Here is a 56880-nt window from a genome sequence, read left to right as displayed (position 1 = left end):
CAGGCCCGATCTTGCCGACCCGCCTTCCGCAAGGCGGACGACCGCTATCCCACCAAGTAGACCAGCAACGACGACGGGCAGCGTAAAGGACAACAGCCCGCCTATCAGGACCGCGACCAGGAAGCGGACAAATGTCGCCACCCGATCCGATGAGGCCAGCGGCAGGCCAACGACCAAGACCAGGGCCGAAGCAAAAAACTCGGCCGAATAGTGTTTGATTTCAAATGTATAAGACCAGATCAGCGAGCTGCCGCAAATGATTGCGGCGAAGATCAAGGCGGCGACAGGCCTTGATCTCAACGGCTGCGACGCAAGAAGCACACCTGTTCCGGCGGCAAAGAAGAAAGCCGATAACAATCGCAGCACCGCATAGGGCGGCTCGCTTCCGGTTAGTGTTAAAAGCACGCGTGCTATCCACAGATAGCCGACGGGTCCCGCCTGCTCGTATTGTGGCAGGGGAGCAAAGAGGTTGAGATCGGGAATCAGCAGATTGGCCAGCAGCATCGCTTCGTCATGCCAAGGGTCAATCCGCATCTGCGCGACCAACACCAGCATGACAACCGGGACAATGAATGGCAAAAATCGAGAAATCTTGCAGATCATCGGGCGGCCTCCGGAACACGGCTTCTGCGGGGCGTCTTGACGTGGCTCATGGCGCGAACCGTCCGGTTGCGGCGGCGATAGTCTGCTGCAAGACCGACCAGCGCGCCTGCCACCCGTTGATTTTGGTCGGGGTCCTTTCGCCCACCGGATAGGCCCGCGTCACTGGAATCTCGCTAACGCGATAGCCCAGTTGCCCGGCCCGAACAGTCAGATAGAAGAGCAGCTCGTAGCGATCGAAAACCGGCCGGAACGGCGCCACTCTCGGGTCTAGAAGGTATCTGGCGGAATAGGCACGAAAACCGTTTGTCGTATCCGTCAGCCTGTGGCGTCCCGCCAGACTGAGCAACGGGGCGTGGATCACCCGATTTGCGAAAGCCCGGTCCGTCGGCGTATTGATGGCATGCCCGCCAGGGGCATAGCGCGAACCCTGAACATAGTCGTCACCAGCAGCTAGACGAGCGATGAAACGATCAATCGCCTCAACCCGATCCTTGCCGTTGCCATCGACGGTTACGATCCCTTCATAGCCTTCGCGAAGGCAGAAAGCATAGGCCATCCGCAATTGCGCGCTGAGCTTGCCGGGCCCGCGCTTGGTCAGCAGGGCCCTGACGCCTTGCTGCAGAAGGAATTCGACCTCCAGCGAACCATCGGTCGATCCGCCGTCGGCAATGATGACGTCGGGGTTCCCGCGTAGTGCCGCTATCTCGCGGAGTTGTGCCTGGATGCGCACGCCCTCATTGATGACCGGAATGACAAGGGCATGGCGCTGCTGTCGCGGGGCGAAAACCCGCGTCTCATGATCGGGCAGATGCCAGGCGCCGTCGTCTAGCGGGATCATAGCGTCTTTCCTCGGGCAAAGACATAGCGCTTCAGCAGCAGGAAATTGCAGATGAACGATATGCACACGGCTGTGATCAGGGCGATCGCGTCGCCGGCCGCTGGCAGTGCATGGCGAATAAGCGTCAGGGTCAGCAGGCGGATCGCCATGGTCAAGACCAGCGCCAACACAAATCCGGAGAGTTGGCGAAGGATCGGCAGGACCTTGTCGCCCTCGAATGTCCAGGACCGGTGGAGGAAAAAATTCGATGTCGCCCCCGCCAGAAGCCCGGTGGCGCTGGCGATGGGTCGGCTAGCGCCTGACCGGGCCAGTAGCAAGGCAAGGCCAAGGTCGATGATCAGTCCCAAGCCTGTGACGATGGCATAGCGGATGGGCTGCGTGTTCAGGGGTGTTCTGGCTTTGCTCATCGCGCCGACACCAGGGCGTCACAGGCATCGGCAAAGCGCGGCTCGCACCTCCTGACCTGATCGAAGAGATCATAGATATTGTCCAGTTTGGCCCCCAGAATCGAAATCAGCCGCGAGTCTCGATCCCGCCGGTAAAGGATGGGTCGGGCATCGTCGCCCTCACTGCGTTGCAATACGGTTTTAGTCTCATGCAGTGAGCGCTGCCAAATGGCCTCGGCCATCATCGGCAGATATCGTGCTGCGTCCTGCTGCATGAACCGCGCCCGACTGTCACCAGCGCGCTCAATCGCTGTTCTGTCCATCTGCCCGGTCAGCCTGCTCGAGTCATCGACCCAGCTTGCGCCCGGAGTGTAGCGCACATGTGTCAGCGAATGCAGCCCGGCCGAGGGGAAGGGCATCGACGAGAAAAACGGGCCGTCCATCACCGTAACGCCCAGGCGCTCCAGCTCGGGCGGGACCGAGAACAGCGCAACCTCGGCAGCCTCGTGCTTCAGTTCCAGCAAAGGCAGGCTCGCCGCATGACGCAACTGATTCAACCGCGAATAGCTGACATCGAACACATATTCGGCGCTAACCTCGGTGCCGTCCGACAGGGTTACACGCGCCGCCTGTTCCGTCTCGTGAATGTCGATGGCGCTGGTGCCAAGCCTAATCTCTATTCCCGCCGCATCCACATGGCTGGCCAGTTGCTGACGCAGTTTCTGATAATCGAAGGCGTGTTCGGTGCAGGAAAAGACGCCCCGGATGCGGTTTTGGTCGAACAGCGCCGTGTCCCGGGGTCCTGCGACGGCGATGGGTGCATCCATCTCAGCGAACATCCTGAAGAACCTTTTTGCGGAAATCTTCGACTGGCGCGCGGAAATCGCATACAGCATCTCGAAACGATCGTGGATTGCCTCGGGAAAGTCGCGCGCGAACCGCCGGTGCAGGACCAATGACCGTCCGGCGGTCAGGGCGCTGCGCGGATAGTGAAATCCGGTGTGGACCCGTGCCTGATTGACTCGCGAGGCGCGCTCCATGAGCTGAGGTAAGGTTTCGACCAGCAGGATCGAGCGGGTAACGGAGCGCAGGAACAGCGCGATGCAAATCCCGAAGAACCCGCCGCCGACGATCAGCGCATCAACCTTAATCCGTGGCGTGGAGCCAAGATCAGGCAGGGTCATCGAGATATTCCGCCCGCTTCGCCATTGCCTCTGCTGTGCTTCCCGGTTCGTATTGGATGTTCAGATCGGCGCTAATCCCGGCATAGACATTGACCTTGCCGATCTCCTCAAGCACCTCATCGTTGTCTTCATTTCCGAGCAGATCGATCATTTTTTGCATGCCGGTGCTCATGCCAAGCCCGAGCAATCCCAGAAAGGCAGCCGTGAGGCCAAGGATTCCTGAGGTCGTGACCCAGCCCGGCTCGATCACCTCCTTGAAGGACCAGATGCACAGCACATAGAGGATGAAGGCGGCTCCTCCGACGAGGATGGTGGCCGATGCTAGGCTCAGCGCCAGCAGCACATTGGGCGCCGAACTGACGATGAGCTTCTGCGCCAGATGCAGCCTGCCACGCAGACCACGCCGCCTTGCCCGGGTGAGAAACTCCCGCTTGGCCACTTGAATCTCGATTGGAATCGCTCTGTCCCTTGGCGGAAAGCGCAAGGCCAGTTGTCGTTCGGGTTGGTCCAGCAACCGGGTCAACAAGGCACGCGGGCAGACGATGGTCTGCATGAACCGCGCGTTCACACGAAAGCCCGTGCTATTTCCGACAATGCCGACCATTTTGTCGACCAAGGTACTTTTGCCACGATCGCCAATGACCAGCAGGTTCTGGCAATGCGAGTCAAGGATCATCTGGCGCAAATCGAGAAAATCGATCTCTTCCACCGAGGCAAGTGCAACCACATCGCCAATGGCCTCAGCCGCCAGAATTGCGCGCCTCTCGTAAGGGCCGACCCCTACCCGCAAACGAAGAATCCGAAGACTTGCGAAACGTTGCAACGCCGCATACCAATCAGGGCTGCTGTCCGACGATGCCGAGACAAGTAATTCCCAATAGCGAAACGTTCCTGCCAATGACTGCGAAAGTCTGTTCACGGCATCGACGCTATCGGCCGTCGGTGTGAAATCATGGACGCAGACCGAAACAAGAATATCGTCGCGTAGCGTGCTGCTTACAGACTCTGTCACGCTGTTTGCCCCTGAGTAGTCCGCAATTTTTCCAAACTGTGCTTCAGCCGATCTAGTGAGAACGCACCAGCCGAGCGCATTTCGACCGACATCCATTCCGGATAATTAGCAACACGTAGTGCAGAAATGATCTGATCCAGGACTGCAGAATCACGGGGTGCGGGTTCCAGGTGCGGTTCCGAGATGTGGACATGACCGATCAGGTCGGCACATTCCGCGAAAATGACGCCAGCATCCGCGATTTCACCATTTGCGATCATACCCCCGGTATCGATCGTCAGCATCAATCCCGTTCGATCGACAAGACGGACAATTCTCTCGGCATCGCTGGTATTCATGGCGAAGTTCGTCCCGTATATTTTCGGGTTCGGCTCCAATCCGATGCGGCATCCATTCTCAGCAGCATAGTCCGCAAGCTCTCCCAGAATCTCGCAGACGATTCCCTCGGCCTCGGGCCGGGGCATTTCCGGCGGTATCATCCTCTCGCGGGGCGAGCCTAGGACCAAATGAGGAATTGATAATTCAGCAGCCAGCCGGATTGCACGCCGCAGCCCTTGGCAGAATCCCTCCCGCTGCGTGGGCGATCCGAAGAGGCTGACGTCTTGTACCCCGAACAGCAGTGACTGCATGGAGACAAGCGTCAGACCGGAGTCCTCGATTTCCGAGATGCGTTCGCGCAAGAGGCTGGCGGGCGGCGCGAAGGCATCCGGCGCATCGGCGAAGATCATACCTGGGGCGATCTCCAGGCCAGTGATCCCGAATTTGGCAAGCAGGCGATAAGCATTCAATCGTTCAGCCGGTGGCCAGGCAATATTCGAGACCGCGAAACCCTTCATTGTGTCAGCCACCCGAACCAACGAATGCGCGCAGATTGGCAAGAACACTGCCGGCGCTGGCAATATAGGAGTCTGTACTTCCAAACAGCGCACCGTGGCGCGTCCGGACATCCTCTATGTGAATCCCGGAGGCGCTGTCCCACGCGTCCCGTTCACGCAGGTCCTTGGCCACAAGCGCGGCAGACAAGGGCTCGGGGACGGGGTGTAGCACCGCGATCTTGGCCTGCAGCGCCTGATCAATGATATCGGGCAATTGGGCAAGTCCAAAGAACTGGAACGTCGAGGCTGGATTAGTGAAACGCAGGGCATCGAACCCTGCCCGCGTGACCGAGACGCCAAGCTGCTCTTTCCGGTCCGATGTATCCAGCCCCACCCGGTCAAGTGTCCACATGGCGATGTCGGGGTTATAGGAGTAATGTGCCTTCAGGTCATGCCAATCTGCCTTGGAAAGCGTTTGCGCCATACTGTTAAAGCGCTCCTGCGTAAGCATCTCCGGCACCGGATTTTGCAGGTCGAACAGCATGTTCTTTCGCAGACCCTGCCCAAAAAGCGCCGGCAGTCGAAGGATGAGGCATCTTTCGAATTTATCCTGACAGAAACACTCCAATGTTCTGCGATTGCGACCATAAGCAAGATTCTCCTCGAACGCGCCGGTGCTTTCATCCTGCCCGCGCCCAAAATCCTGTAACACTGCAATAGTCGAGATCAGCACACAACATCGAGTTTTTATTTTCGACAGATGCTGAATAAGGTTGTCGATCGCTGCCGCGTCATGTGCCGGTGCTCGGTTCGCAGCCAACATCGAACCAGGTGCCGATGCACAGACAACAGTATCGAAAACCTGACCCACGGCGTTTTTGATATTCGAGGAGTTGTAAATCTCGGCAAATGCTCTATGGATCCGGAGATTACTTCCGACAAACCCCGTGGCACCAAGCAGCGCGTCTTTCGCCATGCGATATTAATATCTCTCGGAACATCGATATCTTCTCAAGCTACGGCTCACCAACTCAGCATGTCAAGCGCTGCGGATCGTATTGTCCGTCGTCAGAACATTTGGCGCAACTCGCGGCGTAGATTAGCGGAGAGCGGGCTTCGCCGAAGGCGCGTCGCTCTAGCCATGCAACACTGAGGAGGTTCTCGACGTCCTGGCAGGCGCGCATGAGACTATGGCCGATCCCCGTCTGTCAGAGCTGCGGCGCAGGCAGACCAATTGAGCGAACGAGCCAAGGAGCACTAACCGTGCTTCAAGGTGGTCGAACCGTAAACACCAATGTCGAGTGCTGATTTTTGTGCTTGTAGATGATGGATAGGCGGTAGCAAGTTCCAGCAGAATCAACCGAGTAGCTGTGGGTGCGACCTCAGGGGAAGCTTGACCTCACATGAGGATCGGCGAACAGTAGTTGCTTCGCTAAAGTTCCTTGAAACCTGATTGTTAGTGCGCGGCCCCAAAGCCATCATTGCCGCCGGCAAGGCAAATGAGAGCTTTGTCCAGCATGGCGGACGACTGCGCGCAATTCGCCGACAGTCCCTGAAGGACGAGGTCAATGGCAAAAAAGGCCATCTTCGTGATCGGAATAAGTTCTAAGCTATTGAAAATTATTCCAATGAAGAGAATATTGCGCGGCAATCCACACCCGATGTGAATTGCCACAGAAGTCTTCCCCGATTGTCACTATGCTTTCTTTGCGGCAGCCAAGCTGACTTATTTTGTCGGAACATTCTCATTTGCCCATGGACTGCCGGCGTAGAGCGCCGGACAGGTCACCATGACGGTGGAGTTTTGTTCGGTCCGGGCAAGGACGGCCCATAGCTGCCCTTCGACTTTATCGAGCACAGCGTCCGCTTCGCGCGCCCATCCCAATCGTTCAGACTCTCACGAACAGACGCCGAAAGCTGTCGTTCTCCGCGGCGTCCGTGAAGGTCCGCCAAGTGTTCCCACCGTGGTCATTCCCGATCCCAATTGGGCGCCACAAAAGTTGCTGGGTAAGGATTTGAACTTCGTGGCACGCTCAGCGCATAATAGGTTGAACGCATTGTAGAAATCTGAAAATCAGAGAGCAATCAAGTTACTGGGTAGTCATGACCGAAGACGACATAGTATCCTGGCTTTCGCGAAAGCCCGCCCCGATACGGCGCGACGGCGTCCTGACTAAGACGGAAGTGGCCGCCGCGACCACTGCTTACCTGAATAACGGCCTAAGCCTATTCGATGATGCACTGTTCCTCGCTGCGGGCAACAGGGTCGCACGTGCCGCGGCTTTGACTGTCCTTGGCCTCGAAGAGATCGCCAAGATTCCGCTGCTGGTAAACACCTTCCTACGCTACGAGCACGGTGTCGAGAAGGAGGCGTGGAAAGCCTACTGGAACGCGGGCGGGACCCACAAGAGGAAGCAAGAACTCATTCTGGGTTACGGTCAAATTGTTCGGGCGGTCATGGACGGCGATCCCGTCCATGACCGCCGACTCTACCGGTACTATGCACCGGAGACGGTGCTCGAAAATCTGGATGGGTTCAAACAGAGGAACTTCTATGTCGATCTGCGGATGGATGGAATTCATGCGCCAAGTAGCGAACAAGAGGCTGTTAATGCGTTCGACTATCTCTTGACCTTTGGCCAAGAACGGGCGGACAGCTTTCGCTCATGGCATGTTTCAGAGACGCGCAGCCACGACTATCTGGACATGGCCCTCGGTAAGAAGCGCGAGCGATGGACCAACAGCTATAAGATTGATGAGGTCAGTGCAGACATCCTCTATCAAGCTATAGCATTCAGCGCATCTCAAGTCCCGAACTACGCGGCGTTCTATAGTTATGCGGAAAACTATAAAGATAAGGTTGCGGACACCCGTTTCAAAGAGGCCCTGCTTGTACTTGGTGCAGCTCTTCTCCGGAGGGTCAAAGCGTCAGAGCCCCTGCCACTTTACTATGCTCGCTATATCGGAGCCTTCAAACTGATGATCGGCCTATCACAGGAAGAAAAATTGTTAGGCAAGAGCTTCGGCAGAAAGCTGCACAGTACCTTACTGCCGCAACAAACCAAGCAGAGCGGCTGAGCTGTTTGTCTGCGTCTCACTGGTTCAGAACAGCGCAAGCCCCTTTTCCTTTCTGGGCACGAACAGGAGCGGAGGCCCGCACAGCACCGGCTCCTCCATGTCGCGCGTGAAAAGCTTTCCATGACTTAGGCTGTTCGGCTCATTGTGCGGCATCGCTGATCGCTAATCTCCTTGCGGCCCAAACCAGCTGTTCAGAGCAAATCAAAAACCGGCTCCGGTCCGGGCTGGATGAATGACCCGTGGCAGGTCACAATTGTGAATTGCCGCACAAGTCTTCCTCTATTTTCGCGATCCTTCCTCGGAAGGCGTGACATCGGAACTTACCAATGCGACCACTTGACCGGCGCAGCGGCGATGCCCTGATCGGATTCGCCGCTCCATGGACCGGGCCTGACGGCGCTGGTGCTCTGCGCCCCGCTACCCACGCCCGTTACCTGCCTGCTGTCATTCCGGGCGATGGTGTCGTAGTGATGGCAAAACAATGCAGGTAAGATAATGCGCACTCATTTTGCTGTTCTTCTCGCCCTCATGATCGCCAGCGGATGCGCGGTCGGCTCCAGTGCGGTGGTCAAGGGTGCCGGGCCGGACGATCTGCTGAAGCTTCGCGACGGCCCCGGCCTCGATCACAACATCATCATCGGCCTGCCCGATGGCACGCCCCTGACCCGCCACGACTGCGTCACCACTGACGGCAAGCTCTGGTGCAAGGTCTCGCTCGCCGCGCGGCCCAGTGTCTCGGGCTATGTTTCAGCGGACTACCTGGCGCATCGCTGAGGGGCCTTTCGGTCCAGACCTACCACATCTTCGCCCGGCCTTCCCCGCCGACCACGCTTGAACCTGCCGGTCTTTGGTGGCACAGGGGGAACCCGAAACAGCAAGACCGTTGAGGCCGGGCGATGCCCTCCAAACCCCGCTGCGTCCTTCACGTCGGCACGATGAAGACCGGCACATCGACCATTCAGTCCTGGCTTGGCGAGAACCGCAAGGCGCTGGAGGAGGCCGGCTGGATCTATCCCGGCTGGCCCTGCCGCGACAGTGACCGGATCGCGGCACTCGTGGCGCGAAGCCCGGAGCACCAGAACCTGGTCATCTCGGACGAGGGGCTCTGGCACCAGAGCATGGACCGAAGCAGGACGGACGAGATCGCGGAGGCGCTGAAAGGCTATGACGTTACCGTCCTCGTCTATTTCCGGCGTCCCGACGAGTTCCTGGAAGCCTGGTTCAAGCAGGGGCTGAAGGTCGGCAGCGGCGTTCATGCCGTGCAGTCGTTTCTGAAGTCCTATCAGACCAGGCCGCGCGCGCTCAGAAAGCGGCTGGAAACCTTCGTGACCCTGTTCGGCAGGGATAACGTCATCGTCGCGCCCTACGAGCGCTCGCAGCTGAAGAACGCGAATCTCCTCAGCGATTTCCTGGCGCGAGCGGGTCTTCCCGAAGCGGTCGCGACCTTGCCTGCCCCACCGGACAAGAACATTTCACCGAATGCCGAGGCCATCCTGCTGACCGGCATCCTGCGACGGTCGCTTGACTGCGAGCAGGCCGTGATCGACCAGGTGATGGGCGCGCTGCCGCGCGAGGGACTGGTGACGGTGAAAACCTCGATCCTGACGCCGCAAGAGGCGGCGGGGATCCGCAGGAGATACCGGCCGCTGTTTCGCAAGATCCAGAAAGAGTTCAAGACCGGCGTCGACCCCGACTTCTTCCGGAACTGGGCCGATGACGAGGCGCCAATGCCTGTCAGCCGCCTGCGTCGCGCCTATGACGAGCTTGTTACCCCCGCGAATGGACAGGCTCCAATCCCTGCCGGACGACCCGGTGCCCCCACATCGCCTTCCCTTGTGCGGCGGGGTATCCGGCGCTTCTTCCGATAGCGGCGGCGGTTCAGCCGCCGTCAACCAGCCCGATCATCGGGCCGAGCGAGCGGCCGAAATCGGCGCGGTTCAGGCCGGGCGCGTAAAGCCGGCTGATCGAGCCGTCGAAATAAAGCGCATCGCGCACGCCGAGACCGTCGCGAAAGAGCCGGCCGAATTCATGAAAGGTCACCGGCTTGTCCGAGATCGCGAACCACGCGGTCTGGCCATCGGGCGAGACGCCGACGCCGTTGCGGATATAGCGGCTGTCGCTGTCGATCAGGAAGCGCGGATGCAGCGCGCCATCGATCACCAGCATCGGCCCTGATTGCGTCGCCAGTCGGCAACCGGGCTTATCGGCGGCGAAAGCGCGGCTTTCGATCACCTGGAAGGGCCGCGCGCCGCCAGTGCAGAAGACGCCGTTCGGCAACATGCCAAAATTGCCGCCACCGCCTGCGGTGACGATGCCGTGTTGTTCCTCGCCCTCGATCACCAACAGGCCCACGGGCCGGTAATCGGGATGGAACATGCCGGCATTCATCGCCCAACGCAGCGATTGCCCCTGCGCCAGCGTCCGGCGCACGGCGTAGAAGCTGTTCAGCGGCGCGCCGGCCTCGTCATCCTGCCAGAGTTGCAGGCGGGGTTCCTCGGCAGCCTCGACCTGGCAGACGGTATAGCTCTGGCCATCGTGATCCATGCGGCCGCAACCCTCGGCCGAGGCCGGGATCGCCAGCGCAAGGAAGAACCCGGCGGCCAGGCCCAGCCTCCGCCAGCGGTCAGTTGCCATCGTCGGTTTCGTCGTCGTCGCTGTCATGCGCCTCGACATCGCGGCGCACGCGCTCGTCGGCGAATATGCGGCGGGTGTCGTCCATGCGGTCGAAGGTCTCGTCCAGCTGGAAGCGCAGTTGCGGCGCGTATTTCAGTGTCATGCCCTTGGCGACCAGATGGCGCAGCTCGGGCGCATTGCGGCGCAGCGCCTTCAGCGCCTCCTCGACGTCATGCCCGCCCAAGGGCATGACATAGGCGGTTGCGACCTTCAGGTCGGGCGAGGCACGAACCTCGCTGACGGTGATCACGTGCCGGTTCAGGTCGGGGTCATGCACATCGGCGCGGATCAGCACGTCCGACAGGGTGCGGCGGATCAATTCGCCCACGCGCAGCTGTCGCTGCGAGGGGCCGGATCCTTGGTTATGGTGTTTCTGTGCCATGCGCCCGATGTAGGGGGTCGCGGGCCTTGCCGCAACGGGATATGCACGGGGCAAAAGGGGAAGACGCATGGACAAACCGGGAATCGTGGTCGCGGGCGCCTCGGGGCGCATGGGGCAGATGCTGATCCGGCTGATCACCGAAGGCGATCAGGCGCGGCTGGCGGGGGCGGTGGACCGGCCCGGAAGCCCGTGGATCGGGCGCGATGTCGGCGAGGCCATGGGCGGCGCGGCGCTTGGCGTCACCGTCACCGATGACCCGATCGAGGCGATTGCCGGGGCGCAGGCGCTGATCGATTTCACCACGCCGGCGGCCACCGTGGCGCTGGCCGAACTGACGGCACAGGCGCGCGCGGTGCATGTGATCGGCACCACCGGGCTTGGCGAGGATGACCTGAAAAAGATCGCCGCCGCTGCCCGTCACGCCCCGATCATCCGCGCCGGCAATATGAGCCTTGGCGTCAACCTGCTGATCGGCCTGACCCGCAAGGTCGCGGCCGCGCTTGGCGAGGATTGGGATGTCGAGGTGGTCGAGGCCCATCATCGCCACAAGGTCGATGCCCCCTCGGGCACCGCACTGATGCTGGGCGAGGCTGCCGCCGAGGGACGCGGCAAGCCGCTGGCCGAGTTGCGCACCCACGCCCGCGAAGGGATCACCGGCGAACGCGTGCCGGGCAGCATCGGTTTTGCCGCCATTCGCGGCGGCGACGTGGTGGGCGAGCATGACGTGATCTTTGCCGGCCAGGGCGAGCGGGTGGTGCTGCGCCATCTGGCCACCGACCGGGCGATCTTCGCGCGCGGCGCGATCCGCGCGGCGCTGTGGGGTCAGGACAAGGGGCCGGGGGAATATGACATGGCGGATGTGCTGGGGCTGGACTGATGGCTGACTGCCTTTTCTGCCGCATCGCCGCCGGCGATCTGCCAGCCTACCGGCTTTACGAGGACGCACATATCCTCGCCTTCCTTGACCTGCATCCGGTGCGCGAGGGCCATGCGCTGGTCATCCCCAAGGCGCACCACGTCTGGTTCGAGGATCTGCCCGAGGATCTCGCCGCCCGCATCACCCATTGCGCGCAGGATCTGGCCCGGGCGATGAAGCGCCTCTACGGCGTGCCGCGCGTCGGCATGGCCTTTACCGGCATCCATGTGCCGCATGCCCATGCCCATGTGGTGCCGATGCACCATGTCCATGACATGACCTCGATGGCCTATCTGGGCGAGGGGCTGGACGGGTTTTCCGCCCCGCCGCAGCTGCCGGTCGAGACGATGGTTGAAGTGGCGGAACGCTTGAGGGCGGCGCTGGATCGGGGCTGACCCATCACGGCTGAATGGTACAGCAGCCCTGCAGCAAACGCGGCTGGTCGCCGGTCAGGATGACGCTGGCACGCAAGCCGTAAAGCTTGTCGGACATGCCGTCGGAACAGATCTGCGGCACCACGCTGGCGGTCAGCCCTTGGGCCAGCAGCGCCCGGGTGGGATCGCGGAAGATGTCTCCGCCCAGCACCGCCTGCAAGGGCCGGGGCGTCGCTGCCATGTCAGGTCCTTCCAGCACCGCCTGCCCCTGCTCGACGCTCAGCCCCCAGAACGGCTCGGTCCCGTGGCAGCGGAAGCTGGCGGGCAGCTTCTCCGCCTCCCAGACGTCGGTACGATAGCTGAGATAGCGCATGTTCACCCAGCCCGATTGTTCGGCCGTATTCACCCGCGCCCAGCCATTGCGCGCCTCGACCACTTCTATGCGGGTCTGATCGGGGGCCAGCGTGCCGATGATCGCCGCCTTGGCCGAGGGGGTGTCGCGGATGTTCAGCACGTCGTCACCGGCCACGCCGGTCACATCGAACAGCGTCGGCAGGATGTATTCCTGCGTTGCATGGGCGGGCAGGGCGGCAAGGGCGAGGGCAAGCGACAGGAGGGCGGGCTTCAGCATGAAAGATCTCGTCAGCAGGATTTCGGGCAGGATAGCGGTTTTCGCGTCCCTGCCCATTGACGTTCCCGCGAGACAATCTCGCGCCTTACCCTAGGGGGCCATTCCCACCACGAATGCGAGCCGCTAGAACCCGTGACATGGAGACGCTTGCCACCCTGACCGCCGACGAGGCGATGACCTCGGCCCTTGCCCGGATGCTGGCCGCCCAGCTGCGCCCCGGCCAGATGATCCTGCTCGATGGCCCGGTCGGTGCGGGCAAGACCCATTTCGCCCGCGCCTTCATTCAGGCCCGGCAGGGCGATTATGCCGAGGATGTCCCGAGCCCGACCTTTACGCTGGTCCAGACCTATGCCGACCCGATGGGGACCGAGATCTGGCACGCGGATCTTTACCGGCTGGGGGACATGTCGGAACTGGACGAGCTGGGGCTGGACGAGGCGATGACCGAGGCGATCACCCTGATCGAATGGCCCGACCGCATGGGCCGCGCGCCCGAGGATGCGCTGTGGCTGCGGCTGGCGAATGATGGTCCTGATCTGCGCGCGATCTCGCTGCATGGCCGGGCCGAGGACTGGCCCGATCTCGCCCGCGCGGTGGAACGGGCGCAGTTTGTAAATCAGGCGGGCTGGGGTGACGCGCGGGTCATCCCGCTGGCCGGCGATGCCTCCGCCCGGCGCTATTTCCGGCTGGTTCGGGGTGACGAAACCGCCGTGCTGATGGATGACGCCCCGCCGGGCAGCATCGCAGCTTACCTCGCCATGACCGGCTGGCTGCGGGAGCGCGGCTTTCTGGCGCCCGAGGTGCTGGCCGAGGATGCTGCTGCCGGACTGCTGCTGATGCAGGATCTGGGCGACGATCTGGTCGCGCGTGTGCTCGAGCGCGCGCCAGATATGGCCGAGCCCATTTATGCCCGCATCACCGATCTGCTCGTCGATCTGCACCGGCACCAGCCGCCTGCGGTCATGTCCCTCGACGGCCCGGAACTCGCCCGGCAGGTCGGGATGTTCGCCGACTGGTATCCGGAGGCCGTGGGGATGGACCCTGCTCCCGCGCTGGCCATTGCCGGGATCATCGAGGACCTGCACGCAGAGCTTTGTGCCGATCTGCCCCCTGTCCTGTCCCTGCGCGATTTCCACGCCGAGAACCTGATCTGGCGAGGCGAGGCGCCGCTTGGCCTCCTCGATTTCCAGGACGCGGTGGCCTGCCATCCGGCCTATGATCTGGTCTCGGCGCTGCAGGACGCGCGGCGGGACGTGGACCCGGCGATCGAGGCCGCGATGATCCGTCGCTATCTGGACGCGACCGGGCTCAATGCAAACCGATTTGCTGCCGCCTATGCGCTGCTCGGCGCGCAGCGGAACCTGCGGATCATGGGGATCTTCGCCCGGCTGGCGCTGCGCGACGGCAAGACCCGTTATCTGGCCTTCATGCCGCGGGTCTGGGCCTATGTCCTGCGTGATCTGGCCCATCCCGCCCTTGCGCCCTTGGCCGCAATCGTGAAGTCTTTCCCCGCACCCACGCCCGAGATCACCGACAGGATCGCCGCCCGATGCCAGACGCCCGTCCGCTGACGCCCTTGATGCTGTTCGCGGCGGGGCTGGGCACACGCATGCGCCCGCTGACCGACAGCCGCCCGAAACCGCTGATCGAGGTCGGCGGCCAGACGCTCTTGGACCGCGCGCTGGATCTCGCCCGCGCTGGCGGGGCCGGGCCGGTGGTGGTGAATACCCATTACCTCGGCCAGATGATCGCCGATCACCTCTCCGGTCAGGATGTGGCGATCAGTGACGAGGCGGATCTGATCCTCGAAACCGGCGGCGGGCTGAGAAAGGCGCTGCCGCTGCTGGGTCAGGGGCCGGTGCTGACACTGAACCCCGACGTGATCTGGCGAGGGGCGAACCCGGTGGCTGCCCTGCGCGCGGCCTGGGACCCCGCACGGATGGATGCGCTGCTGATGCTGGTGCCCTTGGCGCAGACCCGTGGCCGGGTGGGCGCGGGCGATTTCAGCATCGGTGACGATGACCGGATCAGCCGCAAGGGCGATCTGGTCTATGGCGGGGTGCAGATGCTGAACCCCGACCGGCTGGCCGAGCTGACGGATCAGGTGTTTTCGCTGAACCTGCTCTGGGACCGGCTGATCCCCGAGGGCCGCGCCTTCGGGCTGATCCATCCCGGTGCGTGGTGCGATCTGGGCCGGCCCGAGACCATTCCCTTGGCCGAGGCGATGCTGAATGGCGGGTGAGTTCCCGCCCGGCCTCTACGCCCTGCCGCCGGGCGTCGATTTCGCCGGCGAATTCGTTGCCGGCTTCCTGCAGCGGATGGCGGGCCAGCCGCCAGAGGCCATGGCCCGCGCCACCATTTACGCCAATTCCGGCCGCACCCTGACGGCGCTGACCGAGGCGTTCGACGCAGCGGGGCCGCTGTTGCTGCCGCGCCTGCGCATCGTCACCGATCTGGGCGCGGGTCCGGCGGCCAGCCACGGCCCGCTGGCGGCGCCCCTCGCGCGGCGGCTGCAACTGGGGCGGCTGGTGGCGCATCTGCTGGACCAGCGGCCCGATCTGGGGGCGGGGCATTCCATCCCCGATCTGGCGCAATCGCTGTCGGAACTGATGACCGAGATGCAGACCGAGGGCTGCGGACCCGAGGCTTTGGGCCAGATCGATGCGGGCGAGCACGCCAAGCATTGGCAGAACGCGCTGGATTTCCTGCAGATCGCGGCGGGTTTCTATCTGGCCGCGCCGCCGCAGGATCGCCCCGCCCGCCAGCGTATGGCCGCCGAGGGCTTCGTGCGGCACTGGGCCGAGGGGCTGGACCTGCCGGATGGGCCGGTGATCGTCGCGGGCTCGACCGGCTCGCATGGGGCGACGCGGCTGTTCATGCAGGCGGTGGCGGCGCTGCCGAACGGTGCGGTGGTGCTGCCGGGCTTCGATTTCGACCAGCCGCAGGCGATCTGGGACGGGCTTGACGCTCATGCCGAGGATCACCCGCAGGCCCGCTTCGCACCGCTGATCCGGGCGGCGGGCTATCCGCAACGCTGGACCGACATGCCCGCCCCGGCACCGGCGCGAAATGCGCTTCTGTCGCTGGCCCTGCGCCCGGCGCCGGTCACCGACCAGTGGATCGCCGATGGCCCTGCGCTTGGCGATCTGACCCCGGCAACCGCCGACCTTACGCTGATCGAGGCCGAGACGCCGGGACAGGAGGCCGAGGCCATCGCCCTGATCCTGCGCAAGGCGGTCGAGGACGAACAGCCGATGACGCTAATTTCGGCCGATGGCGGGCTGGTGCGCCGGGTGGCGGCGGCGCTGGACCGCTGGCAGATCGTGCCCGACAACAGCGCCGGCCAGCCGCTGAGCCTGACGGCTTCCGGCCTGTTCCTGCGACAGGTGGCGCAACTCTTCGGCCAGCCGCTGACCATCGATGCGCTTCTGGCGCTGCTGAAGCACCCGGTCACCGGGACCGGCTCGGAAACCCTTGGCCGCAATGACCAGCTGCGCCTGACCCGCGACCTGGAACTGAAGCTGCGCCGCGAGGGGCCGGTCTTTCCGGGTGGCGAGGCGCTGCGCAACTGGGGCGCCAAGGGCGACGAGACCCGAAAACTCTGGGCCGACTGGCTCGCGGCAATGCTGGACCGGATCGAGCCGCTGGCCCGTGACCGTGCGCCGCGACCGCTAGTCGATCGGGTCCGCGACCATCTCGATCTGGCCCGCGCACTGGCCGCCGGTCCGGGGGGCGATGACGAGGTCTCGGTGCTCTGGGCCAAGGATCCCGGCGGCAAGGCCCGGGCGCTGATGCTGCACCTGCTGGACCATGCCGCCGCCGGTCCGCCGATGCGGCCGGGCGATTTCGCCGATCTTCTCTTCAGCGAGATGCACGCGCAGGCGGTTCGGGTCGATCTGATCTATCACCCGCTGGTGCGCTTTCGCGGCCCGCGCGAGGCGCGCACCCATGCCCATGGCGCGGTGATCCTGGCCGGGCTGAACGAGGGCGGCTGGCCGCAATCGCTGTCGCCCGACCCGTGGCTGTCGCGGCAGATGCGGCTGGATGCCGGCCTGACCCTGCCCGAGCGCCGCATCGGCCTTGCCGCCCATGACTTCCAGCAGGGCATGGGGGCGGAAAGCGTCATCCTGACCCGCGCCCGGCGGGATGATACGGCGGAAACCATCCCCTCGCGCTGGCTGAACCGGCTGACGAACCTGCTGGACGGTTTGCCGGATCAGGGCGGCAAGGACGCGCTGCGGGCCATGCGGCAACGCGGCCAGCACTGGCTGGATCTGACCACCGCACTGGCCCGGCCCGAGACCCGCGAGACCCCGGCCCCGCGTCCCGCGCCGATTCCGCCGGCCCCGGCGCTGAGCGAACTGTCGGCCACCGATGTCTCGCGCCTGATCCGCGATCCCTATGCCATCTACGCCAAGCGGGTGCTGGGCCTTGCGTCGCTCGACCCGTTGCGCCCCGAGCCCGATGCCCTGCTGCGCGGCACCGTCTTGCACAGCATCGTCCAGAAGCTTCTGGAAAGCCGCCCGACCGCTGACACCGCGCCCGAGGAACTCCGCGCGCGCCTGCTGGAGATCGCCGCCACGGTGCTGGAGGCCGAGGTGCCCTGGCCCTCGGCCCGGGCCTTCTGGCTGGCGCGGATCACCGGCATTGCCGATCAGCTGGTCACTGATGAACTGGCGCGGCTGGCGCAGGGCGAGCCCAAGGTCATCGAACGCAAGCGCGAGATGACCGTGGCCGATACCGGGTTGAAGCTGACCGCCAAGCCGGACCGGATCGACCTGCTGCAGGACGGGCGGGCGATGGTCTATGACTACAAGTCGGGCGCCCCCCCATCCCAGAAGGATATCCTCGCCAGCGAGAAGCAATTGCTGCTGGAAGCCGTCATGGCCACCGATGGCTCCTTCGACCAGATCGGCCCGGTCGAGGTGGCGGGGATCAGCTATATTCAGCTGGGCGGCGACGGTAAGACCCATGCCCGCAGCCTGCCCGATGACCTGAAAGGCGAGTTCTGGGATCATTTCGTCGCGCTGATCCGCGCTTACCTGTCGGGCGAGGTCGGCTTTGCGGCGCAGCGCGCCGGCGATCCGGGCCGCTTTGGCGGCGATTACGACCATCTGGCGCGGCTGGGGGAATGGGATCTCTCGGACGCCGCCCGCCCGGAGAAGGTGGGCGAGGATGGATGAGGCGACCCGCAATCAGGTCGGCTCTGCCGATCCCGCCGCCTCGACCTGGCTGACGGCCAATGCCGGTTCGGGCAAGACCCGGGTGCTGACCGACCGGGTGGCGCGGCTGCTGCTGCGCGGCACAAGGCCCGAGCGCATCCTGTGCCTGACCTATACCAAGGCCGCCGCGACCGAGATGCAGAACCGGCTGCTGCGCCGTCTGGGGGAATGGGCGATGCTGCCCGAGGACGAGCTGCGCCGGGCGCTGGCCGATCTGGGCGAGGCCGGCAGCGCCGATCTGACCGAGGCGCGGCGGCTGTTCGCGCTCGCCATCGAGACGCCGGGCGGGCTGAAGGTGCAGACCATCCACAGCTTCTGCGCCGCGCTGCTGCGCCGCTTTCCGCTGGAGGCCGGGGTGCCGCTTGGCTTTGCCGAACTGGATGACCGCAGCGCCAGGGTGCTGAGGGCCGAGATTGTCGAGGAAATGGCCGAGGAGATGCATCCGGCCATCGCCGACCTGACCGCTTTGCATGGCGGGCATGATCTCGACGGTTTTGTCAGGGCACTGCCGCCGGGCGCGGCGGAGGCCCCGCCGGATCAGGCGGCGCTTTGGGGGGCGCTGGGGCTGGCGGCGGGGGCAGATGAGGAGAGCCTCATGGCCGCGGTCTTCAGCGGGGACGAGCGGGACCTCATCGGCGCGCTGATCCCGCTGATGCGGGGCAGCAACAAGACCGATACCGGCACAGCCGAGCGGCTGGCCGTCCATGACTGGGACCAGCCGGACATGGCGGCGCTGGCGACGCTCTGCGATGTGATGCTCTACAAGTCGGGCGAGAATGCCGGGACGGCGAAGCTGGGCAAGTTCCCCGCCGTGGGGTTGCAGCGCGGCGCGGCGGCCGGGCTGATGCCCGATCTCGAGGAGCTGATGGAGCGGGTGCAGGATGCGCGCGGCCAGATGATCGCCCTCGCCTCGGCCCGGCGCACGCTGGCGCTGCACCGCTTTGCCCATGAATTCGCTCGCCGCTATGACGCCCGCAAGCTGGCCCATGGCTGGCTGGATTTCGAGGATCTGATCAGCCGTGCGGCGGGGCTGTTGTCGGAATCCAGCATGGCGCAATGGGTGCTGTGGCGGCTGGATGGCGGGATCGACCATATCCTTGTCGACGAGGCGCAGGATACCAGCCCCGAGCAATGGCGGGTGATCGCGCGGCTGACCGATGAATTCACCAGCGGCGCGGGGGCGGTGCCGCGCGAACGGACGCTGTTCGTGGTGGGTGATCCGAAACAGTCGATCTATTCCTTCCAGGGCGCCGATGTGGCGGTGTTCGAGGACCGACGTGACCGCTTTGCCGAAGCCTTCGCTGCGGTCGACGCGCCGATGCAGCGGCGGGAACTGCTGCATTCCTTCCGCTCGTCGCCGGCGATCCTGCGGCTGGTCGATGCGGTCTTCGAGGGCGAGGCGGCGGTGGGGCTGGGCGAGGGCGCGCGCCATATCGCCTTTCACGAGGGCCTGCCTGGTCGGGTGGACATCTGGCCGCCGGTCATGGAACCCGAGGCCGAGGAACCGCCGGACTGGTGGCAACCGGGCGACGCGCCGGTGCCGCCCTCGGCCGAGACATTGCTGGCCAAGGCCATCGCTGCCCAGATCAAGGCCATTCACGGCACGCCCTTCCACGATATCCGCCAGCGCTGCGTGCGGCCGCTGGATTACGGCGATGTGCTGATCCTCGTGCAGGGCCGCAAGGGCAAGGGCCTGTTCGACGAGATCATCCGGGCCTGCAAGGCCGCGAACCTGCCCATCGCCGGGGCCGACCGGCTGAAGCTGGCCGCCGAACTGGCGGTGCGCGACGTCCGCGCCGTGCTGTCGGTGCTGGATACGCCCGAGGACGACCTGTCGCTGGCCGCCGCTTTGCGCTCGCCGCTGTTCGGACTGACCGAAGATGCGCTTTACCGGCTGGCGGCGGGACGCAAGCGCGAATTCCTGTGGGAGCGGCTGCGCAAATCCGATCACGCCGAGGCGCATGAGGTCTTGGGTGACCTGATGGCGCAGGCGGGATTCATGCGCCCCTATGACCTGATCTCGCGCCTGCTGATCCGTCATGGCGGACGGGCGCGGCTGCTGGCGCGGCTGGGGCAGGAGGCCGAGGATGGCATTGCCGAACTGCTGTCGCAGGCACTGGCCTATGAGACGGTCGAGACGCCGACGCTGACCGGCTTTCTGGTCTGGCTGACTGGCGATGATGTCGAGGTGCGCCGGCAGGCCGGCAGCGGCGAGGGCGGGCTGATCCGGGTGATGACGGTGCATGGCGCCAAGGGGCTGGAAAGCCCGCTGGTGATTCTGCCCGACACCGCCAAGCGCCGCCCGCCGGGCGATCGCTATACCATCGCCCTGCCCGACGGCCCGACCGTCTGGCGCGGCCGACAGGGCCAGCGCAGCGAGCCGGTCGAGGATGCGGTTGCCGCCCAGACCGCGCGGGCCGAGGAGGAACGGCGGCGGCTGCTTTATGTCGGGCTGACGCGGGCGGAAAGCTGGCTGATCGTCGCTGCGGCGGGCGACACCGGCGCGGGGCTGGACAGCTGGCACGCCATGGTTTCGGACGGGACCGAACGCGCCGGGCTGGAGCAGAGCGCGATTGAGATCGAGGGGGTCGGGACAGCGCAGCGGCTGAGTTTCGGCGATTGGCCCGCCGAGGCCGAGGCGGAGAAAACCCCCGAGGTAACGGCCATCTCCCTGCCAGACTGGAGCAAGACCAGACCGCCCAACCCCTCCCGCCTGCCGCAACCCGTCGCCGCGACGGCGCTTGGCGGGGCCAAGGCCATCGGCACAGGCGGCAGTGGCGAGGAGGCCGACCGGGACACCGCCATGCTGCGCGGCACAAGGCTGCATCTGTTGTTGGAACATCTGCCGGGATCGGCCGCGGAAGACTGGCCCGCCATCGCCCGCGCGGCACTGGCCGGGGCCGAGGGTGGCTTGCCCGATGTCGCCGAGATGGCCGACCTCTTGGCCGAGGCCGAGGCGGTCATCGGCGCGCCCGATCTGGCGGCGGTCATGACCCCGGAGCCGGACGAGACCGTGCTGACCGAAGTGGGTCTGACTGCCCCCCTGCCCGGGATCGGCATCCTGCATGGCAGCATCGACCGGCTGATCGTCGGGTCCGAGCGAGTGCTGGCCGTCGATTACAAATCGAATGTTGAGGTGCCCGCCGATCCGGCCCAGACACCGCTGGGGATCCTGCGGCAGATGGCAGCCTATCGTGCGGCGCTGCGGCTGATCTATCCCGGCCACCGCGTCGAGGCGGCGGTGCTGTGGACGGCGACTCGCAGCCTGATGCCGCTGCCCGATGCGGTGCTGGATGAGGCCAGCACGGCCCTTGACCCGGTGCCGCCGCGACCCTAGCTGTCAAGGCAGACCCCTTTCGCCGGCCCTGCCGGCACCCAAAGCTCAAGGAGCAAGAACATGGCAACCAGCCCCGTCACCGACGCCCAGTTCGACGCCGAGGTCCGCAAGGCCGATACCCCGGTCCTGGTGGATTTCTGGGCCGAATGGTGTGGCCCCTGCAAGCAGATCGGCCCGTCGCTGGAAGAGTTGTCGGAAGAATATGCCGGCAAGATCAAGATCGTGAAGGTGAACGTGGACGAAAACCCCGACACCGCCGCCGGTCTGGGCGTGCGCGGGATTCCGGCGCTGTTCATGTTCAAGGATGGCGAAGTCATCTCGAACCGCATGGGCGCCGCGCCCAAGGCCGCGCTGAAGAACTGGATCGAAGAGTCGATCTGATCGGCTGACCGGTCGTCATCGAAACGCCGTCGGAAGAAATTCCGGCGGCGTTTTGTTTTGGTCGATCCGAACACCCCACCCGATGCGCGGGCTACAAGCGCGCCGGGCAAGCGCGTGCCCGTTCCCTTTACTCCGACAGCGCCAGTGGCGGCGTCCTGCCGCTCTCCTCGAGGTTCCAGACCGCCTGCCAGCGCCCGGCCTTGCGGTCCAGCGTCAGGTAATTCCGCTGCGAGATATAGCGCTGCTTCTGGCCCGGCAGGAACAGGTTGCGGATCGGATGCTCTTTCAGTGGCGCCTCGCCCAGGTAGGCCAGCATCCCCAGCGCCCGGCCATAGGCCTTGGGCGGCGCGCGATGCGAGATGCCCGAGGCGACCAGCTGGTGGATCAGGCTTTCGCGGGGCAGCATCTCGGCGCGGGTGGCCACGTGGATCTCGCCCGAGACGACCGTCAGCGGCCCGGCCTCGCGCAGGCGCAGGACCGCGCGCTGCATCCGCCGCCACTCGGCCCGGTGGGCGCGGCTTTGCCACTGGTCGCGCAGGTCATCCTCGTAATGCTGCATCTTCGGGATCACCTGCAGCAGCCGCTCGATCAGCGACAGGCGCGGCCCCAGCAGCGGCACGCTGGAGACCATGATGGTCTGGCCCGCGCGCGGCTCCAGCGCGTCGAAGGCCTGCCATCCCGCAGGACCCATGATCCGCCGCCGCGTGCGCTCGGACCTGAGGTCAGGACCTATCAGCGTCAGGTCGGGCAGATACCGCACCCAGCCGAGGCTGGTGCCATGCGGATCGGTGAAGAGGTCGGGAATATCGGCTTCCGTCGCCGCGTGCTGGAACAAGAGATACATCTCGCGCGCCACGTCGAAGAGGGTCTGGCCGACGGCGGAATTCGCCAGGTCATCGGCCAGTGAGCCCCAGCCGTCGCAGATGTCGTGATCGTCCCAGACCGACAGGCTGGGCACCTGCGCGGCGATCCGGGCATAGGCCTCGGCCGACAGCACCATCAGGTAACGCTCGGTGAACCGCCGCCGCAGATAGGCGCGCAGGTCGTCAAGCTGTGCCTGTGTGGCCGTGTCCGGTGCGTAATCGGGCCAATCCTCGGTCAGGTCATGGCCCTGCGTCACCTCGTCGGCATAGATCTGGTCGCCCCCCTGCAGCATCAGCGCGAAAGGCTGTTCGGCATGTTCCGCCGCAAGACGGTCCCACATGGCGTTGCGCTCGGGCGCGTCGCGGTCGAGATCACCGTTTTCCTCGCCGTTGCAGGAGACGAAGGCAATGCGCATGTCGCTGCTCAGGTCGGTGATGACCGGATATTCGCGCCCCTCGAAACGATAGCCGCGATCGTCAGCGCCAAGCGCGAAATCGAAGCGCCAGAGCTGGAAACCGTCGACCTGCCCCAGCGGTTTCGGCGCGATCTCGCCACCCGACGCGAGAAGCGGGTCCGGCGTGCCTGCGGATGCGGGCCGTCCGACCAGTGCCGCCAGATGGAGGCGATCCGCCTCGTGACGGCGGAAATAGAGCACGGGGCCAAAGGCCGGATCGGCGAACGCAGTCGTCAAGGGGATGTCCTGTCATCTGTATCGGGGTGCAGGTAAGGCTGATAACGCCCATTCCAAAGGGCGGTTCAACCCGCTGTGATGAATTTGGGCTCAGGCGGGCGGTGCAACCGGCCATCCGCCGCGGGCAAGCGCGGCGGCGATCCGCCGATCCGCATCGGGCGCCGACATGTTGATGGCGTTCATCTGCAGGAACCAGAAGAGGTAGCGGGCGAAATCCGGGCGGTGATCGTGCGCGGCGGCCAGCGCGGCCTCGACCCCCAGATCGGCGACCTTCAAGCCGATATGGTGAAAATCGACCTGCGCGAACAGAACGGCAGGCTTGCCAAGGATAAACCCGTCGAAGGCCACGGCGCTGTTCTGGGTGACTACAAAGGCGCAATCGCGCAGCAGCGCCGCCGTCTTGCCGCCGACGGTCAGGTTGGGATGCCTTGTGGCGAGCGCCTCCAGCGCCGCGCGATCCTCGGGGCTATAGTTCTCCCGTGGATGCAGGGTCGCCACGCAGGGACGGCCGGACTGGGCCACGCGGGCGACCATGTCCAGCGGCGAGAGGGTCTGGAACGAGCGGGTCTCGGCGATGCGTCCCTGAAGCGGGATCAGCACCGGACCATCGCGCCGCGGGGCCGGCCCCGGCAGGACACGGGCGGCAAGTCGGGACAGGAAGTTCTGGGCTGTGGCGGGATCGATCGCGTCGGGTGAAAACGCTGCCTCGGCCACCGGCCAGCGCCAGCGTTCGGCCACCTGCTCGATGCGCCAGAAGGGATAGTGATAGGCGCGGCGAAAGGTCAGGGCGAGGTCATGCGTCGGCTTTTCCATATGGAACAGCGCATAGCCGGGCTGATCCGGTGCTGCCTCGCGCGCGGCCTCGCCCGAGGGCAGGATCTGCACGCGCCAGCCCTGCCCCTCCAGCAACCGGGTCAGGCGCTGCAGGAAATTCACCTTGCCACGACGCGCATTGCCCAGCATCGGCTGGTGCAGGTAGAGGCGCAGATCAAGCGGTTCGGGCATGGTCCGTCATGGCTTTGGAGGGCCGGGTCGGCCCCCTCAATGCCATGCTTTCCGCGTGTCGACCAGCAGCGCGGCTTGCGAAGCCGGGTCCGCGCCCATATTTCAGCCCCAAGAGATACGGAGGCCCCTGATGGCGGAAGACAAGTTTCCCGGCTGGCACGGCACCACGATCCTTGCGGTCAAGCGTGGCGGCAAGGTGGTCGTGGCAGGTGACGGGCAGGTCAGCGTCGGCCAGACGGTGATGAAGGGCACGGCGCGCAAGGTGCGCCGGCTGACGCCCGGCGGGCGCGACGTGGTGGTGGGCTTTGCCGGCTCGACCGCCGATGCCTTTACCTTGCTGGAGCGGCTGGAGAAGAAGTTGGAATCCGCGCCCGGCCAGTTGCAGCGCGCCTGCGTCGATCTGGCCAAGGACTGGCGCACCGACAAGTACCTGCGCAACCTGGAGGCCATGCTGATCGTCACCGATGGGGCGCAGATCTATGTCGTCACCGGCGCGGGCGATGTGCTGGAACCGGAACATGACGTGGCCGCCATCGGATCGGGCGGGAATTTCGCCCTGGCCGCGGCCCGCGGGCTGATGGAGGGCGACCTGGATGCCGAGGCCGTGGCCCGGAAGGCCATGGCGATCGCGGCGGATATCTGCGTCTACACCAATGGCAAGCTGACGGTGGAAGTGCTGGAAGGCTGACGGGGCGCTGCCCCCTCGGCCCGTTCCGGGCCTCACCCCCGGGATATTTGAACGAAAGAGAAAGCCTGCGAGGCCTGACATGACCGACCTGACCCCCCGCGAAATCGTCTCGGAGCTGGACCGCTTCATCATCGGGCAGAAAGATGCCAAGCGTGCCGTCGCGGTGGCGCTGCGCAATCGCTGGCGGCGGAAGCAGCTGGGCGATGACCTGCGCGACGAAGTGTATCCGAAGAACATCCTGATGATCGGGCCGACCGGAGTCGGCAAGACCGAGATCAGCCGGCGGCTGGCGAAACTGGCCAATGCGCCCTTCATCAAGGTCGAGGCGACCAAGTTCACCGAGGTGGGCTATGTCGGCCGTGACGTGGAGCAGATCATCCGCGACCTGACCGATGCCGCGCTGATCGAGACGCGCGAGCGGATGCGCGAGGATGTGAAGGCCCGCGCCCACAGCTCTGCCGAAGAACGGGTGATCGAGGCGCTGGCCGGCAAGGATGCCCGCGACGGCACCCGTCAGATGTTCCGCGACAAGCTGAAGCGGGGCGAGCTTGATGACACCATCATCGAGCTCGAGGTGCAGGACAACTCGAACCCGCTCGGCATGATGGACATTCCCGGCCAGCCCGGTGGCATGGGCGGGATGATGGATCTGTCGGGGCTGATGAAGGCCTTTGGCGGGCGGCGGGTGCGGCGCAAGGTGACGGTGGCCGAAAGCTATGAGCTGCTGATCGCCGAAGAGGCCGACAAGCTTCTGGAAGATGACACGGTCAAGGCGGCGGCGCTGGAGGCGGTGCAAGAGAACGGCATCGTCTTCATCGACGAGATCGACAAGGTGGCCGCGCGCAGCGAGGCGCGGGGCGGCGAGGTCAGCCGCGAGGGCGTACAGCGCGACCTGCTGCCGCTGATCGAGGGCACCACGGTCAGCACCAAATACGGCCCGGTGAAGACCGACCATATCCTGTTCATCGCCTCGGGCGCCTTCCATGTGGCGAAACCCTCGGACCTTCTGCCGGAACTGCAGGGCCGGCTGCCGATCCGGGTCGAGCTGCGCGCCCTGACCGAGGCCGATTTCATCCGCATCCTGACCGAGACCGACAACGCCCTGACCCGGCAATATACCGCGCTGATGGCGACCGAGCAGGTGACGGTCAGCTTTACCGATGACGGCATTGCCGCGCTGGCCCGGATCGCGGCCGAGGTGAATGGCGCGATCGAGAATATCGGCGCACGGCGGCTTTATACCGTGATCGAGCGGGTGTTCGAGGACCTCTCGTTCACCGCACCTGACCGGGGCGGCGATACGGTCACCGTGGACGGCGCCTTTGTCGAAGAGCACCTGGGCGACCTGTCGCGCTCGACCGACCTGTCGCGCTATGTCCTCTAAGGGAACCGGCGCTGGGTCGCGGGTGTTGACCCTTCGCGCAGCATAGGGGTCGCCTTCATGGATTATGTCTTCGGCATCATCATCTTCTGTCTCGATGTCTGGGCCATCGCCTCGATCATCAACACCAATGAATCGACCGGGAAGAAGATCGTCTGGATCGCGATCGTGGCCATCCTGCCGGTGCTGGGGCTGATCATCTGGTGGTTCGCCGGACCGAAGGCGAATTACAACCGCTAGATTACCGGGGCTTCCCCGAATCCCGCACAACTGGCAAACTGATTTTCATCAGAAAATCGGGGGGCTTAGGCCATGCGCTGGATTGCTGTGTTGGGGGTTCTGGTGCTGGCGGCCTGCGGGCCGCGTGGTGAGGTGGTGGTTGATCGCGACGCCGGTTCTGTCGGGACGGTCGAGCGGATCTTCGTGGCGGGCAACCGCAACCCCGACAACCAGCCCGCGCGGGGGCTGAGCTTTCACCGCATCGACGTTTCGGTGCCGCCGGATCGCACGATGGGGACCGTGCGCTATCCGAAAACCGATGGCAAACCGGACCCGCGCCGCGAGTTCCTGGTGACCGCCGATGACCGGCTGGACGGGCCGCAGGGCTTTCGCGCCGCGATCGAGCGGGAACTGGCCGGGCGGCCGGTGCAGGAAAGCGACATCATCCTGTTCATCCACGGCTTCAACACCAGCTACGGCGAGGGCGTCTATCGCTATGCCCAGATCGCCCATGACCTGAAGTTTCCCGGCATCCGCACGCATTTCTCCTGGGTCTCGCATACCAAGGCACTGGCCTATGCAGCGGATAGGGACAGCCTGCTGTATTCGCGCGATGACCTGGTGACCACGATCCAGACACTGGCCGCCACGCGCGGGCACGGCAAGCTGATCCTCGTGGCGCATTCCATGGGGGCGGAGCTGTTGATGGAAAGCCTGCGGCAACTGGCGCTGACCGGGCGGCGCGATGTGCTGAAAGAGCTCGATGGCGTGGTGCTGCAGGCGCCGGACATCAACGTGAACGTGTTCCGGGCGCAGGCCAAGGCCATCGGCGATCTGCCGCAGCCCTTCTTCATCTTCACCTCGCAAAGCGACCGGGCGCTGCGCCTCTCGGCGCTGATCTCGAACCAGAGTCTGCGGCTGGGGACGCTGCAGGACCCGCGGGCGGTGGCCGATCTGGACGTGGTGCTGGTCGATGTCAGCCAGTTCAACACCGGCATCGGCCATTTCAACGCCGCCACCTCGCCGACGCTGATCCGTATCCTGTCCAGCGCGCAGGAGCTGGAGCGGATGTTCTCGGGCAATTACGGCAGCGCGCAGAACCCCTTCGGCGCGGCGGCGATCCGGGTGCAGCAGGCGGCGCAGATCGTGGTCTCGCCGTAAGGCCTATCGCCTCAGATAGCCGTGGTAAGGGTCTCCAAGCCGTTGGCGGCTAAAACCAAACTGCGGCTCGCTTCGACAGACATTAAGAAATGGTTACTCTATCCTTCGTCCAAGTCGCGCCCAGGGATTCAGGCCCCTACTAACCTGTTGTTTTTCGAGTCTTAATTTTAGTCCTTCGAATCAGCAGCTTAGCTTGCATTTGCCCGAGGGTTGTGCGACAATATGGAAAGGCCCGAGCGTGCTCGGGCCTTTGATTGGTGCCTGCGGCGGGATTCGAACCCGCAATCCGACCAGGGAGTCCGCTTGCAAAGCGGATGCGTTTACCGTTTCGCCACGCAGGCCTTGGCCTCGGACACGTTCCAGCGTGTTCGGGGCCTCATTCCAAGTCGTCCTCGTCTAAACCTTCGATAGCTAAAATTGTGTTGTTTGCTCGATATTTTCCTCGTCCGACTCTGCTGATTAGTCCTCGATCCCTCAGTTTTCGGAGCGTGTTAGAGGCATAGCGGTCGGAGATTCTCTCGCCGTGCTTTTCAAGTCTCTGCTGAAGATCACCAACCTGCCAAACCCTTTCGATGTCGGATCGAATGAACTCGATCAGCTTTCTCGCTGTCTCAGAGACGGCAATGGGATCACGCCCCTCATAATCGGCCGCTTCGATGAGTTGCCGCTTCCGCTCCGTGGATGGGAGCGCATCAATCAGGCTTCTAAGCGCCGCACGCAAGCTATCGCGTCTCGACACCAGCGCGTTCAGTTTTTGTTCCTCAATAGAAATCTCCTTCATCACGCCGGCCAACTCACGCTCCACGCCGCCGATGACTTCCTCTAAGTGATTCTTTTGCTTGGCTTCCAGAGTCATCTCAATCACCTCTACTCATCGATGACTATACGGTGATTCGACTGATGAGTCGAATCTTTCGGAGAGATTGGGCTCTATCGCCTCAGATAGACGTAATAGGCGCCCTCGCCGCCATGGCTGCGATGGGCGCCCTGCACCTGCTGGACGACGCCGGCCAGAGGCGCTTGGTGCAGCCAGATCGGCACATGATGGCGCAGCGCGCCGGGGCGGGTGGGCAGCGGGCCGTGATCGCCCCGGCCCTTGCCGGTGATGACCAGCACCAGCCGCTTGCCCGAGGCATGGGTCCTGAGGATGAAGCCCATCAGCTCGGGATGGGCCTCGGCCAGCGTCATGCCATGCAGGTCCAGCCGCGCCTCGGGGCGCAGCTTGCCCTGGCGCATCTTGCGGTGGGTCTTGGGGTCCATGCGCAGGGGATGCTGGTCCAGCCGCTCGGCCGGGGTGAGGCCGATCGCCTCGGCGGACACCGTGGCGCGCCGCGAGGTCTGGCCGACCCGGAAGGGCTGGACCTCGAAACGCTCAACGCCCCGCGGGACAGGGTCCGGGGCGGGGCGCGGGGTGACCGGCGGGGCCGGTTTCTTCAGCGTGGGATGCAGCGGCTTGGCCGTGCGGGCGACGCGCGACCAGATCTCCTGATCCTCGCTCGTCAGCCCGCGCTTTCGTGTCATCAGCCGGTCGCGACCAGTTGCCAGTTCGGGTCGTCCTGACCCATCCGGCGCGCGAAGGTCCAGACATCGCGCTGCTTGCGCGCGGCCTTCGGATCGCCATCGACCACCGCGCCGGTGGCATCACGGGTGACCGCGATCATCTCGCCCACGAAGCGGACCGAAACCTCGCCCTCGCTGGTCGCGGGATCGAAATTCGCACCGGCCAGCGCGGTTTCGCGCGTGCCCAAGAACTGTGCCTCGACCGTCTGGCCCTGCGACTTGCGCTGGTCGATCACCGACTGGAAGGCCTCGGCGACATTCTCGCCAAGGAAGGGCCGCACGTCGGATAGATCGCCGCGCTCGAAGGCCATCAGGATCATCTCATAGGCACCCTTGGCGCCCGAGAGGAACTCGCCCACACCAAAGCCCGGCTCGGCCCGTTTCATCTGCGCCAGAGCCAGCGCCGCGGGGCTGCCGGCCTCGGCATGATCGGCGATATCGTTGTCGACCTGATCGGCGCTGCCCTCGATCACCTCGAAGCGGCGCGAGCCGGCGGGCGGGGTTTCGACCTTGGGCGGCTCGTAGCCGTCGCGCGTGCCCAGGACGTTCCGCAGCCGCAGGATCAGGAAGATGGCGATCCCGGCCAGAACAAGCAGCTGGATCAGCGAGTTGGACATGCGTTCGACCTCAATTCTCGGACAGGGCGGTTGGTATGGGCGTCTTGTGCTATTATGTAGGTGCTGGGGGTCGCCAAGTCCAGTTTCCGAGACCCCTCAAGGGAGTTTCGTCATGTGGCTTTTCTGGCTGTTCATCGCCATTCCGATCATCGAGATCGCGCTGTTCATTCAGGTCGGCGGCCTGATCGGGCTTTGGCCCACGCTGGCGCTGGTGCTGCTGTCCGCCGTGATCGGCACGGCCTTGATGCGCAGTCAGGGAACCAAGGCCTGGATTGAGATCCAGCGCAGTTTCAACGAATTGCGCGATCCGACGGCGCCGATTGCCCATGGCGCGATGATCCTTCTGGCCGGGGCGCTGCTGGTGACGCCCGGATTTTTCACCGATACGCTTGGCATCCTGCTGCTGATCCCCGGCTTCCGTAGCTGGGCGATGGGCCAGATCGGCAAGCGCGTGCAGGTCACGCGCGTCGGCATGGGTCCGCAGCGCCCGCACGAGCCGCATCGCCCTCCCTATGACGATGGCGTGATCGATGCCGATTATGTCGTCGAGCCTGACGATTTGCCGCAGGCGCCCCCGCGTTCCGGCCCCCGTCCGCCCTCGGGCTGGACGCAGCATTGAGGCCCGGGAAAGCTGCTGCTAGAACCTCGGCCAGACCGGGTCGGTGATCCGTATCGATTTCAGCTGATGAGGAGCCAGAACCATGGCCGATGAAACCAACAACGCCGCCACTGCAGAACCCCAGGCCGCCGCTGCCCCGCAGCCGGTGAAGATGCAGATCCTCGCGCAGTTCATCCGCGACCTGTCCTTCGAGAACGTCGTCGCCCAGAAAGGCGCCCCCTCGGGCGAGGTCCAGCCCGAGATCAGCGTGCAGGTCAGCCTCGACGCCCGCAAGCGCGGCAGCGAGAACCAGTACGAGGTGCTGTCGAAATTCAAGGTGACCTCGGTCAATGGCAGCGACAAGCAGCCGCTGTTCCTGGCCGAGCTGGATTACGGCGGGGTCTTCAACATCGAGGGCGTGCCGGAAGACCAGCTGCACCCCTTCCTGATGATCGAATGCCCGCGGATGCTGTTCCCCTTCGTGCGCCGCATCATCTCGGACGTGACCCGCGATGGCGGATTCCCGCCCTTCAACATGGAGCCGGTCGATTTCGTCGCGCTCTACCGGCAGGAACTGACGCGCCGCGCCCAGGCTCAGGCGGCGCAGGCGCAGTCCGAAGGCCAGAAACTCTCCTGATCGCAGGGCAGGCCACGGATGGCCCGCACATCTTCACCGTCCCAACCCCGGGCCTGGCAGCGGATGCTGTCGGGCCGCAGGCTTGACCTGCTGGACCCGACACCCTTCGATATCGAGATCGAAGATATCGCCCACGGGCTGGCTTTCGTCGCGCGCTGGAACGGCCAGACGCGCGGTGATTGGGCCTATTCGGTGGCCGAACATTCGCTGCTGGTCGAGCAGATCTTTACCCGAATTCAATCTCCGGTTCATCCGCGCTGGCAGCTTGCAGCCTTGCTGCATGATGCGCCGGAATATGTAATTGGGGATATGATATCGCCGGTGAAATCTGCTTTGGGTTGCGAATATGGCGAATTGGACGAACGCCTCGCGGCGGCTATCCATCGCCGTTTCGGATTGCCGGCGGTTCTGCCTGCCTCGATCAAAAAGCAGATCAAGCAGGCAGATCGCATTTCCGCCTGGCTTGAGGCCGTTCAAATCGCGGGCTTTTCCGAAACCGAGGCCAACAGGCTTTTCAGGCCGCTGCCCGACAAAAGCTTCGCGGAGCTGCGTATCGCACCTCGCCCGCCCGCAGATGTGCGGGAAGGGATGCTGGCACGACATGCAGAATTGATCGCCGCGCTGGACAGCATGCCAGCCTGACCCAGTTCAGAACCCTCGGACAGATTGCAGAGATCAGCGGGGCCACGCCCTCAGATTCGCGGCCCGCAATCGATTTCAGATCAGCAAATCGTCCAGGGTCTTGCCCTTGTTGAGGCTCTCTTGAACCCAACGCGGTTTGCGGCCACGGCCCGTCCAGGTCATCGTCGGATCGCCGGGGTTCGAGTATTTCGGCGGCACCGTACCGGCGCGCTTCATCTTTCCGCCCGTCAGATCGGTCAGACTGAAACCATGTTCGCGCGCAACATTCTCGACGGCCGCCATCGCCTCGCGGCGCTTGCGGTCCTCGAACGAGCTGATCGCACGCTCTAGCCGCCCCTGAAGATCGCGCATCTCCTTAAGGGTCATCTTATCGAAGTTAATAGTCATTTTGTCGTCCATGTTTAACATATTCCGTCCCACCACTAATTAAATTAGCATAGGAAAGAATAGTTGCATATCGTATTTAGCGCGGCTCTCTTTTGGCAAGAATCCGCTGAAGCGTTCTACGATGCATGTGAAGACGACGTGCCGTTTCACTAATATTCCGGTCGCATTGCTCGTAAACCCGTTGAATATGTTCCCATCTCACGCGATCGGCGGACATCGGGTTCTCGGGCGGGGGTGGCAGAACTTCGCCAGCACTCAGCAGGGCGGCGGTAACTTCCGTTGCGTCAGCCGGCTTAGAAAGATAATCCGTCGCGCCCATTTTCACCGCCGCGACCGCCGTGGCGATGGCGCCATAGCCGGTCAGCACGATGATACGGGCATCGTCGCGCGACTCGCGCAGGGCCTCGACCACGTCCAGCCCGCTGCCATCCTCCAGCCGCAGGTCGATCACCGCATAGGCGGGCGGCGCGCTGCGGATTGCCTCCATCGCCTCGGCGACGCTGCGGGTGCTGATCGGGCGGAACCCGCGCTTTTCCATCGCCCGCGCCAGGCGGTTGACGAAATTCTCGTCGTCATCGACCAGCAGCAGCGACGGGTCGGCGCCGATCTGTTCCTGTAGATCCTGATTCACGGCAATACTCCTTACAGCAGGCGTCCGACTTGGGTCACTGAAGACGCGGTCAGGACGCGGCCTCGACGAAACAGGCGGTGCGCTCGGCAACCTCATCGGGCGATGCGTCACGACCAAAGAATTCGACCGTGCCGTGGCCAGGCAGAACAAGATACGTATTGGTCATATGGTCGACCAGATAATACTCCTTATCCTCCTCGTTATGCAGCTTGAAATAGTTCCGCCAGCCTTTCGAGACAGCCTGGATCTCCTCGTCGCTGCCGGTCAGGCCAACCATCGGGGTCGAGAATTGCTCGGTGAAGGTCTTCACCACCTCGGGCGTGTCCCGGGCCGGATCGACGGTGACGAACACGGGCTGAACTTCAATCCCGTTTTCGACGAGTAGTGCCGAGGCCTCGGCATTGCGGGCGCTGTCCAGCGGGCAGACATCGGGACAGAAGGTATAGCCGAAATAGAGAAGCGAGGGCCGATCAAAGACCTGCTTGTCGGTGACACGCTCTCCGGCGCCATTGGTCAGGGTAAATTCCGTGCCAAAGGCCTCCATTCCCCCCGAAACCACCGATTTCTGGCATTGCGCAAAATCGCCTGCGCCGGCATCGCGCGACATCCACAGGCCGCCAACGGCCAGTAATGCAACCGCCGCTGCGGTGCCGGCCAAAATCAGTTTCCGGTCCTTGTTCATGCCTGCTTCCGTCTTCGTCCAAATTAAAACGCGCGCATTGATCGCTTATCCGACCGCCGTTATCAAGGCGAGGCATTTCGCTTCGAGAGGTTGCCCTGTCGTTCACCCCCGATCAGGACCAGTCGATGCTCTTGCCTGATGCCCCGCAGGCCGAGCCGATTCGCATGCGCACGCTGGTCATCCTGCGCTGGGTTGCCATCGTCGGACAGCTGGCGACGGTGGCCGTCGCCTGGTCGATCGGGTTGCGCTTTGCCATCTGGCCGGTGCTGTTCCTGATCGGCATTTCGGCGCTGATGAACACCTGGCTGCTGGCCGGATCCTCGGGACGGGTCGACCCCAGTCGCGCGGCGGGACAGCTGAGTTTTGACCTGCTGCAGATCTCGCTGCTGATCTGGTGGACCGGCGGACCCTCTAACCCCTTCGCCCTGCTGGTCCTTGCCCCCGTCACCATCGCCGCATCGTCCCTGTCCCGGCGCCAGACCGAGCTGATCGGCCTTGCCACCATTCTGCTGATCAGCATGGCCTTCTGGCTCGCCCTGCCGCTGACCCATGAGAATGGCGAGGAAGTGACCGTCCCGCCGCTTCTGGCACTGGGCCACTGGCTGGCGATTATCATCGGGGTCTTCTTCTTCGCCATCTACACCCATCGCGTGGTCGCAGAACTGTCGGTCACCTCGCAGGCGCTGTTCTCGACCCAGCTGGCACTGGCGCGCGAGCAGCGCCTGCAGCATCTGGGCGGCGTCGTCGCCGCCACCGCGCACGAGCTCGGCACCCCCCTGGCCACGATCAAGCTGATCGCCGGGGAACTGGGTGACGAGCTGGCCGATCGCCCGGATCTCGCCAGCGATCTGGAGGAGTTGCGCCGGTCCGCCGATCGCTGTGGCGCGATCCTGAAGGCCATGGGGCAGGCCGGCAAGGATGACCTGCTGCTGCGCAGCGCGCCGCTGCGGGTGGTGCTGGACGAGGCCGTCGGCATTCATGGGCAGCGCGGTCCCAAGGTCTTCATCACCGCCATTGGTCCCGACATTCGCCGCGATCCGGGCGTCATTCACGGCTTGCGCAACCTGATCCAGAATGCCGTCGATTTCGCCGCCCACGAGGTTCATGTGGACGCCGTCGAACTGGGCGACCAATTGTCCATTGCCGTCAGCGATGACGGCCCAGGCTTTCCCCCGGCCCTTCTGGCAAGGCTGGGCGATCCCTATCCCACCCCCAAGCGCGGCGCGAGCAGCAGCAGGCCGGGCTATGACGGCATGGGCTTGGGCCTGTTCATCGCCAAGACCCTGCTGGAGCGGTCCGGCGCGGTGCTTGATTTCGCCAACGAGGCGCCGGGCGCCTCGGTCACCGTCACCTGGCCGCTTGACCGTATCGCGGCAGACAGCCGCCGCGCTCTGGGCGACAATCCGCGCCAAGCCGGGATCGAAATGGGGACTTTAACCAAATCTTAAGTCTGCATAGGCTAATCGGGGCGAAATTAGCTGCGGGAATGCAACCGGAATGATCCATGGCCTGATGACCCTGCTGATCGCTGTCGTCGCGGGAACGGTCTCGGTGATCGCAGCACTGCTGTTCATCCGCTGGCTGGACAGCCGGGGGCATCATGCAACGCGCCGGTCTCGCGGGGCGCTGATCGGCGAGGCCGAGCCGATCATCTTCCTGTTTCGCGGCAGGAATCTGGTCGATGCGACCCTGCCGGCCAAGAACCTGGCCGGGGCGATCAGCGAAGAGGCGGTTGACCTGCCCCGGCTGACCGCCTGGTTGGAAGGCCGCTTTCCCGACCTCTCGACGCGCATGGCCGGTCTGGCCGCCACCGGCCGGGTCGAGCTGGCGGGTGGTGCCGGAACCGGGATCGCGGCACTGCGGCTGGTGATCGAGGATCTGGGCCAGAACACCACCCGGCTGACGATCAGCGATCCCGGCGCCGAGAATGCCGCCATCATGGTGGATTCGCTGACCCTGCAGGCGATGGAGGAAGAGCTTGAGCTGCTGCGCGGCTCGATGAACCACACGCCGATGATGGCTTGGCGACAGGATACCGACGGGACCGTCACCTGGGCCAATGCCGCTTACCTCAAGCGCGCCGAAGAGGTGGCGCAGGATGGGCTGAGCTGGCCCCTGCCCCGGCTTCTGGACCTGCCGAGCCTGACTGACAGCGCCGCGCGCCTGTCGCGCCGGGCGCAGCTCGAGGCGCGGGGATCTGTGCTGTGGTTCGACTGCCATGCCCATCGCTCGGGCGAGCAGACCATGTTCTTCGCCCTGCCCGCCGATGCCGCGGTCCGGGCCGAGCGTGGCCTGCGCGAGTTCGTCCAGACGCTGACCAAGACCTTTGCCGACCTGCCCACCGGGCTTGCGATCTTTGACCGCGAGCGCAACCTGCAACTGTTCAACCCGGCCCTGATCGACCTGACCGGCCTGTCGGCAGGCTTCCTGACCGGGCGGCCGACGCTGTTCGACTTTCTCGACAAGCTGCGCGACGCGCGCATGGTGCCGGAGCCCAAGGATTATCGCAGCTGGCGCCAGCAGATGAACAACCTGGAGACCGCAGCCGCCACGGGCCGCCATGTCGAGACCTGGTCCCTGCCCGGTGGCCAGACCTATCGGGTGACCGGTCGTCCGCATCCCGATGGCGCGGTGGCCTTCCTGTTCGAAGACATCAGCTCGGAGATTTCGCTGACCCGCAAGTTCCGGGCCGATTTGAACCTCGGCGCACTGGTGCTGGACGGGATCGAGGATGCGCTTGTGGTCTTTGGCGCCAGCGGGCAGTTCCTGCTGTGCAACAAGGCCTATGAGCAGCTTTGGGGCGGGCGCAGTGCCACCATGGCCGAGGCCGTCGAGCGCTGGCGCGGCGCTATTGCCGCCGGCGCGGGCTTCGAGGCGCTGACCGAGCGTTTGAGCCTGCGCGACGGCACTGGCCGCGATGACGGGGCGATGGCGGCGCCGGAGGGTGGGCTGCTGGGCTGGTCGGTGCGCGCATTGACCGGCGGGCGGCAACTGGTGCGCTTCCGCCTGCCCGAGAGCGAGGCCGCCGGCACCAGCCGTGACGATGCCGCCCCTCGCAACCGCAAGGCAATCGGTGCCGACTGATAAGCCCTAGTAATCACGCTCGAAATAGACGCCGAGCGTGCTTTCCCCGTCGCTGCCCATCGACCCCCGCGCCCGCAGCGTCTCGGAGATATCGAGGTTCAGGTTCAGTTCAGTCTTGCCGTCATCCCCGACCGAGACATCGGTATAGAGATTGTCCGACAGGTATTTGCCAGCCCGCACCTCGACATTGCCCTCGTCATCGGTCTGCAGGTCCAGATCATCCAGCCCGACCGTGTTGCGCAGGTTGCCGATGATGCCCTCGCCGCCCCGTCCGGCCAGAACCGCGACCGCATTGGCCAGCTGCGCCGCCTGCAGCGGGCTGATCTTGTCCAGCCCGCGCCGGAACAGCAGCTGCGACAGAACCTCTTCCTCGGGCATCTCGGGCGAGGATTCAAAGGTGATCTCGGGGTCGCGCGCCTCGCCATCGATGATGATGCGGGTGGTGATGCCATCCTGCGAGGTCTCGGCCACCAGCCGGATCACCGGGATCAGGCTGCCCTGCATCTCGACCAGACCCTCGGTCAACACGAAGCGCTTGCCCAAAAGATCGACCCGGCCGCGGATCAGCTCCAGCGTGCCGATGGGGATGACATTGCGCGAGGTGCCGGTCAGCCGGATCTGGCCGCCCATCTCGGCATCGACACCTCGCCCGCGAATGAACACCCGATTGGGCGCCGACAGCAGGATATCCAGCCGCGGCGGATTGGCGGGCGGGGTCGCCGCCGGTCCCTGCATCCCCGCATCCTGCGAGGCAAGGCTGGGGAAGGCCTCGATCCCTGCCTTGGCGCGGGTTGCCGCGACCGGGCGGCTGTCGCCCACATGTTCGATATCCGGGATCGCCTTGGCCCCGCCCAACCCGGTCGAGGGGATGCGCAGCTCGGCCTCGGAAATATCGATCCGGCCCGAGATCAAGGGTCCGTCGGCCTGCACCCCGGCAAAGCTGAGATTGCCCGACACCCGCGTCTCGTAGAGGTTCGGGTCGCGCAGCACGACATTGTCGAGCACGATCCCGATATCCACCGTGCCATTGCGCAGATCGACCGGACCGCTGACCCTGAGGCTGCCCCCGGCCTCGACATTGCCGCTGCCTTCGACATCGATCCGCCCGTTCTGCAGATTGGCGCTGACATTCAGCGCCTCGAGCGTCAGTCCCAGTTTCGGCTCGGACACGCGGCCACCATTCAGCGAGACATTGCCCGATATCGCATCCAGCCCCGGCGGGCCTCGCATGGCGATGTCAAAGCTGATCGGCCCTTCGATGCTGCGGGTGCGGATCAGCGGATTGGCCAGCGCCGCGTCGCTGACGCCCGAGACGCGCAGATCGGTGGTCGAGAAATCGGCCGCTGCCGTGCCCGAGACCTGCGCCCGCGTGCCGCCCGGCGCGGTCGCCGCCAGATCGACGGCGTAATTCCCCCCCGCCTGCGGCTGCCGCACCGTGCCCGAAACCCGCGCCGGACCGGCGATACCGGGCTGCAGCAGCGCCAGATTGTTCAGCGTCACATCGAGGTTGACGCCCGATTGCAGCGCCCCGTCGGCATTGACCGACAGCTGCGGATTGCGGGCCACCAGCCGCTGGATGCTGAGATTTCCGTTAGCCGATTGCGTCGCCGCCAGATCGAGCGTGGTCCGGCCCGCCAGCAGCGGATCGATACGCGCCTGCCCGATGGCCAGCCCGTTGATGGTGCCATTGGCGGTGATCTGGCGGTTTCCGCCCTGATCCACCACCCGGCCATCGATGTTTACCGCGCCCGAGATGCCGCGCCCAAGGAAGCGCAGGTCGCCGGCTGCGAGGCTGGCGGTCAGGTCCGTGGCCCCTGCCCCGACCTTCCCGCTGGCGGTCACGTCCAGCCGGGCATTGTCGATCCGGGCGTCCTCGATGCTGAACACGCCCTTGTCGAGTGCACCCCTGAGGCTGATGGCCGTCGGTCCCGACAGCGCCGCGTCCAGATCCTGCTGGCCCATGGCCAGATCCTGACCGGTGCCCGTCACCTCGACCCGGATCACCCCGTCGCTGCCCGCAACCGCGCGGCCATCGGCCACCAGGCTGCCCTGCAAGCCCGCGCCGAGCGCGGCCAACTGCTTGAAGTTCACATGGCCGCTGACATTGGTTTCGGCGCCGCCGACCACGCCCTGCGCGGTAATCTCGGCCTGTTCGTTCAGGATATGCGCCTCGTCGATGGTGAAGACGCCGGCCTGTTCGGTTCCGCGCACCGACAACCGGGTCTGGCCAGTCAGAGCGCCGTCGACGCTGGCCTGCCCCAGCGACAAATCGGTGCCGGTGCCGGTGACGTTCAGCCGCCGTACCCCGTCGCCCTGTTCCTGCAAACGCCCCTGCGCCTGCAGCGCGCCGCTCCACCCCTGGCCCAAAGCCGCCAGCGATGCGATCGACAGGTCGGCGGTCAGGTCGGTCTGGCCGGGGCCATAGCTGCCCTCGGCCGTGGCATTCAGCTGGTCGTTCTGCAGTTGCAGATCGCGGATGGTGAAGACCTCGCCCTGCTGTTCGACCTTGGCGGTCAGCGTGGTTTCACCGGTCAGCGCGCCATCGACATTGGCCTGACCCAGTTGCAGGTCGGTGCCGCGGCCAGTCAGGTCAAGGAAGCGCACGCCGCCTTCTTCGCGCACCGTCGCATCGGCGGTCAGGCTGCCGGCCCAGCCACGGCCCAGAACCGAAAGATCCGGCACATCCAGATCGGCCTTGGCATCCATCTGGCCGGGCACCAGGTTACCCTGCCCCTCGGCCTTGATCTGCGGGTTAGAGAACTGGAATTGCTCGATGACATAACCGCCATCCTGCTCGCCGGCGATCACCGTCAGGTTGGTCTGGCCGCCGAGCGCGCCGTCCAGTTCCTCGATGCCGGTTTTCAGGTCCATCGCTTCGCCGCTGATGGTCAGCCGGCGCGAACCCGAGGCACCGCTGAGGAACGCATCGGCCATCAGCGAACCGCCCAGTTCGGCATCGGCATCGCTGAGCGAGGGCATCGAGATCTTGGCCTTCAGATCGCTGGAGCCGCTGTTCAGATAGCCCTCGGCCTCGGCGGTCAGCCGCTGCGCATTCACCGTCAGCTCGTTCAACTGGATGCCGGTCTGATCGCGGCGGGCAATCAGGGTGATGTTCGACTCGCCTTGCAGCAACTGGTCAAGCTGGTCCTGATCGACCGAGATATCGGTGCCGGTGATCTGGGCGTTCACATCGAAGCCCTTGGTAAGCACGACATAATTGCCGGCAATGACCGCCTCGGCCTTGCCGGTGACCGGACGGCCCGCAAGCTGCGAGAGGCGCGACAGGTCATCATAGCTGGCGGTGACGTTGCCCGAAGCGGCGATGCCGGTGCTGAGCCCCTCGACCAGGACCGAGCCTTCAAGCCCATAATCCGTGCCCCGCGCGCTGAGGTTGGTCAGCTCCAGCACGTCGCCCGGCACAAAGCTGAACTCGGTCACGCCGGTGATCTGGTCGCCGATGGCCTGCGCCAGCCCGGCATCGTCAAAGCGCATCTCGCGGCCGCCGAACTCGATCTTGCCGTCGATCTCGGACAGGCGGTCATTGTCGCGCAGCACCGTGCCCGCGCCGTTCAGTTCCAGCGCGCCGATCCGCACGCCCTGCTGATCCACCTCGCCGACGCGCCCGACCAGCGACCATCCATCGCCCTGCGCCGCGTCGTATTGCAGTTCCAGCCGGCCATCATTGACCTTCAGGTCGCCGCCAAAGGGCAGGGTGACGGGCAATTCCGTCGCCCCGGCATCGGCGCCGAGGGTCATCAGCAGCACCGCCTGCTCGGGTGCGCCGTTCTCATTGGTGGTCAGCGAGCCCGAGACGTTCAGCGCATTGGTGTCGATCATCAGGACCGGCAGTTGCAGCCGGCCATCCTCGCCGCGCCAGCCATCCGCCAGAAGCTGGGTATTGGTGCCGAAGAAGCCGCGATTGTCGGGTGGCAACAGGCTGGCGACATCGCCGCCCAGTTCCAGCCGGAAGGCGGTGCCGGGCGCGCCGTCTTCGGCCGCCTGCGCCGTGGCGCTGGCCTTGCCGGTCACCCGCGGCTGGCCGTCGGTGGCCAGCGTGATATTGGCCAGAAAGTCCGACAACGGCCCCTCGCCCGAGATTTCGGCCTTGACCGAGGGCTTGTCATGGAGATCGACCAGATTGACCAGCAATCCGTCGGCATCCTCGTCCAGCTTCAGATCCAGCTTCAGCACGCGGGTCTCGTTGGCAAAGCCCGCATCCAGCAGGAACTGCCCGCGCGGGCCGTCCAGCCGGTCGATGGACAGCTTCGCCGTACCCTCGCCACCGGCCAGTTGCATGGTGCCGCTGACCTTCACCGAGGCCGGAAGGCCGATCACCGGCTCGCCCAGTTCCACCCGCTCGGCGAGGATCTGCTCGATATTGATCGACACGGGCAGTTGCGGCAGGGAAAACTCGACCGCCTCGGCGGTGCGCTGCTGTTCGCCCGGCGACGGCAGGCGCGGCAGCAGGATCTCGGCGGCGGACAGCTCGGCAATCTCGATCCGCCCACGCAGCAACGCCGCGCGGTTCCAGTGGATCGCGCCGTTTTTCAGCGTCAGCCAGACGCCCTCGGCATCGGCGATGGTGATCTGGTCATAGGTCGCGCGCGAGGACAGCGCCCCGCGAAAACCGTCGATGATGACCTCGCGACCGGCACCCGACAGGTTTTCTTCCAGAAGGTTGGTGATGAAGCCCTTGTCGTCCTCGACCTTCTCGGAAATTTCGGCCGCGCTGTCCTGCGCCCAGGCTTGGGACAGCGGCAGCAGGATAAGGGCCAGAAGAAGAAGGATTTTCCGCATCAGAACGCCTGCCCCAGTCCCAGATAAAGCTGCACGCCATTGCCGGTTTCACCTGAAACCGGCCCGGCAATGTCAAAGCGCAGCGGCCCGATGGGCGTGGCATAGCGCACGCCGACGCCGGCCCCGGAATGATTGCCGCTGTCGCCGCCGAAGGTGCCTTCGGTCCAGACCTGGCCGAAATCGGCAAAGGCGACCAAACCGATCTTCTCACGCAATTGATAGCGGATCTCGGCGCTCAGATTGGCAAGGCTCATGCCGCCGGTCTCGATCGGGCCATCCGGGCCGGGAATGACCTCGACCCCCAACGATTCATAGGGCTGGCCCCGGACCGAGCTGCCGCCGCCGGAATAGAAAAGGTAGTCGCGCGGCGTATCCTCGATATCCGAGCCGACAATGGTCCCAATCCGCGCCCGACCGGCCAGGGTGAAGCGATCATCCGTACCGAACGAGTAATAGGCCCGGCCTTCACCCTCGATCTGGGCGCCACTGCCGGTCTCCTCGAGCCCGTAGAAGGGCACCAGATCGCCCGACAGCCAATAGCCGCGCTTGGCGTCGGTGGGTTCGTCCCGGCGGTCCCATTCCACGTTCATCGGGAAGGCGATGACCTCGAAATGGCTGGTGCCGTTGTCGTCGCGGACCCGCGACTTGCTGTATTCGATCGCCGCATCGGCGGTCAGACGGTCGCTGAAGATGTGGTTGAGACCGAATGAAACCGTTCCGGTGTCGGAATCGTACTCCTCTTCGCGCTTCTGTTCGACCGTGGTCTCGAAATAGGCGGTCGTGTCAGCGGTGATGGTGGCCGGGCGGTCGATCCGCAGCTTGAACTCGCCATCCAGCCCGCTGGTATCGGAACTGATGTCGGAGACCTCGCCATCGATGCGCAGCCTTTCGCCGCCGCCCAGCAGGTTGCGGTGCATCCAATAGGCCGAAACCATGGCCCCGTCGGTGTTCGAGATCTCGAAGCCCGCCCCGATGCGGCGGGGCTTCTGCTCGACCACGGTCAGGTTGACATCCATGGTGCCGCCGGGACCAAGCGTCTCGGCCTCTTCCAGCGTGATGGCCGAGAATACCCCGGTGCGACGCAGACGCTTGCGCACATCCTCGATCTCTTCGGGATCGAAGCGCGTGCCCTCGGGGAAGCCGGCGATCTTGTAGAGCCGGCGCAGGTTCATCCGCTGGTTGCCGGTGATGTTCAGCTTGCCGAAGGTCACGGTCGGGCCGGGGGCCAGCGCGATCTGGCTGTCCACGGTGTTCTGGTTGTGGTCCGCGACGATGTTCTGGCCACCGACATCGGCCTTGGCATGACCGGCATTGCGCCAGCCATCAACGCCCGCGACCGCCGCCGACTTGATCACCCCTGTCCCGCCGGTCTCGCCCACGGCATAGCCCTCGGGGATCTCGGTCTCGGGGGCAAGGGGATCGATCGCGGCGCGCGAGAAGGTGAAGCGCGGGCCGGTCTCCAGTCGGATGGCCACGTTCGTAACCATCTGGGGGGCGTCCAGCGGCGCGATCTCGGCGGCCTCGACGCCGTCAAGCGTGATGTAGATGATGGTCGAGTAATAGCCCTCGTCATACATGAGGCCAAGAATGCGCGCGTAATCGGCACGGGCTGCGGCCAGAACATCCTGCCCGGTGGTGCGGCCCTCGGACAATGCGGCCGAGATCAGCGAGGTGTTCTTGACCTTGGCAGACAGGCCGTCGTCTTCGCCCGACACCTGGACATCCAGCTTGACCGGGCCGTCGGCCTCGCTGCCGCCGCCGAAGAGCCCGGAAAAGGGCGAAGAGGATTGCGCCATGACCAGCGCAGGCGCCGCCAGTGCGGTTGCCGCAATCACTGCTGCCCGTAAAAGCCCCATGCGCCTTGCCCTGCCCGTTTTATGTCCTTTTCAGGCATTTTTGGCAGGTTGGCCGCTTGATTTCCAGTAAAGTTAACGGAATTGACCTTTATCGCGCATCAGTCCAGCGCAGCGAGGCAACCGTGCAACGCTGCCATGTCATCCTTGATCAGCATCAGCGGAACATTTTCTGGAATCCGGCGCATCTGCTCCTGCATCAGGAAGGCCGGGATCAGCAGTTCCAGCCGGTTCGAAAGGCTGCGGCCGACGCTGCCGGCCAGGAACATCCCGTCCATCGGCATGAAGCGCAGGGCGAGATCGCGGCACATCAGCCCGAACAGTTCGGCAAACAGGCGATAGGTCGCATCGGCCTCGGGGTCGCCTGCCGCTGCGGCCTCGGCGATATGCTCGCTGCGGATAGGCTCGGCGTCGCAGCGCAGCGCGTGCAGGCGTGACAGGCCGCGACCGGCAAAGGTCTCCTCGACCGAGAAAAACTCGCGCGCCTTGACCGCGCCCAGCTCCTCCTGCAGCCGTTGCATGATCAGCGCGGGCAGGTGGGTATGACCCTCTTCGGCCTCGAGACAGGTCATCCGGCCACCGCTAAGCACCTTGACCGCGCAGACATTGAAGCCGGTGCCGGCACCGACGACCAGCGCCTGGCCATTGCGATGCCGGCCCTCGGGCGCCTCGCGCAGAATGCCGATGCCGTCACCCGAGAGGGCGGGGGTGGCATAGCCGAGTGCCGTCAGGTCGTTGATCAGCCGCACCTGGTCGGCATCGGTCAGCCGCGCCAGCCGTTCTTCCGAAAAATCCCAGTCACGGTTGGTCAGCTGCGCGATCCCGCCCGAAACCGGCCCGGCGACGGCGATGCAGACCGAGGTGATGCGCGGATCATCCTGCTGCTGCAGGAACTGCTGCACCACGTCATCGAAACTGCGGAAGTCGTCGCCACGGAATCGTGTCACCGTTTCAGCATCGATCATGCCGTTCCGGGCCAGCGCGAGCCGCGCGTTCGTGCCTCCGACGTCAGCCAGCAAAATCGCCATGGATCGATCCCCCTCCGATGAATGTTAGCGCGCACATACAGGAACACAGACAGTCTGGCGAGTGTCAGTCAACAAGATTCCGCGACGGGAGCAAGGCCGTATTCGCCCGGGAACAATGGCCGCCGCGCGAGGATCGCCGCCCCAACTCGCCCGAAACTGGCCCAATTGCGCTTTTTGGCGCGCCGCTTCTGTCGCGGCGATTGATATTTGCTGGTTCACGGCTAAGCTCGACCTCATCAAAAACAACCCGGGGAGGGACGAAAGAATGAGCAAGCGCGATGATCTGATTGCGAAATATGCCGCCGATCTCAGTGACAAGGTGGGCGTCAAGCCGGACATGGATCTGCTGACCAAGGTGACGATCGGCTGCGGCCCCTCGATCTACAACGCCGATTCCGAGACCGTCTCGGGCAGCGACAAGGCCGAGCTCGAGCGGGTGAAGAACAGCTTCCTCGTCAAGAAGCTGGGTCTGGCCGACGGCCCGCAGCTGATGGCCGCGATCGACGAGGTCATCGAGAAATACGGCAAGTCGAACCGGAACAAGTATCGCCCGGTGGTCTATTACCTGCTGACCGTCCATTTCGGCAAACAGTCGGTTTATGGCTGACAGATCAATCCCTTGATCGCCATCACAAGCTCGGGACTGGCCGCCAGACAATCCGCGGCCAGATCCCTGGCGTGGGCCACCGGGTCCTCGTCGATGCGGTCGACCAGGCCCCAGTCCAGCGCCAGCGCGGCATCGATACGCTGACCCGCCATCAGGATCATCTTGGCCCGGGCAGGACCGATCAGCGTGGTCATGCGCCGGGCATCGCTGGGTTGCGGCAGGAAGCCGCGCTTCATGACCGGATAGAAGAAGCTCGCCCCCGGCACCGCCACCCGCAGGTCGCAGGCCAGCGCCATGCCGAAGGCGCCGCCGGCCAGCGTGCCGTTCAGCGCCGCGATGGTCAGGCAGGGCATGGTGGCGATGCGCGCCGACAGCCGTTCCCATTCGGGCGAGGTAGTCAGCCCGGCCTGCGCCTCGTCCAGATCGGCGCCGGCGGAAAACACCTTGCCCTCGCCGGTCAGGATGACGGCGCGGCAATCGGAATGGGCGATATCGTCAAAACCCTCGGCCAGCTGCCGCAGCATCGCGCCGGTCAGCGAATTGGCCTTTTCGGGCCGCCGAATCCTCAGCATCGCCAAGCCATCCTGCTGCGATAGGCTGATCATCGCTTGCCACCTTTCCCATTCGAAACCGCTGTGCGAGTATCCGCGCGAGTTTTATTTTGGAAGGTATCGGTATGAACCGTCTGCTTGCAACCACGTCCATCGCGCTTCTGGCCGCAACCACCCCGGGTTGGGCCGAGATCACCCCGGCCCAAGTCTGGGATCACCTAGTCCAGCAATACCAGTCGATGGGCTACACGGTCACCGAGGGCAGCCGCGAAGAGGCTGGCGATACGCTGACCATCACCGACGCCAAGGTGGCGGTCGATGGCGAGATGTCCGACGTGACCATGACCGTTCCCAAGCTGGTGTTGAACCAGACCGGCGACGGGAATGTCCGCTGGACGATGGATGGCGCCGCCACCGGCGAGGTGACCATGCCGGCGCCCGAAGGCGGGCAGGATCAGACCAGCACCTTCACCGTCGACATGCCGGGGAACGAGACCGTCACCTCGGGCTCGGTCGGGGATCTGACCCACGACTTCAAGGCCCAGCAGATGCTGGTCACGCTGAACATGCCGCTGGCCGATACCGGCGAAACGATGCCGGTGTCGATGACCTTCGACGGCGTGGCGGGCAAGCAGCACTCGGTCACCAGCGATGCGGGCGAGGATACGACCTTTGACTCGACTGTCGACAAGGTGACGGTCAGCGCCAAGGCCGACATGCCCGAAACCGCCGATGGCGGCCCGGGCGCGCTGGCACTGGACGGAACCGCCGAGGGTCTGGCCATGACCGGGCGCATCATGATGGCGCCGGGCGAATTCGACATGGAAACCCAGTTGGAGGAGGCGCTGCAGGCCGGCACCGCCTTCGACTTCACGCTGAACTATGCCGGCAGCAACGGCACCTTCAGCTTCAGCGGTCCGGGCGAGGACGGCACCCCGCAATCCGCCGATGGCAGCTATTCCAGCGGTCCGGGCTCGGCTACTTTCGGCATGTCCCAAGCCGGGCTGAAATATGCCACCGCCGCCGAAACCATCGACACCACGATGAATATCGGCACGCTGCCCTTCCCGATCAGCTATCAGCTGGCCAAGGGCGGTTTCGATATCGAGATGCCGTTGATGGGCTCCGGCGAGCCGGCACCGTTCAAGCTGCTGACCTCGTTCACGGGGCTCGCCATCAATGACGAGATCTGGGCGATGTTCGACCCCGAGGCCAAGCTGGCGCGCGACCCGGCCGACCTGAACATCGATCTCAGCGGCGAAGTGCTGATGCCCGAGTCGATCCTGACCCCGCCCGCCGGGCTGGATGCCGCGATGGACGAGGCCGCTGATGGCGCAGCGGGCGAGGATGCTGCTGCCACCGATACGGCTGACGCCGAGGCGGCGGCGGATGCAGCAACTGCGGCTGCGGAAGCTGCGGCGGCAGCCGCTGCTGCTGCTGCGGGGGGTGAGACCCCGGACGCTGCGGACAGTGCCGATGCCGCCACTGGCACCGATGCCCCGCACATGGCCGACATGCCGCAACCGCCGGTTCCGGTGCGGGTGACGCTGAACGATGTCTCGATCAATGCGGTGGGCGCGCAGGCCAAGTTCTCGGGCGAGCTGACCGCGCCGGAAGGGGGCGACATGACCACCGCGCCGGTGGGCGAGATCTCGGGCGAGCTGACGGGTGTCAACGCGCTCCTGGATACGCTCGGCGCGATGGGGCTGGTGCCGCAGGACCAGATGATGGGCGCCAAGATGATGCTGAGCATGTTCGCCAAACCGGTCGAGGGCCAGCCCGACAAGCTGGAAACCAAGCTGGAGTTCCGCGAGGGCGGTAGCATCTTTGCCAATGGCCAGCAGGTGAAGTAAGACTGCAGGCAGGTGACCAGAAGGGCCGGGCATCACCCCGGCCCTTTCCTTTGCTGACGTGAGCCGAATGACCCAGACAGCCGATCTTGAAGCCCTGACCCATGCGATGATCGAGGCCGCGACCCGCGCCGGCGCCGACCAGTCCGATGCCATCGCGGTTCACGCGCAGGCAACCTCGATCGACGTGCGTAAGTCGGACCTGGAACTGGCCGAACGCGCCGAGGCGGTCGAGATCGGGCTCAGGGTGCTGATCGGTGGGCGGCAGGCCTGCGTCTCGGCCTCGGACCATTCCGCCGCTACCATCATCGAGATGGCCGAGCGTGCCGTCGCGATGGCCCGCGAGGCACCGGTCGATGACTATCTGGGCCTGGCCGATCCCGACCAGCTGGCGCGCGATGCCGATATCGCCGCGCTGGAGATGGCCGATCCGGGCGAAGACCCGTTGCCCGACCAGCTGCAGGCGCTGGCCTTCCGCGCCGAGGCTGCTGCCGCCGAGGCGCCGGGCATCAGCCAGATCGAATCCGCCAATGCCTCCTTCTCGCGCCGCCGGCTGTGGCTGGCGGCCAGCAACGGCTTTTCCGGCGGCTATGCCCGCACCGGCCATGCCGTTTCGACCGTCGCCATCACCGGCGAGGGGTTGGGGATGGAGCGTGACTATGCCGGCGAATCCCGCATCTGGGCCAGTGACTTGCCGGAACCCGAGGCGATCGGTCGACTGGCCGCCGAACGCACTTTGGCCCGCGCCGGCTCGCGGAAGCCGCCGACCGGGGCCTTTCCAATCCTTTATGACCGCCGTGTCTCGCCCTCGCTGATCGGGCATCTTCTGGGCGCGGTGAACGGTTCGGCCATCGCACGCGGGGCCAGCTGGCTGCGCAAGGCGCTGCAGGAACAGGTTCTGCCGGAGGCGTTTTCGCTGATCGAGGATCCCTTGCGCCCGCGCTATGCCTCGTCGCGCCCCTTTGACGCCGAGGGCCTGCCGAGCCGCCGCCGCGCCATTGTCGAGAATGGCGTGCTGACCGGCTGGACGCTGGATCTGGCCACCGGGCGCAAGCTGGGGATGGAGAGCACCGCCTCGGCCACGCGCGGCCTGACCTCGCCGCCTTCGCCAGGCAACAGCAACGTGGCATTGACGCAAGGTGCGGCCAGCGTTGACGACCTTCTGGCCGAGATGGGCCGCGGACTGGTGGTGACCTCGATGCTGGGGGCGTCGATCAACGGCACGACCGGGGATTATTCCCGCGGCGCCGCCGGGTTCTGGGTCGAGGGCGGCAAGATCGCCTACCCGGTGAATGAATGCACCATCGCCGGCAACCTGCGCGACATGCTGATGACCATCACCGCCGCCAATGATGCCGAGGATTGGCGTTCGGTGCAGGTTCCGAGCCTTTTGGTCCGGGGAATGACCGTTGCCGGGGCCTGAGGACGATCTGCGCCTGCTGGCCGAGGCCTCGCGCGAGGCCGGCGAAATCGCCATGCGCTTCTGGCGGCGCGACCCGCAGAAATGGGACAAGGCCGACAATGCCGGCCCGGTGACCGAAGCCGATCTGGCGGTGAACGTGCATCTGGAGGCGGTCCTGCGTCGCGCCCGGCCCGATTACGGCTGGCTCAGCGAGGAAAGCGAGGCCGACCCCTCGCGGCTGGATGCCGAGCATTGCTTCATCATCGACCCGATCGACGGCACCCGCGCCTTCATCGACGGGCAGGAAGGGTTCTCGCATTCGCTGGCCATCGCCACGCGGGACCGGATCACGGCGGCAGCGGTCTATCTGCCAGCCAAGGACCTGCTCTATACCGCCCATGCCGACGGCCCGGCACTGCTGAACGGCAAGCCGATCTCGGTCAGCCCTCGCAGCGAGATGCGTGGTGCCACGGTGCTGACCTATCGCGCGGCGACAGAACCGCAGCACTGGGCGGGCGGGAAGGTGCCGGATTTCCGGCGTGAATTCCGCCCCTCGCTGGCCTGGCGCCTGTGCCTTGTGGCCGAGGGCCGTTTCGACGCGGCCCTGTCGCTGCGCTCGGCCTGGGAATGGGATATTGCCGCCGGAACGCTGATTGCCGAACGCGCCGGGGCGCTGGCCACCGACCGGCAGGGCAAGCCGCTTGGCTTCAACAGCGCGCGCGCCGCCACCGACGGAATGATCGTCGCCGGACCCGCCTTGCACCGGCAGCTGGCTGATTCGTTAACGCGCCCCTAGATCACGGCGGTCCGATACGCCCCCACAGATTCGAGTCGCCACCCCGATTTTCTTGAACTTTTCCCCGAAAATTCTCCTTCCGGGCGAAATTTCCGATCCTTTTCACGTAAAAGCGCCGAATCTGCCGTTAAGGATTCACGCTGAATTCACGGCACAGGTCGATAACTGATCTCACCAGCCGCGGCACCGAACGCCACACACAATCGGGCCGGGCTTATCGGGGAGACAGATTATGACGACTCGGAACGAACAACTGGATCACCTAATCGCCGCGTTGCAGCATTTGCGCGCCCTTCCGGTGGGCGCGGAGAATGAGCCGGAACTGCGGATTGCGCCCTTGCTGGCGTCGGCGATTTACGGGCGGTCTGACGCGGGCCTTCCTCATCCCGCAGTCGACCGCCCGGCCCCCACCGAAGTCGAGCGGCTGCGCCGCGAGAACGCGCTGCTGACCCATCACGCCGAGATCCTGGCAGGGGCCGTGGGTGCCTGCAGCAATTGCTGGGGTACCATCCCGGACTGCGAAGAATGCGGCGGCATCGGCAAGCCCGGCGCCCTGCAGCCCGACCGCGAGGCCTTTGACCGCTATGTCTTGCCGGTCCTGACCCGCGTGATGGGCAACACCAATCCGCTTCAGGGCTTCGGCTCTGGCGCCAAAGTTTATCCGTTGAGCCTCTAGTTTAACGAGTACCTCCCCCCCGTCGTGGGCTCACGGATAACTGAGCGGGCGGCCATCAGGCTGCCCGTTCAACTTTTCTAGGGGTCGGCAATGCCGCCGAGCCGATGTCAGAGGATCGGGTCCAGCGCGAAGGGATCGGCCGGCGTCCGGGTGATGAAGGTGGTGCCCGCCCCGTCCAGCGCCGCGATCTGCTGGGCCAGGATCGACAGCGCGGTTGATTGCGCCACCGCGATGCTCTGCGGCTCGGCATTGGCCAGCGGTACCGAAATGTCGAAGCTGCGGGCGTGGTTGGTGCCGCCGCCGCTTTCATCGGCGAGGAAATAGCGCCCGCTGAGACGGTAAAGCCCGTCGGATTGCGCCAAGGCCTTCTCAACCCGCACCTCCAGCCGACGTTCGGCCGGTTCACCCAGGGGCCACGGCTCGGCGATGACCGCCGCCCCCGAGACATCCGAGATCGCCCGCGCCAGCGTCAGCGTCACCGCCCGCTCGGGATTGTCGGCCCAGAGATTGTCCGGGGTCGAACGCACCGCGCCATCCGCGCTTTGCCAGGACACTTCCTGGCCCGAGGCATAGGCCGGCAGGGAAACATCGCGCAGCTCGACCGTCGGGCCCAACTGGTTCGCCACCCGAACCGGGGGCGAGGGCGGGTCGATCAGGTAGCGGCCGGTCTTTTCCGGGTTCGAACAGGCCGCGAGCAGCGTGAGCGACAGGACGGCGGGCAGAGAGAGAAGGGGGTTCATCATGTCATCGTCCCAGAATGAAGGCGCGGGGGTTTCGTTCGATCATCTGCGCAAGCGAGCCAAAGGCTGCCGTCGCCTTGCGCAATTCGCGCAACATGCTGACCGCCTCGGCATTGAAGGCCGAGCGCTCGCCATAGGCGGCCATGACCGACTCCGCCCGGGTGGCGGTCTGCTGAAGCCGGGTGATCAGCGCAGGCAGGCCCTCGGCCGCACGTGCGACCTCGTCGGCCGCCGAACTGGCCGAGTCGAGCGCGTTGTTCAGGCTGCCAGCGGCATTGCCGTCGCGCAGATCGTTGAGCAGGCCTGACGCGGCCTCCAGCGTGTTCGACAGGTTGCGCGGCAATTGCTCGGCATCCTCGGTACCCAGCATGGCGCGCAGGTCCGACAGGATGCCCTGTGCCTCGGCGCTGATATCGGCAAAGGCGAACTCGTCCACGGCCTTGGCCGCCGCGTCGATATCCTCGACCATTTGCGGCACTTCCACGGCGGCCAGCGCCACCGCATCGGCAGCCTTTGCGGCATTGTCCAGCGCCGTGCGCAGCGAGGTGACGACCTCGTCATCGTTCAGCTGGGCGGCGACCTCGCGCAGTTCGGTCAGCGTCGCCTGCGCCTCGTCGATGGTGGTGCGCAGCGAGCCGGGGATGGCGCGGGTTTCCTGCGAGCTGGCAATGGCGGTGATCGAGTTCATCATGTCGCTGGCCGATCGCAGCACATCTTCGATCGGCAGATCGCCGATCCGGGTCAGGAAGCCCTGCGCGGTGGCGCTGAAATCGGTCAGATCACCCTCGACCGAGGGAATGACCGGGTAGGGCTCGGCCGCGAGGTCCATCGTGGCGGGCCGGCTGTCCGGCAGGTCGACCATCTCGATCATCAGCGAGGTGCCCAAAAGGCCGGCGCTGGCGACACGTGCGCGCAGCCCGTTTTCGACCTCGCCGGCAATGAACGCCTCCACGCTTTCGGTCGTGGCATCCGGCTCGAGCCCCAGACGGGTCGGGGACAGGGCGATGGTGACCTGCTGGCGCACCACCGGCTGCTTGCCCTCTTCCGGCGTATCCACGCTGACCGACAGGTCCGTCACGCGGCCGACATTCAGACCCTTGTATTTCACATCCGCATCCTGCTCGAGCCCGTTGACGGCATCGTCCAGCATGACGGTAAAGCGCAGTTCGCCCACATCGTCGCCGGTGAAGAGGCTGTTCCGGGCCGAATCCTCGTCAGGTTGCAGGCGGAAGACATGGCCGGCCTCGACCGGGCTGCCGCCGCTGGTCAGCGTGGCAAACTCGACCCCGCCCTGGATCAGGGTCGCGAACGAGTTGACATCCAGTGAAACGCCCTTGGCTCCCAGCGACACCGAGAAGCCCGAGACGTTCCAGAAGACCGTGGCACTGGTCAGCCGCTCGTCATGGGGCGCCTGGATGAACATGTCGGCGACGACGCTTTCATCCTCGCCCGACAGGCGCAGGTTTTCCAGCCGGCCGACCTCGAGTCCGCGGAACAGCACCGGCGTGCCTTCAGCGACGCCCTCGGCATTGCCGAGTGACAAAACCGTCCAGGTGCCCTTTGCATCCTCGCGTGTCAGCGGCGCGCGATCCAGACCGGCGAAACGGTCCTGCGGTTCGTCCTTCTCCGCATCCCAATAACCATCGATGAAGGCGCCGGTCAGCACCGTGTCCAGACGTGTGATCCCCTGGGCCGTGACCTCGGGCCGCACGATCCAGAATTGCGCGTCGCTGTCGATATAGGGCGCGACATCCTGATCGACCCGGATATTCAGCACGACCTTTTGCAGATCCTCGGTGAAGGCAACGGCCTCGACCTTGCCCACGGTGATCTCGCGGAATTTCAGCACGGTTTCGCCGGGCGTGATGCCGGTGGCATCCGCGAACTCGACCTTGATGACACGGCCGCGGTTTGCATAGGAATTCCACGCGATCGCCAGCGTCACCAGCAGCGCGAGGATCGGCACCAGCCAGACCAGGCTGACGCCAGCCTGAACGGCACGGCGGGCGGTCTTGCGTACCGGGCGCGCGGGCTGGCCGGAAGGTGGGGGGGTGTCAGTCATGGGTGTCCGTTCTGTTCTTGCTGCTGCGCAAGGGCAGGCCGCGCCAGATCAGGCGCGGGTCAAAGCTTTGCGCGGAAAGCATGGTAAAGGCGACCGACAGGGCAAAGCAGACCGCCGCCGATCCCGGGTGGATCGAGGCGACGAAGCCAAGCTGCACCAGCGCCGAGGTGATGGCGACCACGAAGACATCGATCATCGACCAGCGGCCAATGAACTCGACCCCTTCGAAGAGATGCAGCCGGGTATGCGCCTGTTCGGGCGTGGCCGGCCTGCCGGCAACGATGGCCAGCCGTATGATGATGATGAACTTGGTGATCGGCACCACGACCGAGGCCACGAAAACCACGGCCGCGATGTCATAGCTGCCCAGACGGACCAGTTCGATCACGCCTTCGATGATCGTGTGCTGGCCATTGCCGCCAAGGCCGCCCAGCGTCTCGGTCTGCATCATCGGATAGAGATTGGCGGGGATGTACAGGATCAGCCCGGCGATCAGCCAGGCCCAGACCGCCTGCAACCCGCGCCGGTCGGGTGGGTGCAGATGCGCGCCGCAACGGTCGCAACGGCTGTGACCGTCGGGCCAGACCCGGCCGCAGCTGCGGCAGCCGACCAGACCAGCGCGATGCGCGGTCAGGACATGGCCGCCGCCGAGAAGATCGCTGTCGTGGCTCATGGATTCTGCGCCTGAACCATTTCACGGCCGTCGGTCGGGGCGCCGGCGTCCTCGAGCGCGTCCCAGACCGTGGCCGGGCTGAGAAAACGGTGCGAGCAGAGGTTCACCACCAGAAGCGCGCAGAAGGACCAGAAGGCCGGTCCCAGATGGATATTGGCCATGCCGCCGATCTTGACCAGCGCGACCACGGTGCCGATCACGAAGATCTCGGCCATGGACCAGGGGCGGAGCTCCTCGGACCAGCGGAAGGCGGCGGCGGCGTGGCGATGGGGCGCGAGGCCCCGGGTCAGCGGCGTCAGCGTATAGACCAGCAGCAGGGCCCGGATGACCGGCAGCCCCACGACCGCGCCGAGAACCGCCAGCACCAGCGGCAGCATGACGCCATCGGCAAAGGTCATGGCGACACCGAACAGCGAGGTGGCATTGCCAAAGCCCGCGCGCGAGATCTCGAGAAAGGGAAAGAAGACTGCCGCCATCAACAGCACGATCGAGGCAAAGGACAGCGCGATGATCTGGACAAAGGCACCGCTGCGTGGCTTGGCCAGCACGGTGTCGCAGCGGATGCAGCGCGCGGTCTCGCCGTCGAGCAGCTCCTCTTCGATATGCAAGGCATCGCAGCGAGGGCAGGCAATCAGCCCCTCGCCAGTGCGCAGATCATATTGGCCTTCACTCGTCATGGCGCCAAAATAGACCGCGCGGCGGTCCACACAAGAAAAGATGACATGTGACGTCACGCCGCAGTGCGGCATGTGGCAAGCCTGCCGATCCTAATGCTGCGACCCTTCGCGCGCGGCCGAAGTCAGCACGACGCTGCGGATATCGGTCACGTCCATCGGGTTGGCCCGCTGGACCTTGAAGGGCAGACGCAGGGTGAAGACGTGATCCTGCTGGGTAAACTCGGCCTCGCCCTCCAACTGGGTGGCAAAGGCACCGATCAGCTGCCCGCCCAGGCCGGTGCTGTCGGGGATGGCGCTGCCATCCAGCCTTTCGCCGGTCGAGTTGGCGATCTCCAGCACCGCCTTGTGCTTGGACGGATGGGTCAGCGACACCCGGACCCATGGGTGATCCTCGCCCGGCGGGGTGCCGGCATATTTCAACGCATTGGTGAAGGCCTCGGTCGCGAGCAGCGTCAACGGCACTGCCTGATCAGGCAGCAGGGTCAGGGGCTGCAAATCCGTCTGAACCCGCAGGCCGCTGCCGGCCTCGACCCCGGCATTCACCATCTGGTTGATGATGTCGCCCATCAGCCGATCGGCCTCGACCGCGTCCAGATGCTCGGCTTGGTAGAGATTGCGATAGATCGTCGCCAGCGCCGCCACCCGGTCCTGCACCGAGCGCAGCACCCGCTTCGCGTCATTATCCTCGATCATCCGGCCCTGCATGTTGATGATCGAGGCAATGAGCTGCAGGTTGTTCTTCACCCGGTGGTGCACTTCCTTCAGCAAAACGGTCTTCTCGGCCACGGCCTCCTCCATCGCCTCCTCGTCGCGGATCAGGATGCGGGCCATGTTGTGGAAGGTCTGGCTGACATCGGTGATCTCGGCGGGGGCGTCGGTCAGAACCGGGGGCGGGGTGTCGCGGTTACCGATCGCAAAGCGGCGCATCTGCCCGCGCAGCACGCGGATATGGCGCAGGACCAGCCGGTAGACGGCGAAATAGGCGACCGCCAGCGACACCAGCCACAACAGGATGGGGAAGATGATGGCGGTGAATTGCGACATGTTCAGCCGGTCGAGCCCGGCCAGCTGCGGGGTCCAGCTGCCAAGCGCATAGACTAGGCCGGGCACCACCGGCACCACGGCAAAGACACGCCTTTCGCCGGTATTGCTCCATTCCACGAAAGTCGAGTCGTTCAACTCGATCAGGCTCGACAGGGTGACACCGCGCGGCAGCAGGTCATCGACCGCGGTTTCCGGGCGGCCGTCTGCGGTCAGTGGCTCGCCCTTGTGGTTGAAGGTGATGATCCCCGCGCCCTCGGTGCCGAAGCCGACCGCATGAGTGGATTGCAACAGCGCCGAGGAGAGCGAGACCACGACATAGCCCAGAAGATCGCGGTCCTGATAAAGTGGCTGCATCACCACCACGACCGGCCGACCGCTGAGCGAGCCCTTGGACAGCGCGGTAATCATGGTCTGCGGCTGGCTGACGAATTTCTGGTAGGCGCGGGAATCGCGCATGTCGACGGGCTCGCTGCCGCCACCGTCCGAGGTGCAGCGCGAGATGCCGTTCATCGGCACGAAGGCCGCGCCCTGGTAGACCGCGCTGTGAAGTAGAAACGAGCGCATGATCTCGGCACAGGCATCCGCGTCGTCCAGCACCTCGAGCACGGCAGGCCCCAGCGCATCGGCAGTGCCAAGCGCGCCTTGCAACAGCGCCCGTTCACCAGCCGCCGCCGAGGCGGTGCGGCCCAGAAGCGCGATCTCGGCGCTACGCTCGGCCTCGCGCGAGACATGCAGGGTCTGGACCAGCGAGATCAGCCCGATGGGCAGGATGGCGACCGACAGAAGCGCGGCCAGACGGAAACCAAGACCCTTGGTAAACTCCAGCCGGTCGCGCCAACGCCACAGCATGGCGCCAGCCTAGCGGGAGACGGGACGATTGGTTGCCATCACGGCAAGGGTGGCCTGATCGGTCATTTCCAGCTCTTCCCCGTCCGCCAGTTGCAACAGCTCGGCCAGCTTGCGGCGACCGCGATTGGCGCGCGATTTGACGGTGCCCACCGCGACGCCGGTCATGTCGGCTGCTTCCTCATACGAGAAACCCGAGGCGCCAACAAGGATCAGCGCCTCGCGCTGCTCGTCCGGCAGTTGCTCGAAGGCGGCGCGGAAATCGCGCAGAGCCAGACGGCCGTCATGGTCAGGCCGCGCGGCAAGGCGGGCGGCGTGCAAGCCGTCGCTGTCGCTGACCTCACGCTTGGTCTTGCGGCGGGCGGAATAGAAGGTGTTGCGCAGGATGGTGAACAGCCAGGCTCGCAGGTTGGTGCCGACCTGGAACTTGTCCATGTTGGTCCAGGCCTTGACGATGGTGTCCTGCACCAGATCGTCAGCCGCTGCGCCCTCTCGCGTCAGGGACAGCGCAAAGGCCCTGAGCGCGGGCAGGTGATCGACCAGCTCGTCGCGCGGGTCGCCATGTTTCGCGTCAGCTTTTCCAGCCGCCGACGCCCGGC

General features: G+C 65.0%; 53 protein-coding genes and 1 tRNA gene (2 of these 54 running past the window's edge). 24 read left to right on the top strand and 30 right to left on the bottom strand.

Translation table 11 applies throughout. The annotated features are described in order from the left end of the window. From CX676_RS14060 to CX676_RS14025, 8 genes are all read right to left on the bottom strand, one after another. Positions 1 to 603, bottom strand: the beginning of a protein-coding gene (locus CX676_RS14060; RefSeq protein WP_157935944.1) for a hypothetical protein. 1017 nt of this gene lie to the left of the window's left edge; only the first 603 of its 1620 coding nucleotides appear in the window; it begins with the start codon at positions 601 to 603; its stop codon lies off the left edge, out of view. 46 nt (positions 604 to 649) lie between these two features. After that, a complete protein-coding gene (locus CX676_RS14055; protein ID WP_101753185.1) occupies positions 650 to 1441 on the bottom strand; it encodes a glycosyltransferase family 2 protein in 792 nt (263 codons plus the stop codon). After that, positions 1438 to 1848, bottom strand: a complete 411-nt coding sequence (locus CX676_RS14050) for a GtrA family protein (RefSeq protein ID WP_101753184.1) — start codon at positions 1846 to 1848, stop codon at positions 1438 to 1440. The genes CX676_RS14055 and CX676_RS14050 overlap by 4 nt, the downstream gene beginning before the upstream one ends. Continuing rightward, positions 1845 to 3011, bottom strand: a complete 1167-nt coding sequence (locus CX676_RS14045; RefSeq protein WP_101753183.1) for an FAD-dependent oxidoreductase — start codon at positions 3009 to 3011, stop codon at positions 1845 to 1847. The genes CX676_RS14050 and CX676_RS14045 overlap by 4 nt, the downstream gene beginning before the upstream one ends. Then, positions 2998 to 4023, bottom strand: coding sequence for a hypothetical protein (locus CX676_RS14040; RefSeq protein ID WP_157935943.1), 1026 nt, complete (start codon positions 4021 to 4023; stop codon positions 2998 to 3000). The genes CX676_RS14045 and CX676_RS14040 overlap by 14 nt, the downstream gene beginning before the upstream one ends. Then, entirely contained in the window at positions 4020 to 4859 is an 840-nt protein-coding gene (locus tag CX676_RS14035; protein WP_157935942.1) for a sugar phosphate isomerase/epimerase family protein, read from the bottom strand. The genes CX676_RS14040 and CX676_RS14035 overlap by 4 nt, the downstream gene beginning before the upstream one ends. A gap of 4 nt (positions 4860 to 4863) precedes the next feature. Continuing rightward, complete coding sequence (locus CX676_RS22580; protein ID WP_157935941.1) at positions 4864 to 5814, bottom strand: NAD-dependent epimerase/dehydratase family protein; 951 nt, start codon at positions 5812 to 5814, stop codon at positions 4864 to 4866. 480 nt (positions 5815 to 6294) lie between these two features. Then, positions 6295 to 6513 carry a hypothetical protein gene (locus tag CX676_RS14025; RefSeq protein WP_157935940.1) on the bottom strand — a complete coding sequence of 73 codons (219 nt, stop codon included), beginning with the start codon at positions 6511 to 6513 and terminating at the stop codon, positions 6295 to 6297. A 428-nt stretch (positions 6514 to 6941) separates the two neighbouring features. On the opposite strand from CX676_RS14025, the gene CX676_RS14020 reads away from it, so the two are divergent. The 3 genes from CX676_RS14020 to CX676_RS14010 all read left to right on the top strand — a co-directional run bounded on the left by CX676_RS14020 (position 6942) and on the right by CX676_RS14010 (position 9784). Beyond that, entirely contained in the window at positions 6942 to 7916 is a 975-nt protein-coding gene (locus tag CX676_RS14020; RefSeq protein ID WP_101753178.1) for an AbiV family abortive infection protein, read from the top strand. 495 nt (positions 7917 to 8411) lie between these two features. Then, the gene (locus CX676_RS14015) at positions 8412 to 8690 is read left to right on the top strand and encodes an SH3 domain-containing protein (RefSeq protein WP_101753177.1); all 279 of its coding nucleotides are present in this window, start codon (positions 8412 to 8414) and stop codon (positions 8688 to 8690) included. 122 nt (positions 8691 to 8812) lie between these two features. Then, on the top strand, positions 8813 to 9784 hold the full coding sequence (locus CX676_RS14010) for a hypothetical protein (protein WP_157935939.1): 972 nt from the start codon (positions 8813 to 8815) through the stop codon (positions 9782 to 9784). Between the two features lie 10 nt (positions 9785 to 9794). Here the strand turns inward: CX676_RS14010 and CX676_RS14005 are convergent, their stop codons facing one another. After that, positions 9795 to 10550 carry a phosphodiester glycosidase family protein gene (locus CX676_RS14005; protein ID WP_101753175.1) on the bottom strand — a complete coding sequence of 252 codons (756 nt, stop codon included), beginning with the start codon at positions 10548 to 10550 and terminating at the stop codon, positions 9795 to 9797. After that, positions 10540 to 10971: a 30S ribosome-binding factor RbfA gene (gene rbfA, locus CX676_RS14000; RefSeq protein ID WP_198590196.1), complete on the bottom strand. Its 432-nt coding sequence runs from the start codon at positions 10969 to 10971 to the stop codon at positions 10540 to 10542. The genes CX676_RS14005 and rbfA overlap by 11 nt, the downstream gene beginning before the upstream one ends. A 67-nt stretch (positions 10972 to 11038) precedes the next feature. On the opposite strand from rbfA, the gene dapB reads away from it, so the two are divergent. Beyond that, positions 11039 to 11848: a 4-hydroxy-tetrahydrodipicolinate reductase gene (gene dapB, locus CX676_RS13995; protein WP_101753174.1), complete on the top strand. Its 810-nt coding sequence runs from the start codon at positions 11039 to 11041 to the stop codon at positions 11846 to 11848. Further along, on the top strand, positions 11848 to 12282 hold the full coding sequence (locus CX676_RS13990; RefSeq protein WP_101753173.1) for an HIT family protein: 435 nt from the start codon (positions 11848 to 11850) through the stop codon (positions 12280 to 12282). Before dapB ends, CX676_RS13990 begins: the two co-directional genes overlap by 1 nt. 4 nt (positions 12283 to 12286) lie before the next feature. Here the strand turns inward: CX676_RS13990 and CX676_RS13985 are convergent, their stop codons facing one another. After that, on the bottom strand, positions 12287 to 12892 hold the full coding sequence (locus CX676_RS13985) for a COG3650 family protein (RefSeq protein WP_157935938.1): 606 nt from the start codon (positions 12890 to 12892) through the stop codon (positions 12287 to 12289). 137 nt (positions 12893 to 13029) lie between these two features. Here CX676_RS13985 and tsaE point away from each other — a divergent pair, with 137 nt between their 5' ends. From tsaE to trxA, 5 genes are read left to right on the top strand one after another with little or no spacing between them, the layout of a single operon-like run. Next, complete coding sequence (gene tsaE, locus CX676_RS13980; protein WP_101753171.1) at positions 13030 to 14463, top strand: tRNA (adenosine(37)-N6)-threonylcarbamoyltransferase complex ATPase subunit type 1 TsaE; 1434 nt, start codon at positions 13030 to 13032, stop codon at positions 14461 to 14463. Further along, positions 14442 to 15134, top strand: a complete 693-nt coding sequence (locus tag CX676_RS13975) for a nucleotidyltransferase family protein (RefSeq protein ID WP_232816460.1) — start codon at positions 14442 to 14444, stop codon at positions 15132 to 15134. Before tsaE ends, CX676_RS13975 begins: the two co-directional genes overlap by 22 nt. Then, positions 15124 to 18075, top strand: coding sequence for a double-strand break repair protein AddB (gene addB / locus CX676_RS13970; protein WP_101753170.1), 2952 nt, complete (start codon positions 15124 to 15126; stop codon positions 18073 to 18075). The genes CX676_RS13975 and addB overlap by 11 nt, the downstream gene beginning before the upstream one ends. Continuing rightward, positions 18068 to 21451: a double-strand break repair helicase AddA gene (gene addA / locus CX676_RS13965; protein ID WP_101753169.1), complete on the top strand. Its 3384-nt coding sequence runs from the start codon at positions 18068 to 18070 to the stop codon at positions 21449 to 21451. Before addB ends, addA begins: the two co-directional genes overlap by 8 nt. 60 nt (positions 21452 to 21511) lie before the next feature. After that, a complete protein-coding gene (gene trxA, locus CX676_RS13960; protein WP_101753168.1) occupies positions 21512 to 21832 on the top strand; it encodes a thioredoxin in 321 nt (106 codons plus the stop codon). A 127-nt stretch (positions 21833 to 21959) separates the two neighbouring features. Here trxA and CX676_RS13955 read toward each other — a convergent pair whose 3' ends face one another. Both CX676_RS13955 and CX676_RS13950 read right to left on the bottom strand, forming a co-directional pair. Next, the gene (locus tag CX676_RS13955; RefSeq protein ID WP_101753167.1) at positions 21960 to 23387 is read right to left on the bottom strand and encodes an alkaline phosphatase D family protein; all 1428 of its coding nucleotides are present in this window, start codon (positions 23385 to 23387) and stop codon (positions 21960 to 21962) included. 90 nt (positions 23388 to 23477) lie between these two features. Next, positions 23478 to 24392 (bottom strand): hypothetical protein, encoded by a 915-nt coding sequence (locus tag CX676_RS13950; protein ID WP_101753166.1) that lies wholly within the window; start codon positions 24390 to 24392, stop codon positions 23478 to 23480. 130 nt (positions 24393 to 24522) lie between these two features. Between CX676_RS13950 and hslV the strand changes: the two genes are divergently transcribed. From hslV to CX676_RS13930, 4 genes are all read left to right on the top strand, one after another. After that, a complete protein-coding gene (gene hslV, locus CX676_RS13945) occupies positions 24523 to 25080 on the top strand; it encodes an ATP-dependent protease subunit HslV (RefSeq protein ID WP_101753165.1) in 558 nt (185 codons plus the stop codon). A 79-nt stretch (positions 25081 to 25159) separates the two neighbouring features. Then, positions 25160 to 26464 (top strand): ATP-dependent protease ATPase subunit HslU, encoded by a 1305-nt coding sequence (gene hslU, locus CX676_RS13940; RefSeq protein WP_101753164.1) that lies wholly within the window; start codon positions 25160 to 25162, stop codon positions 26462 to 26464. Positions 26465 to 26521: 57 nt separating this feature from the next. Then, positions 26522 to 26701 carry a PLD nuclease N-terminal domain-containing protein gene (locus CX676_RS13935; protein ID WP_101753163.1) on the top strand — a complete coding sequence of 60 codons (180 nt, stop codon included), beginning with the start codon at positions 26522 to 26524 and terminating at the stop codon, positions 26699 to 26701. A gap of 72 nt (positions 26702 to 26773) precedes the next feature. Further along, entirely contained in the window at positions 26774 to 27841 is a 1068-nt protein-coding gene (locus CX676_RS13930; RefSeq protein WP_101753162.1) for an alpha/beta hydrolase, read from the top strand. A 255-nt stretch (positions 27842 to 28096) separates the two neighbouring features. Here CX676_RS13930 and CX676_RS13925 read toward each other — a convergent pair. The 4 genes from CX676_RS13925 to CX676_RS13910 form a co-directional block, all read right to left on the bottom strand. Next, positions 28097 to 28182 (bottom strand) — tRNA-Ala (locus CX676_RS13925). Positions 28183 to 28217: 35 nt separating this feature from the next. Next, positions 28218 to 28697, bottom strand: coding sequence for a hypothetical protein (locus CX676_RS13920; RefSeq protein ID WP_101753161.1), 480 nt, complete (start codon positions 28695 to 28697; stop codon positions 28218 to 28220). Positions 28698 to 28771: 74 nt separating this feature from the next. Further along, a complete protein-coding gene (locus tag CX676_RS13915; RefSeq protein WP_101753160.1) occupies positions 28772 to 29362 on the bottom strand; it encodes a Smr/MutS family protein in 591 nt (196 codons plus the stop codon). After that, positions 29362 to 30018, bottom strand: coding sequence for a Tim44/TimA family putative adaptor protein (locus CX676_RS13910; RefSeq protein ID WP_101753159.1), 657 nt, complete (start codon positions 30016 to 30018; stop codon positions 29362 to 29364). Before CX676_RS13910 ends, CX676_RS13915 begins: the two co-directional genes overlap by 1 nt. Positions 30019 to 30130: 112 nt before the next feature. Here CX676_RS13910 and CX676_RS13905 point away from each other — a divergent pair, with 112 nt between their 5' ends. From CX676_RS13905 to CX676_RS13895, 3 genes are all read left to right on the top strand, one after another. Continuing rightward, entirely contained in the window at positions 30131 to 30637 is a 507-nt protein-coding gene (locus CX676_RS13905; RefSeq protein ID WP_101753158.1) for an FxsA family protein, read from the top strand. An 82-nt stretch (positions 30638 to 30719) separates the two neighbouring features. Further along, positions 30720 to 31253 carry a protein-export chaperone SecB gene (secB, locus tag CX676_RS13900; protein WP_101753157.1) on the top strand — a complete coding sequence of 178 codons (534 nt, stop codon included), beginning with the start codon at positions 30720 to 30722 and terminating at the stop codon, positions 31251 to 31253. Positions 31254 to 31271: 18 nt separating this feature from the next. Next, complete coding sequence (locus tag CX676_RS13895; protein ID WP_101753156.1) at positions 31272 to 31895, top strand: HD domain-containing protein; 624 nt, start codon at positions 31272 to 31274, stop codon at positions 31893 to 31895. A 75-nt stretch (positions 31896 to 31970) separates the two neighbouring features. On the opposite strand, the gene CX676_RS13890 is transcribed toward CX676_RS13895, so the two are convergent. From CX676_RS13890 to CX676_RS13880, 3 genes are all read right to left on the bottom strand, one after another. After that, entirely contained in the window at positions 31971 to 32294 is a 324-nt protein-coding gene (locus tag CX676_RS13890) for an H-NS histone family protein (protein ID WP_332872934.1), read from the bottom strand. 64 nt (positions 32295 to 32358) lie between these two features. Next, positions 32359 to 32913: an ActR/PrrA/RegA family redox response regulator transcription factor gene (locus CX676_RS13885; RefSeq protein WP_157935937.1), complete on the bottom strand. Its 555-nt coding sequence runs from the start codon at positions 32911 to 32913 to the stop codon at positions 32359 to 32361. Between the two features lie 49 nt (positions 32914 to 32962). After that, positions 32963 to 33595, bottom strand: a complete 633-nt coding sequence (locus tag CX676_RS13880; protein WP_101753154.1) for an SCO family protein — start codon at positions 33593 to 33595, stop codon at positions 32963 to 32965. A 125-nt stretch (positions 33596 to 33720) separates the two neighbouring features. Between CX676_RS13880 and CX676_RS13875 the strand changes: the two genes are divergently transcribed. Next, entirely contained in the window at positions 33721 to 35043 is a 1323-nt protein-coding gene (locus CX676_RS13875; RefSeq protein WP_101753153.1) for an ActS/PrrB/RegB family redox-sensitive histidine kinase, read from the top strand. Positions 35044 to 35092: 49 nt separating this feature from the next. After that, the gene (locus tag CX676_RS13870; RefSeq protein ID WP_101753152.1) at positions 35093 to 36679 is read left to right on the top strand and encodes a PAS-domain containing protein; all 1587 of its coding nucleotides are present in this window, start codon (positions 35093 to 35095) and stop codon (positions 36677 to 36679) included. Positions 36680 to 36685: 6 nt separating this feature from the next. Here the strand turns inward: CX676_RS13870 and CX676_RS13865 are convergent, their stop codons facing one another. From CX676_RS13865 to CX676_RS13855, 3 genes are all read right to left on the bottom strand, one after another. Further along, the gene (locus tag CX676_RS13865) at positions 36686 to 41476 is read right to left on the bottom strand and encodes a translocation/assembly module TamB domain-containing protein (protein ID WP_101753151.1); all 4791 of its coding nucleotides are present in this window, start codon (positions 41474 to 41476) and stop codon (positions 36686 to 36688) included. Then, positions 41476 to 43332: an autotransporter assembly complex protein TamA gene (locus CX676_RS13860; RefSeq protein WP_101753150.1), complete on the bottom strand. Its 1857-nt coding sequence runs from the start codon at positions 43330 to 43332 to the stop codon at positions 41476 to 41478. Before CX676_RS13860 ends, CX676_RS13865 begins: the two co-directional genes overlap by 1 nt. A 98-nt stretch (positions 43333 to 43430) precedes the next feature. Continuing rightward, positions 43431 to 44357, bottom strand: a complete 927-nt coding sequence (locus CX676_RS13855) for a glucokinase (RefSeq protein ID WP_101753149.1) — start codon at positions 44355 to 44357, stop codon at positions 43431 to 43433. A gap of 265 nt (positions 44358 to 44622) precedes the next feature. Between CX676_RS13855 and CX676_RS13850 the strand changes: the two genes are divergently transcribed. After that, complete coding sequence (locus CX676_RS13850; protein WP_101753148.1) at positions 44623 to 44964, top strand: DUF2853 family protein; 342 nt, start codon at positions 44623 to 44625, stop codon at positions 44962 to 44964. Here the strand turns inward: CX676_RS13850 and CX676_RS13845 are convergent. Then, complete coding sequence (locus tag CX676_RS13845) at positions 44955 to 45569, bottom strand: enoyl-CoA hydratase/isomerase family protein (RefSeq protein ID WP_101753147.1); 615 nt, start codon at positions 45567 to 45569, stop codon at positions 44955 to 44957. The genes CX676_RS13850 and CX676_RS13845 overlap by 10 nt on opposite strands. 71 nt (positions 45570 to 45640) lie before the next feature. On the opposite strand from CX676_RS13845, the gene CX676_RS13840 reads away from it, so the two are divergent. The 4 genes from CX676_RS13840 to CX676_RS13825 all read left to right on the top strand — a co-directional run bounded on the left by CX676_RS13840 (position 45641) and on the right by CX676_RS13825 (position 50239). Then, positions 45641 to 47368, top strand: a complete 1728-nt coding sequence (locus tag CX676_RS13840) for a DUF2125 domain-containing protein (RefSeq protein ID WP_101753146.1) — start codon at positions 45641 to 45643, stop codon at positions 47366 to 47368. 67 nt (positions 47369 to 47435) lie between these two features. Further along, positions 47436 to 48788, top strand: a complete 1353-nt coding sequence (locus tag CX676_RS13835; protein WP_101753145.1) for a TldD/PmbA family protein — start codon at positions 47436 to 47438, stop codon at positions 48786 to 48788. Between the two features lie 52 nt (positions 48789 to 48840). After that, positions 48841 to 49563: an inositol monophosphatase family protein gene (locus tag CX676_RS13830; RefSeq protein WP_101754343.1), complete on the top strand. Its 723-nt coding sequence runs from the start codon at positions 48841 to 48843 to the stop codon at positions 49561 to 49563. Positions 49564 to 49795: 232 nt separating this feature from the next. Continuing rightward, a complete protein-coding gene (locus CX676_RS13825) occupies positions 49796 to 50239 on the top strand; it encodes a hypothetical protein (RefSeq protein WP_157935936.1) in 444 nt (147 codons plus the stop codon). Positions 50240 to 50346: 107 nt separating this feature from the next. Here the strand turns inward: CX676_RS13825 and CX676_RS13820 are convergent, their stop codons facing one another. The 6 genes from CX676_RS13820 to CX676_RS13795 all read right to left on the bottom strand — a co-directional run. Continuing rightward, the gene (locus tag CX676_RS13820) at positions 50347 to 50982 is read right to left on the bottom strand and encodes a PqiC family protein (protein ID WP_232816459.1); all 636 of its coding nucleotides are present in this window, start codon (positions 50980 to 50982) and stop codon (positions 50347 to 50349) included. 1 nt (position 50983) lies between these two features. Further along, complete coding sequence (locus CX676_RS13815) at positions 50984 to 53041, bottom strand: PqiB family protein (protein WP_101753143.1); 2058 nt, start codon at positions 53039 to 53041, stop codon at positions 50984 to 50986. Then, a complete protein-coding gene (locus tag CX676_RS13810) occupies positions 53034 to 53714 on the bottom strand; it encodes a paraquat-inducible protein A (protein ID WP_101753142.1) in 681 nt (226 codons plus the stop codon). The genes CX676_RS13815 and CX676_RS13810 overlap by 8 nt, the downstream gene beginning before the upstream one ends. Next, entirely contained in the window at positions 53711 to 54391 is a 681-nt protein-coding gene (locus tag CX676_RS13805) for a paraquat-inducible protein A (protein WP_101754341.1), read from the bottom strand. Before CX676_RS13805 ends, CX676_RS13810 begins: the two co-directional genes overlap by 4 nt. A gap of 90 nt (positions 54392 to 54481) precedes the next feature. Beyond that, positions 54482 to 56284, bottom strand: coding sequence for a histidine kinase dimerization/phosphoacceptor domain -containing protein (locus CX676_RS13800; RefSeq protein ID WP_101753141.1), 1803 nt, complete (start codon positions 56282 to 56284; stop codon positions 54482 to 54484). A gap of 9 nt (positions 56285 to 56293) precedes the next feature. Beyond that, positions 56294 to 56880: the 3' portion of an RNA polymerase sigma factor gene (locus tag CX676_RS13795; RefSeq protein WP_101753140.1), read on the bottom strand. It continues 16 nt past the right edge of the window; the window shows 587 of its 603 coding nt (coding positions 17–603); its start codon lies beyond the right edge, outside the window; it ends in the stop codon at positions 56294 to 56296.

Origin of the sequence: Paracoccus zhejiangensis (assembly GCF_002847445.1) — a bacterium.
In the GTDB taxonomy this organism is placed as follows: Bacteria; Pseudomonadota; Alphaproteobacteria; order Rhodobacterales; family Rhodobacteraceae; genus Paracoccus; species Paracoccus zhejiangensis.
The sequence above is the reverse complement of the archived record's forward strand: the minus strand, read 5'-3'. Positions and strand labels throughout refer to the sequence as shown.

Coding starts and splice junctions, on each gene's coding strand:
- CX676_RS14055 (WP_101753185.1), bottom strand. CDS start 1,441: ATGATCCCGCTAGACGACGGCGCCTGGCATCTGCCCGATCATGAGACG.
- CX676_RS14050 (WP_101753184.1), bottom strand. CDS start 1,848: ATGAGCAAAGCCAGAACACCCCTGAACACGCAGCCCATCCGCTATGCC.
- CX676_RS14045 (WP_101753183.1), bottom strand. CDS start 3,011: ATGACCCTGCCTGATCTTGGCTCCACGCCACGGATTAAGGTTGATGCG.
- CX676_RS14035 (WP_157935942.1), bottom strand. CDS start 4,859: ATGAAGGGTTTCGCGGTCTCGAATATTGCCTGGCCACCGGCTGAACGA.
- CX676_RS22580 (WP_157935941.1), bottom strand. CDS start 5,814: ATGGCGAAAGACGCGCTGCTTGGTGCCACGGGGTTTGTCGGAAGTAAT.
- CX676_RS14020 (WP_101753178.1), top strand. CDS start 6,942: ATGACCGAAGACGACATAGTATCCTGGCTTTCGCGAAAGCCCGCCCCG.
- CX676_RS14015 (WP_101753177.1), top strand. CDS start 8,412: ATGCGCACTCATTTTGCTGTTCTTCTCGCCCTCATGATCGCCAGCGGA.
- CX676_RS14010 (WP_157935939.1), top strand. CDS start 8,813: ATGCCCTCCAAACCCCGCTGCGTCCTTCACGTCGGCACGATGAAGACC.
- CX676_RS14005 (WP_101753175.1), bottom strand. CDS start 10,550: ATGGCAACTGACCGCTGGCGGAGGCTGGGCCTGGCCGCCGGGTTCTTC.
- rbfA (WP_198590196.1), bottom strand. CDS start 10,971: ATGGCACAGAAACACCATAACCAAGGATCCGGCCCCTCGCAGCGACAG.
- dapB (WP_101753174.1), top strand. CDS start 11,039: ATGGACAAACCGGGAATCGTGGTCGCGGGCGCCTCGGGGCGCATGGGG.
- CX676_RS13990 (WP_101753173.1), top strand. CDS start 11,848: ATGGCTGACTGCCTTTTCTGCCGCATCGCCGCCGGCGATCTGCCAGCC.
- CX676_RS13985 (WP_157935938.1), bottom strand. CDS start 12,892: ATGCTGAAGCCCGCCCTCCTGTCGCTTGCCCTCGCCCTTGCCGCCCTG.
- tsaE (WP_101753171.1), top strand. CDS start 13,030: ATGGAGACGCTTGCCACCCTGACCGCCGACGAGGCGATGACCTCGGCC.
- CX676_RS13975 (WP_232816460.1), top strand. CDS start 14,442: ATGCCAGACGCCCGTCCGCTGACGCCCTTGATGCTGTTCGCGGCGGGG.
- addB (WP_101753170.1), top strand. CDS start 15,124: ATGGCGGGTGAGTTCCCGCCCGGCCTCTACGCCCTGCCGCCGGGCGTC.
- addA (WP_101753169.1), top strand. CDS start 18,068: ATGGATGAGGCGACCCGCAATCAGGTCGGCTCTGCCGATCCCGCCGCC.
- trxA (WP_101753168.1), top strand. CDS start 21,512: ATGGCAACCAGCCCCGTCACCGACGCCCAGTTCGACGCCGAGGTCCGC.
- CX676_RS13950 (WP_101753166.1), bottom strand. CDS start 24,392: ATGCCCGAACCGCTTGATCTGCGCCTCTACCTGCACCAGCCGATGCTG.
- hslV (WP_101753165.1), top strand. CDS start 24,523: ATGGCGGAAGACAAGTTTCCCGGCTGGCACGGCACCACGATCCTTGCG.
- hslU (WP_101753164.1), top strand. CDS start 25,160: ATGACCGACCTGACCCCCCGCGAAATCGTCTCGGAGCTGGACCGCTTC.
- CX676_RS13935 (WP_101753163.1), top strand. CDS start 26,522: ATGGATTATGTCTTCGGCATCATCATCTTCTGTCTCGATGTCTGGGCC.
- CX676_RS13930 (WP_101753162.1), top strand. CDS start 26,774: ATGCGCTGGATTGCTGTGTTGGGGGTTCTGGTGCTGGCGGCCTGCGGG.
- CX676_RS13920 (WP_101753161.1), bottom strand. CDS start 28,697: ATGACTCTGGAAGCCAAGCAAAAGAATCACTTAGAGGAAGTCATCGGC.
- CX676_RS13915 (WP_101753160.1), bottom strand. CDS start 29,362: ATGACACGAAAGCGCGGGCTGACGAGCGAGGATCAGGAGATCTGGTCG.
- CX676_RS13910 (WP_101753159.1), bottom strand. CDS start 30,018: ATGTCCAACTCGCTGATCCAGCTGCTTGTTCTGGCCGGGATCGCCATC.
- CX676_RS13905 (WP_101753158.1), top strand. CDS start 30,131: ATGTGGCTTTTCTGGCTGTTCATCGCCATTCCGATCATCGAGATCGCG.
- secB (WP_101753157.1), top strand. CDS start 30,720: ATGGCCGATGAAACCAACAACGCCGCCACTGCAGAACCCCAGGCCGCC.
- CX676_RS13895 (WP_101753156.1), top strand. CDS start 31,272: ATGGCCCGCACATCTTCACCGTCCCAACCCCGGGCCTGGCAGCGGATG.
- CX676_RS13890 (WP_332872934.1), bottom strand. CDS start 32,294: ATGGACGACAAAATGACTATTAACTTCGATAAGATGACCCTTAAGGAG.
- CX676_RS13880 (WP_101753154.1), bottom strand. CDS start 33,595: ATGAACAAGGACCGGAAACTGATTTTGGCCGGCACCGCAGCGGCGGTT.
- CX676_RS13875 (WP_101753153.1), top strand. CDS start 33,721: ATGCTCTTGCCTGATGCCCCGCAGGCCGAGCCGATTCGCATGCGCACG.
- CX676_RS13870 (WP_101753152.1), top strand. CDS start 35,093: ATGATCCATGGCCTGATGACCCTGCTGATCGCTGTCGTCGCGGGAACG.
- CX676_RS13865 (WP_101753151.1), bottom strand. CDS start 41,476: ATGCGGAAAATCCTTCTTCTTCTGGCCCTTATCCTGCTGCCGCTGTCC.
- CX676_RS13860 (WP_101753150.1), bottom strand. CDS start 43,332: ATGGGGCTTTTACGGGCAGCAGTGATTGCGGCAACCGCACTGGCGGCG.
- CX676_RS13855 (WP_101753149.1), bottom strand. CDS start 44,357: ATGGCGATTTTGCTGGCTGACGTCGGAGGCACGAACGCGCGGCTCGCG.
- CX676_RS13850 (WP_101753148.1), top strand. CDS start 44,623: ATGAGCAAGCGCGATGATCTGATTGCGAAATATGCCGCCGATCTCAGT.
- CX676_RS13845 (WP_101753147.1), bottom strand. CDS start 45,569: ATGATCAGCCTATCGCAGCAGGATGGCTTGGCGATGCTGAGGATTCGG.
- CX676_RS13840 (WP_101753146.1), top strand. CDS start 45,641: ATGAACCGTCTGCTTGCAACCACGTCCATCGCGCTTCTGGCCGCAACC.
- CX676_RS13835 (WP_101753145.1), top strand. CDS start 47,436: ATGACCCAGACAGCCGATCTTGAAGCCCTGACCCATGCGATGATCGAG.
- CX676_RS13830 (WP_101754343.1), top strand. CDS start 48,841: ATGCGCTTCTGGCGGCGCGACCCGCAGAAATGGGACAAGGCCGACAAT.
- CX676_RS13825 (WP_157935936.1), top strand. CDS start 49,796: ATGACGACTCGGAACGAACAACTGGATCACCTAATCGCCGCGTTGCAG.
- CX676_RS13820 (WP_232816459.1), bottom strand. CDS start 50,982: ATGATGAACCCCCTTCTCTCTCTGCCCGCCGTCCTGTCGCTCACGCTG.
- CX676_RS13815 (WP_101753143.1), bottom strand. CDS start 53,041: ATGACTGACACCCCCCCACCTTCCGGCCAGCCCGCGCGCCCGGTACGC.
- CX676_RS13810 (WP_101753142.1), bottom strand. CDS start 53,714: ATGAGCCACGACAGCGATCTTCTCGGCGGCGGCCATGTCCTGACCGCG.
- CX676_RS13805 (WP_101754341.1), bottom strand. CDS start 54,391: ATGACGAGTGAAGGCCAATATGATCTGCGCACTGGCGAGGGGCTGATT.
- CX676_RS13800 (WP_101753141.1), bottom strand. CDS start 56,284: ATGCTGTGGCGTTGGCGCGACCGGCTGGAGTTTACCAAGGGTCTTGGT.